The sequence below is a fragment of the Pseudoalteromonas sp. 68 DY56-GL68 genome, from assembly GCF_041414825.1.
GTDB lineage: Bacteria > Pseudomonadota > Gammaproteobacteria > Enterobacterales > Alteromonadaceae > Pseudoalteromonas.
This window is the reverse complement of the sequence record NZ_JAOCZL010000007.1, coordinates 57,672-115,342: the sequence shown is the minus strand read 5'-3', so window position 1 is coordinate 115,342 and position 57,671 is coordinate 57,672. Positions and strand designations below refer to the sequence as shown.

Below are 57,671 nucleotides of genomic sequence, written 5' to 3'. Positions count from 1 at the left end.
GAAAATTAGCTTGATACTGTGATTTCATACAGTATACTGTCTGCATTAGCCGGATTTGGAGAACAGAATGAACGATAACAAACAAAAAGCGTTGGACGCTGCTTTATCACAAATTGAACGTCAATTTGGTAAAGGTTCAATTATGAAATTGGGTGATAATAAAGCCCTTGATATTGAAGCTATCTCGACAGGTTCACTTGGTATTGATATCGCGTTAGGTATAGGTGGTTTACCGACAGGCCGTATCGTTGAAGTATATGGTCCTGAATCATCAGGTAAAACAACGCTTACTTTACAAGTTATCGCTCAAGCTCAAAAGCAAGGTAAAACATGTGCGTTCGTTGATGCTGAGCATGCACTTGATCCTGTATACGCACAAAAACTAGGTGTAAACATTGATGAGTTACTTGTTTCTCAACCAGATACGGGTGAACAAGCATTAGAAATTTGTGACATGTTAGTACGTTCAAGTGCTGTAGATGTAGTGATTGTTGACTCGGTTGCTGCACTGACACCAAAAGCTGAAATTGAAGGCGACATGGGTGATTCACACATGGGCTTACAAGCTCGCTTAATGTCGCAAGCACTTCGTAAGTTAACGGGTAATATTAAACGCTCAAATACACTGTGTATTTTCATCAACCAAATCCGTATGAAAATTGGTGTTATGTTTGGTAACCCAGAAACAACTACGGGTGGTAATGCACTTAAGTTTTACGCTTCAGTACGTTTAGATATTCGTCGCATCGGTTCAGTGAAAGAAGGTGACGAAGTCGTTGGTAATGAAACCCGCGTGAAAATCGTTAAGAATAAAGTTGCGCCGCCATTTAAACAGGCTGAGTTCATCATTATGTACGGTGAAGGTATCTCTAAACATGGCGAGCTAATTGATTTAGGTGTTAAGCATAAACTTGTTGAAAAGTCAGGTGCTTGGTACAGCTATAATGGTAATAAAGTCGGCCAAGGTAAAGCTAACTCAATTAAGTTCTTAAAAGATAACCCTGAGATCGCAGATGAAATCGAAGGCAAACTACGCGAGATGCTATTACTGCAAGCCACTGTACAACCAGAAGATGGTGAAGATGCAGGCTTAATCGCAGAAGATGAGCTATAAATCGCTTTAAAGAGTATCGTTAAGCGTGATTTGACCCGCACTTAACAAAAGAAAGCCGCTACCCTGTGTAGCGGTTTTTTTATGGTTGAAATAGTCTGTGGTCGCGTGTTGTTTATTTGATTGGTCGCGGGGTTACCCTCTGCTACAAGGTGGCGTAGTTGCGATTTTATATCGCGTTTCGGGTTATGTGCTTATTTGAATGCTCGCGGGGTAAACCCGCAGCTACGGGAGCGTAGCTGCGATTTTATAGCGCGTTTAATAGGATTGTTAAAAACGCTAAAGTTAGATTATAGCTGCCAGTTTAATGACATAGCATAACCGCGTGGTGCACCGTAGTAACCTTGCTCCCAGAACAAGCTGTGAAGGTATTTTTCATTGGTTACGTTGTTGATATTAAAGTTAACACTCACATTATCATTAATGTCATAGGTTGCCATCAGGTTTAGTAAGCCATAGGCATCTTGTTTTGTAACCGGTACCACACCTGAAGGTTGTGTCGGTTGCACACGTTGCGTGTCATCCTGCCATTGGTAATTTAAACCAAAGGTTAGGCCATCTATTTGAGGTACTTTCTGGGTTAAAGCAAGTTTAACTTGATTCTCTGGTGTGTAATCTTTTACTAATTCATCACCATCGATATTTAAGTTACTATAGCTAAAGCTAGCACTAAGCGTGTCGTTGAGTCGGCCACTCATTTCTATTTCAAAACCGTCACTATTGATGCCATCTGCACCATAGTAGCGTGTGTCATCTGGTTGAGAACCAGGAACAGCGATAGCTAGGCCTTCTTGCTTAGCATCGAAATACGCAAAGGTGACGAATAAGTTGTCATCAAGTAATTGTGCTTTCAAGCCGATTTCGCTGCTTTTACCTGTGATTGGATCTAGGTAATCTCCGTTAATATCACGCTCTGTTTGTGGTACAAAAGTTTCTGTGTAGCTTGCATATGTAGAGAAACGTTCGTTAATGTCATACACTACACCGTAATAAGGTACAGTTTGATCACTGTCTTTATCTTTCGCTTTTCCATATGACTCGCCCTCAGTTTCCCAGTCTACATGGCTAACACCCGCTAAGAAACTCAGTGAGTCTGTGGCACGAATTCGTGTAGAAATATAAGCAGAACGCTGACGGCTTGTAATATCAGCACCTGTTAAACCATCATCAAATGTCGGTGTGGGTGCTGTGCCATCCCAACCACCTAGTTCAGGCATGCGAGGGAAGCCATTTTCATTATCATAAAGAGACATATCATCGTTATCCATATCCGCTTGATTTACACCAAACGATAGGTCGTGCTCCATGCCAAATAAATTAAACTTACCTGTTGCATAGATATCTAAAATATCGTGCTTATCTTTATGGTCATACTCGCTTGCGTAACCAATTAAGCCTAAACCTGTTTCTCTATCAGGTGTTTTATAGACATAAAAAAGCTCTGAATCTTGCTCATTTTCTAAGTGGGCATAGCTTGCTTTTAAGAACCAAGTATTCGTAATTGCTTGTTCAATTGATAAGAACAACTGCTCTGTTGTGTTGTTCCAGTAAGACCAGTCAGATGCTGTACTGGTTGATTCATCAAAGTTAGTTGCCGAGCCATCGCTATAATAAAGAGGGAGTGCCCCCCATAATGGGCTATCTGCATCTTTTTTCTGGTTAACGTAGTTAGCCGTTACTACCGTGCTATCCGTTAACTGGCCTTCGTAAGCAAGATAGTAAATTGTTTTATCTTGCTCATAGCGGTCAAGATAAGACTCTGCTTTATGTTTGGTAAATACAGCACGCACAGCGTGATTTTCATTTAGTGCAGTTGATGCATCAAGCTCTAAGCGTTTGCTATCCCAAGAGCCGTACGATACAGATGCATTGACTTGTGTTTGATAGGTTGGGCGTTTTAAAACCATATTAACAGTTGCAGACGGGTTACCAGCACCTGTCATTAAACCATTGGCGCCACGGACAATTTCAACGCTATCGAAAATTGAAGTATCTAAAGTTCCCTGGATAGAGCCGTTGTCTTGTGGCATACCCATGCCGTTAACCTGAAAGTTTGTTATCTCAAAACCACGTGCTTTAAAGTAGGTACGATCAGTTTCAATTTGCTCAACAGTGACACCTGGTGTACTTTCAAGAACTGAGTTCAGATCATCAAGTGAAAAGTCATTCATTAATGCACGAGATACAACAGAGATAGACTGGGGAGTTTCTTTTATTGTTAGCCCAAGTTTTGTTGCAGATTGCGCTTCTTCAGTGATGTAGTTTTTATGGTGCTGACCATAAACAGCTATTTTTTCAATAGGTTGTTCTTTTTCTTGTGCAGCGAAAGCGTGACCACTTAATAGTGCTGAAGTCACTAAGCTCAATTGTGAAAGGCGCAAAAATTTAGTTGATGACATGCAAATTCCCAAATAGTTCAATTCAGATTGTAAATTAATGCGTAATCTAATCTAAATGAAAATGGTTTGCAATTAGGTTTGTCGGTGTTGGCTTAAAATAAACAAAAAAAGCGGCCGAGGCCGCTTCAGGAAGTAAAACTGATTAGGGATTAAAAAACGTATTTTGCAGAGAACTGCAAACGATCCATATCGCCATCTGTGCCACTTTCTAGTTCACGCTCAGCATGTTTATATTCAACACCAAACGTAAGCTTTTTAACAGGTGAGTATAAGATATTTGCACTATAGCTTTGACTCGTTTCTGTAGGGTCGCCAGAGATTGCAAATAAGTCACTATTATTGTCAGCAGAGAAGAATGAATAAAGGAATGTTGAACGCCATTGGCTATTCCAATGTTGCTGATAGGCAATAAAGCCTGATGTTGAATCAATGGCATCAAGATCATCACCATCAAGCACGGCACCATGAGCAACATTTAAACCCACGTAGCGACCTAAGCCTGAGCCCTGTGTAAGCATAAATTTAAGGTTGTTTTGACCAAAGTTTACTTTACCAGACGCGCTAATACCAAATGAAGACTCATCGGCATCAATACCATTCTTTTTATAGGTTAATTGGCGTGCAAGACCTGTCACAACTAACTCACCCCAGTCCGCTTTGTGAGTATAACGGGCTGTAAAATCAGGCATTGCGGCATCATCGGTTGCTACGCGAGCACCACCTTGAGTGGTAATGGTACTTTCAGGGTTTTCGATTGAAAAAGACCAACTACCCGTTGTGTATCTTGCCTGAGCTTGGCGAGCAAACACAGTACCTTCTGCTGGGCCAACAAAATCAAGGGTTTCTGGAAGAGCTCCTACGTTTTGGAAGTTCGACCATGCTTGACCGAATAACCAACCGTCATACGTGACATAGGCTTGTCGAATACGTGGTGCATAGGAATTAGTAACGCGCTCATTACCACCTGGTGCAGATGCTAAAAAGTCGATCTCAATTTTTGTATTTATCGTTTTTCCGTTATCTAATTTGGTTGCGGTACCAAAGTTGAAGCGAGATTGGCGAGCATGCATATCAAAGACAGCATCATTGTCTGCATCAGGTCCAACAGGAGTCGTACTTGGCACGTAAAAATCGCGACCAACGCTTGAACCGTCAGGGATACCTGATGAGTAATCACTCCACATTGCATCGAGTTTTACATAACCGCCATAGGTGATATCAGTATTACCTATGGTGGCTGCGTGTGCTGTGCCTGTCAGCGCACAAAGTACTGCTGATGCAGTTAATGTCTTCAGGGCTGTTACTTTTCTTGTTGTCATAATGTGTATTCCTGTCAAAGCTACTTGTATGTTGTTGTATCACTGTTGTTTAAGAAGTGATTTCTCTCAATTATCTATTGGTCTATTAGACTAAGGTGGTACTAATACTAAGTGAGCAACAAAGTTTGTTTAAATTAAGGTAGTTAGTCAGATGTATTAGTACATTGGACTTGATTATAGAAGGTGATTACGAAGTTTTTTGTTTATTGGTGAGATATACAACTAAGGTCTAATATTTTAAGTCGCTTTGCTGAGTGATCCTTGAAGTAAGCCTTTGGCAAGTAATTAACATGGAGACGACAACAATGTCACAAAGTATCTATCCAGTTCCAGCGCATATCAAGAATGCAGCACTCGTTGATAACGATAAATATAACACACTGTATAAGCAATCTATTGATGACCCAGAAGGATTCTGGCGAGAGCACGGTAAACGTCTTGATTGGTCGACCCCTTATAATAAAGTGAAGAACACGTCATTTGATAAAGGTCACATTAATATTCGTTGGTATGAAGACGGACAATTGAACGCCTCTTATAACTGTATCGACCGTCACCTTGCTAAAAATGCAAACAAAACAGCCCTAATTTGGGAAGGTGATAACCCTGAACAAAGCGAAAACATTAGCTATCAAAAGCTGCATGATGAAGTAGCAAAACTCGCCAATGGCCTTAAAAAGTTAGGTGTTTCTAAAGGTGATCGCGTCGCGATTTATATGCCAATGACTCCACAAGCTATTTATGCAATGCAAGCATGTGCGCGTATTGGTGCCATTCACTCTGTTGTATTTGGTGGTTTCTCTCCGTCAGCAATAGCTGATCGAATTAACGACTCAGGCGCTAAGGTTGTAATTACATCTGATGAAGGTCGTCGTGCAGGTAATTGTGTACCACTTAAAGCAAACGTTGATGAAGCTGTATCGCAAGACTCGGTAACCAGTGTTGAGCATGTCATCGTGCATCAATTAACAGGTGGCGACGTTGAGTGGAATAGCCATGATGTTTGGTGGCATGACCTAGTAGCGGATTTACCAGCAGAGTGTGAACCTGAGCCAATGAATGCAGAAGATCCACTTTTCATTCTTTACACTTCAGGTTCAACGGGTCAACCTAAAGGGGTTGTTCATACCACAGGCGGTTACCTTGTGTATGCATCAATGACCCACGAGTACGTATTTGACTTAAAAGAAGATGATATCTTTTGGTGTAGTGCCGATGTGGGCTGGATCACAGGTCATAGCTACATTGCATATGGCCCATTAGTTAACGGTTGCACACAGGTTGTTTTTGAAGGTGTTCCGACTTACCCAACAGCGGGCCGTATGGGTGAAGTAATTGATAAACACAATGTTACTATTCTATACACTGCACCAACGGCTATTCGTGCTCTGATGGCGAAAGGCGACGAGCCAACGGCCACATCAAAACGTACCAGTTTACGTATTATGGGATCTGTTGGTGAGCCAATTAACCCTGAAGCGTGGGCGTGGTACTACGAGCATATTGGTAATGAAAATTGCCCAATCGTAGATACGTGGTGGCAGACCGAAACTGGCGGCATTATGATCACGCCATTACCGGGTGCAACAGATATGAAGCCAGGTTCGGCAACTCGTCCATTCTTTGGGATTGCACCAGCACTATTTGATGCTGAGGGTAATACACTAGAAGGCGCGGTTGACGGTAACCTTGTTATTTTAGATAGCTGGCCTTCACAAGCGCGAACAGTTTATGGCGATCATGAACGTTTTGAGCAAACTTATTTCTCAGCATACCCAGGTGTGTATTTTACAGGTGATGGTTGTCGTCGAGACGAAGATGGTTACTACTGGATCACTGGTCGTGTTGATGACGTGCTTAACGTATCAGGCCACCGTCTAGGTACAGCTGAAATCGAAAGTGCATTAGTTGCTCACGAAGCAGTTGCCGAAGCGGCTGTTGTTGGCTATCCACATGACATCAAAGGTCAGGGCATTTACGTGTATATTACACCAAATGAAGGCGTGACTGTCAGTGATGAGTTAACAGCAGAGGTGCGTAACTGGGTTCGTAAAGAACTAAGCCCAATTGCATCACCAGATATGATTCAATGGTCGCCAGGCCTACCGAAAACACGTTCTGGTAAAATCATGCGTCGAATTCTACGTAAAATCGCGGCAAATGAGCATCAACAGTTAGGTGATACTTCGACACTGGCCGATCCGAGTGTGGTTGATGAGTTAATCGAGAACAGATTAAATCGTTAAAAATGCGTTAAAAACTTGATTAGAAGTTGATTCTAAACGTAGTATATCGGCTGTCACTTAGAAATAGGTGTCAGCCGAATTTATTAGGAGTGAACCATGAGTCAGTTTTTAATAGCGGACGATCATCCGTTATTTCGTGAAGCGCTGAAAGGGGCATTGAGTGCTAAGTTCGCTGATTTAGAAGTGTTTGAATCGGAAAACTTTGATACCACATTGCAAGTGCTTAGCGAACAAGAAGATCTTGATATTCTACTGCTAGACCTTCACATGCCAGGTAATGGCGATTTATACGGCCTTATTCGTATTCGCGAAGACTATCCAAGCTTACCCATAGCTGTGGTATCAGGTAGTGAAGACATTAATATTGTTTCTAAAGTGATGGGATATGGTGCGATGGGGTTTATACCTAAATCATCGTCATCAGATGATATTGCCATAGCTATTAACCATATTCTTGAAGGGGATGTATGGTTACCCACAGAGCTTAAAGATAAAGTCGCCGCGGTTGATGGCGAAGACAAAGAAATAGCCGCTCAGGTGGCATCGTTAACGCCACAACAATATAAAGTGTTGCAGTACTTACACGAAGGCTTATTAAACAAACAAATCGCTTATGAATTACATATTTCTGAGGCCACGGTAAAAGCACATATCACCGCTATTTTCAGAAAACTTGGTGTATATAACCGTACTCAAGCGGTCCTTATAGCCTCAAAACTTCAACTTGATCCTATTGAGTCGAACTCGTAATTAGATAATAAAAATAATAAAGAGGCGGTTAGCCTCTTCATTAAAATAACTTAAGCAAATACCACGGTGCGATTACCGTTAATAAACAGTTTGTGCTCAGAGGCTAACTGTAAGGCTTTGCAAAAAACTGTTTTTTCTACATCTTTCCCCATTTTTGCCATCATTTCTGCGGTATCAGCATGACTAACATGGGTTATATCTTGCAAAATAATTGGCCCTTCATCGAGTTCATTATTAACAAAGTGAGCTGTTGCACCAATGATTTTTACGCCACGCTCAAAAGCCTGATGATAGGGTTTTGCACCGATAAATGCCGGTAAAAATGAGTGGTGGATATTGATTATTTTCCCTTCATAGCGAGCGACAAACTCAGGGCTTAAAATTCGCATATATTTAGCAAGGCCAATAATATCAGGTTGGTAGCTGGCAATTAGGTCACCCACTTGCTGATCGTGCTCTGCACGGCTCAACCCTTCATGAGAAACAACATGAAATGGTACATCAAAACCGGCTGCCAAAGGGGCTAAGTCTGGATAGTTTGCGATAACGGCCAATACTTCAATATTCAAAGCTTTTTCAAATTGTTTGAGTAAAACACCACCCAAACAATGTGCTTCTTTAGTGGCAAGCAGTACAACTTTGGTTTTCTCGCTGCTATGCAGTGCAAGCTCAGCACCATCTGGAAGTAAGGTTGCAAGGCTAGGTAAAAAGTTATCTGATACAGTGCCACTTAACTCAGTACGCATAAAAAAGCGCTTGGCGTCTTTATCAACAAACTCATTATTACGTGTGATGTTTAAATTATGCTCATGACAAAGGCCTGTGATTTTGGCAATTAAGCCAACATCATCATCGCATTGCGTGGTTAAAATCGTGTTCATAGTCCTCATTCTAATCCCGTTTGTGTGGCCTTTATTATTTGCTAATTTTTAAGTGCTGCATAGCGCAATTTTAACTATCTAATAATTAATTTAAGAAAAGCCGAACTCTCTTTGCTGTATTACAAAGTGTAATGATTATTGGTTATTTGTGGAAAAGTGAAGTAGTTATTTTATAAGTGTGATTTTTTGTCCATAATTTTTATTAAATACGTAGCTTTGCACATCTTTCTATACGTTTTTTAACAGTTTGGTAAGCAACTGTAAACCAAGGTAATATTTTGTAAAATATGAAATTTTCCTGATTTTTTCTAGTCCAAAGAGAGCATTAAAATAATAAGGAAAAACTTCATGAAAAGCACTTTGCTTAAAACAATAATGGCCTCTAGTCTCATCTGTGTACTTACTGCATGCTCAAGTGACGATAGTAGTGGCAGTGATAGTGGTTATGTACAACTTTATAATGGCTCATATAACAGCCCTTATACTCGCTTATTTGTAGATGATACCGAGCGATCAGGGACTAATTTTGGAGATGTATCAACCCGTCATAATTATAGCTCTGGTGAATATGAGTTGAGCTTTGAATATATTGATGCGAATGATAGTTACATCACAATCAATGAAGACACGATTAATATTAAAAATGACTATACTCAGTTAGTTGTTATGAATGGTGATTTTGCAGAGCCAACTTTTACTGAACTGAGTATTCCAACATCTGCCGATGAAGACGACTTTAATCTCGGCTTTTTCAATATTGTGGGTGAAGATAATTTATACGATGTTTATATTGCAACGGACGATGGTCTATTCGATACAGCAGAGCTCATTAGTACCTCGCCATATCTTACAGTACCGGAACTTTCGACCCTAGAGGAGGGCTACTACACACTTTATGTTACCTTGAGTGGCAGTACAGATGTCATTTTTGCCTCGCCTTCTGTGTATTTTAATGATGAAGCCAGCTATGTTGCGATGATACGCCCAAGTTATGCGACTGAAGAGGATGGTATAACCCTTGATGTTGTAACAGCAAGTAACTCTGTTACTCAGCTTAATCACCAAGACGCCGAAGGTCAGCTGCGTTTTATAAATACAATTGATGACTACCCACAAACACAATTTAAGATAACGCGCGGAACAACAACCAACAACACAGAGGTTGTTGTAAGTGATCAGTATTCAAACTACATCAATATGTCACCTAATAGCTACAGTGTCGCTATGCTAGATGAGGCCGGAGATAAAATCGTTGATAACTTTTTACTGACTCTGGAACGCGAGCAAAGTGCTGTGGGCGTATTTTATAAAGATAAAGAGTACGGCCCGCGTATGATGACACTTGAAGAGAACTTAACTCCAAGTAGTTACAGCCATGCTGTGACAGTCGTGAATTTGATTGACAGTTACGCAGGGCAGAATATCGATGAGGTTGACGTGTATTTCACGCTCAATGGGGAAACAGTTGAAGACACGAGTAATGTTATTGATGGTATTGATCAATATGATCAAGAAGAACAAGTCGTAGATAATGAGATTTACACCATCTATGTTGTATTTGAAGATAATGGGCAACAAATTGTTTTACTCCAACAAAGTGATATGGATTTTACCAAAGAAGGCAATTACATTTTGATTATAGAGCATGATGGTGCCGCAGATTCAGGCTTTAAAATGACATTAGAGCGAACTGTCACCGAACAATCTTAACAGGTTTGACGCAGTACCTTCGTTGCTTTACTCACGGCAAATGTTTATTGTATAAATAATTAGAGCGTTTGCTTTATGGAAACAAGGATGATGTATGGATGAAGGTATTGCGTTAATAGTGTTACTGGTTGCAGTAATTCTGTTTGGATCAGTGGCGGGTATTGTTGCCCTGTTTCAGCTTTCAAATTTAAGAAAAGAAGTGATAGCGTTAAGGAAGACGATCACGTCAAAGTCGTATCAGCCGCATCTTGCTGATGAAGCTAAAGTATCAGCTCATGTTGAATCGCAATTAAGAGAGCATGCACAGCCTTCACCCACTAACACAGAGCCCGATTCAACCACTCTTGAACAGCCTAAAGTTGATTCTCATAATGTTAAACTCAGCGTTTCAAAACAGCCCAAGGCAGATTATCTTTCGCCAATTATTGCTCAATTTAAAGCCAATTGGTTAACTTGGGTAGGAGCTATAGCGCTGGCGTTTGGTGGGATTTTCCTTGCCCGCTATTCACTCGAAGCAGGTTTATTATCAGAGTCTATGCGGGTTATTTTAGGGGCCGTGTTTGGTGTAAGTTTAATTACAGTCGCCGAGGTGTTGCATCGAAAAGGGATTGTTTTTGAAGGGTTTAGTAACTATATACCTGCGGCACTTGCTAGTGGCGGCTTTATAAGCTGTTTTGCTTTAACTTTACTTGCTTATTCACATTACGGATTATTACAGCCTTTACCTGCTTTTGGTATTTTGACCTTTGTATCTCTGGCTGCCAGTTGGATGGCATTAAGGTTTGGCCCACTGCTCGCGGTTATTGGCATAATTGGCGCCTATAGTGTACCGGTATGGATAAGTACAGGAAGTAACGACTTTATTGCCTTACTGACCTATGTTGGTTTTGTTACTGTATCAGCCTCTTTAGTGGCTCATTATGTGAAACGCCATTGGTTATGGTATTTGCTATGGGCTGGCCACTTAGGTTGGTTTTGGTTAGTGGCTGTCACTGCATCAAGCCAATTTTTATGGTTTATTAATCTGTATGCAGCTTTGAGTATTCTACTATTGATTGCGATACCGCGTTTAGGGTTAAAGCTCAGGCAAGTAGAGCACCGCCCTTATCGCTTTACAAAAATGCTAAGGCAACTGCCAGATACTCCCTTACTGCTGGCAATTATGTCCCCTGTGCTTTTATTAATGAGCACTACCAATGCATTGCTTGTCTGGCAGCTTAGCACTTTGTTATTTGTTGTTTTATTACTATTTTTGATTTTAAAAAATAGTGTATGGGATAACTGGCTACTACTCGCTTTGGCATGTGTTGTAATGCTATTGATTGCACAAAATAACACCGTTGATTTTTCAGAGCAGCTTTTTGTCTTTAGGCAAAACTACGGAGCAGGGCTGTTTTTCAGTGCGTTGTTTTTAAGTTATGGGTGGTACTTTTCAAGCAAGTATCCAAAACGTTTAGGGTTTACATTAATAGCTTCACTATCAACCTTTGTAATTGTAGCAAGTTTATATTTAATTACCCCTGACCATGCTTTAATGAGCGCTTATCCGTTATGGTGTGTTGTGTTGTTAGCGGTCAGTGCGCTGCTATTTAAACTCTCAGTAAATAATAACCATCCTTTACAGGTATTCTGCTACTGGCTTGGTGCTAATGCTAATATTAGTTTAGCGCTAACTATGCTACTTGAAGGAAGTAGTTTAACTCTCGCATTAACGGTGCAAGTGTTATTGATTAGTTTTTATGTGAACAAGCACAGTATCACAATGCCAAGTTGGCCATTAAAAGCGTTAGTTGCAGGTTTACTCGCGCGCTTGAGCGTAGCCCCTTGGTTAGTGGATTATAATGACACAAACCTGTTTGGTGTTCACTGGAGTCTCATTGTTTACCCTGTCAGTGCATGTTTGTTTTACTGGGCCGCAAGGTTTTGGCATCAACAACCTCTTCGAGTGTGGTTAGAAGGCGCCACTTTACATTGTATCGCTTTGTTCATAACGACTGAAACAAGTTATCAATTGGTGGGACGTTATCCTGATTTTGATAATTTATCGGTGTATGAACACATTCTACTTGCCTGTAACTGGGGCGTGTTAGGCTGTGTGTATTTATTACGTTCGAGGTTTACTCAACATTTGGTAAGGCTTTATCAGGCTAGTGCGATTGTACTTTTAACACTGGCTGGTTTATTCGCATTAAAACTACTCACTGCGTTGAATCCTTTCTTTGAGCCTATAGACATAGGTCAGTGGCCAATTATTAACTGGTTATTACTGCTCTGGTTTGTGCCTGCATTAATAATCTTATGGGTAGCAAAGTTAATAAAGCCTATTAATACTAAATTGGTTAAGCCATTAATTTGCCTCGCAGGTGCTTTTCTTGCTCTTTATATTAATGCTGAAATACGTCACAGCTGGCAAGGTGAGCTTATTAATTTAGCGCAGTCGACCTCAGATGCCGAACTATACACATATTCGTTAATATGGTTATTGATAGGTGCATTAGTGGTGATTGCGGGGCACTTGCGCTCTATAGTTGATCTGCAAAAGCTTGGGCTAGGTTTACTGGCTTTAGTGGTGTTGAAGGTATTCTTGATTGACATGGCAAATCTAACGGGGCTGCTAAGAGCGGTGTCATTTATTGGCTTAGGTATTTCATTGGTTGCACTAAGTTGGCTGTTTCAAAAATTTAAGGCAAAGCCACATGCTTTGCCTTAAATAGAGAGTAGGTTATGCACTGTGATTAAGCAGTGCTTTTAACTTCGCTGGTTTTACCGGTTTGCTGAGATAGTGGATGTTCTCAGCTTTTGCTTGTTGTTTAAGTGCTTCATCACGTACAGCGGTAATTAAGATTGCCGGAACAGGGCTTTGCCAAATTTCACGTAATGTTTTAATTAACGTAATGCCGTCACAGTCGTGACCAAGCTGATAATCCATCAGGATTACATCTGGGGCACGATGATCTTTAGCATATGCCATTATCGCGTTTACGTTATCGAATAACTGATAATTAGCTTGCCACTTTTGTAGAAGACTTGCCATCGCATTAAGGTTTTCAGGGTCATCATCTACCGCGACAATATTCATAGCAGAGCGGCTTTCCATGCCTTTTTTCGGCGTTTGTTTTTGTTGTATAAATTGTTTCTCTCCATAAGGGACTTCAATACTAAAGCGGCTTCCTTTGCCTAGGTTTGAGCTTACATCTAAGCGTAAAGACAGTAAGTCTGCCATTCTTTTTACCACGCCTAAGCCAAGACCGACCCCTTTATTGTCACCTGCTTCAATACGATAAAAGTCCTTGAAAATTTTTGCTTGTTCCAACTGTGATATGCCAGGGCCTGTATCCCATACTTCAATACGAAGATGATGTTTTCGTTTACGGCACGCAATTAATACTCTTCCTTTATCGGTGTACTTCACGGCATTGGAAACAAGATTTTGAATAATACGGCGTAGGTAAGTTATGTCGCTATGTACAATGATCCCTGTAGAGCGTACTGTGAGTTTCAAACCCTTTTCGCTCGACATAATTGCGTACTCATTTTTAAGCGGAGCAAGAATATCGTCAATACTAAAATGGCGTGGAGTTGGCGTCATCGCACCTTGTTCTAACTTAGCTATTTCAAGTAATGCAGACATTAGGTGGACGGTTGAATCTAAACTTGCACCGAGTTTTTCAAAATTATTTAAGTTATTACTCGAGAGTGTTTTATCATCAATGGCTGCTAAATAAAGTCTAGCAGCATTAAGCGGTTGTAAAATATCGTGACTGGCCAGTGCCAAAAAGCGAGTTTTACTATCATTAGCTTGCTCAGCTTCTTTTTTAGCCAAAGTGAGTGCTTGCTCAGTTTGCACACGACTGTCAATTTGCGCTTGCAGATCTTTGTTAATCGTTCGAATTTCTTGCGTTCGTGCTTCGATACGGTTTTCAAGATCCATATTGACTTCCTCAAGAGCGTTTTGGGTTTCAATATGCGCTGTTATATCTGAAAAACTGGTCACAAACCCGCCATCAGGCAGTGGGTTACCTATCATCTCAAAGACTTGGCCATTACGACGATGACGAATAAAGTGGTGTGGGCTGCCATTTTTAAGGTGTTGTACACGTTTTTCTACATGCCGTTCTATTTCGCCAGGGCCGCACTCTCCGCGTTCTGCGTTATAACGGATCACCTCTTCAATCGCTTGGCCTACTTCCAAAAAGCCTTCGGGGTAGTGAAACATTTCTGCGTAGCGCTTATTCCAAGCAACCAAGTTGAGTTCTTTATCAACAACTGAAATGCCATGACTGAGATTTTCAAGCGAGGTGAACAACAGGTTTTGATTAAATTGCAGTGCTTGCGTTGTTTCGTCAAAGAAATTGACGACCTCTTCAAACGCCATGCGCTTCCCTGAGGCGACAGTATGAATAAGTGCTTGTGCAGACGATGCGCCTAGTACGCCTGTTAAAGCGCGCTCACAATAGGCAATAAACTCTGGCTCTGGGTGAGCATTATTGTCATCAAGTTTATTGCTTAATGCAAAGTGCGCAAGTACCTGTTGACTGCGCTGAATACCTAAGAAGGTTTGTAATAGTACTTTAAAGTCGTACACCGTGGCTTTAACGTTCTTATTTAAGCGTCTTGCAAATACCGCTTGCTCTTTCGGGTTTACAAATGCAGCGGCTTGAATCTTATCTATTAAGCGCTCATCGGCACCCAGTGAAAAGCTAATGTAGCAGCCGATATTTGCAAATAATGCGATTAGCGTACCTCGGGTTATAAGTGTTTGCTGTAACTCGGCATCTAGGCTGTTACCCGCATCTAAAATAGGCAGCATTAAAAATAGAATCCAGCAAATAACACCTGCAAGTAAACCTGCATAAACACCATAAGCATGGCCTTTACGCCAGTATAGACCGCCGACGATAGCAGGCAGTAATTGTGAAACCAGTGAAAAGGCAACCAACCCCATGCTTGCCAGCGCTTTACCATGGCCAAACCATTGCTGGTAGAAATAAGATAAGATCAAAATGCCAGCAATAGTGAAGCGTCTCACAAGTAAAATCTGTGATTTATAACTACTTGTTATGAGGTTACGTTTAAACTTACGGCGCAACATTAAAGGTAAAACCACATCGTTTGAGATCATGGTACTTAAGGTCAGTGTAGCGACCACTATCATCGCTGTTGCAGCAGATAAACCGCCAATAAACACAAAGGTGGTTAAAAACGCATTTTCATGTATTAAAGGCAGTGCTAACACAAAGCTATCGGGTGAAAAGCCACTACCAATGCCTGGATGAATAGCCGCTGTCGCAATCGGAAAAATCATTGCCGCCGTTAAGAGTAAGTAAAGTGGAAACGCCCAACGAGCGGTATAAAGGTGACGTTTGTCTTGGTTATCAACGACGGTTACATGAAATTGCCTTGGCAAACAGATTATAGCGGCTGCGGCCATTAAAGACTGGCCAATAAAATTGAAGCTCAGAAAATCAAAGTTATGCCAATGCTGCCAAATAGAGCCTGTTAATTGCTCGGCTTGCACCGTACTTAAATTAAATAATGTGTATAAAGCAAGCCCCGCAACGGCAACTAAAGCCAGTAATTTCACCATAGATTCAAATGCAACTGCGAGCATCAGCCCTGAGCGATACTCGGTTACATCCACTTTTCGTGTGCCAAAAAAGATAGCAAACATTGCCATGATTAAGGTCGCCGACAGTGCCAGCATAGAACCCGAAATACGGCTGTCATTTTGTAATAATAAAAAGCTGCTACTAAGTGCTTTGAGTTGTAAAGCGATGTAAGGAATAGTCGCAAGTAAGGCTATGATAGTAACCATAATTGCAGTAGTTTGACGTTTGCCATAGCGGGCTGAAATAAAGTCGGCAATAGTGGTGATATTTTGTTTTTTACTTACTAAGACGAGTTTACGTAAAAAGCCCTGACCGAAGAAAAACAGCAGCGCAGGACCGATTAAAATAGGGAGGTAGTTCCAACTACTGGTAGCAGCTGTGCCCACTGAGCCGTAGTAAGTCCAAGATGTACAGTAAATCCCTAAAGAGAATGAGTATACAAATGGGTGGTGGCTAATACGTTTTGCTAATGGAGTGGTTTTATCCCCCCAGTTAGCTAGCCAGAACAACACGCCAATGTAGGCGAGTGCAACAAAAATAAGCGCAGCTGTCATGTCTAAATTCAGTAATTATTGTAATAACTCTACCTTATCAGAATTATGAATAATTTCGATGTGTTGATTTTTTGTATATACAAAGTTTTATATTTAACTTATTGAAAAATATTGTCTTTAATGTTTTTTTGTATTTTTATTAGACTAATGTCGCAGATCATTCGTTTTTGCTATTTTCAGTATTTCGCAGATTTATAATTACAGGTTAACTCTTTGTTAAATATTGCTTTTTACTGATTATTTACAAATGCGATTTTACAGTTTACGTAAACGTAAACTAGTTGTTACGACTATGGTATCAATTCCATATTGCTGAACCCTTGCTAACTTAGTTTATGACAACTAATACCACTCATTACATTGGTAATGTATAAGGGGATAAAAATGGCTTTTAAAGATGAAGAACAAGCAAAAGCTTATTGGGCGGAAAATATTTCACTGCTATTTAAACTGTTAGCAGTGTGGTTTGTCGTCTCATTTGGTTTTGGCATTTTATTGGTAGATGTGCTGAACGAAGTACGTTTTTTTGGGTTTAAACTCGGCTTCTGGTTCTCCCAGCAAGGCGCAATTTACACCTTTGTTGCTTTGATTTTTGTTTACGTTTTCAAAATGAATACGTTAGATAAAAAATACGGCGTAGACGAATAGGAGCTAAGCAATGGATGTTCAAACACTCACGTTTATTATTGTCGGTTTAAGCTTCGCGCTTTACATCGGCATTGCAATCTGGGCCCGTGCAGGGTCAACAAATGAATTCTATGTTGCTGGTGGCGGTGTCCCACCACTGGCCAATGGTATGGCAACGGCCGCTGACTGGATGAGTGCAGCATCGTTTATCTCAATGGCGGGTATCATCTCGTTTGCGGGTTATGATGGTGGTGTATATCTAATGGGTTGGACAGGCGGTTATGTACTTCTTGCTTTATGTCTTGCGCCTTACCTTCGTAAGTTTGGCAAGTTTACAGTGCCAGATTTCATTGGTGATCGTTATTACTCACAAGCAGCACGTATTGTGGCAATATTATGCGCCATCTTTATTTGCTTCACATACATTGCAGGTCAAATGCGTGGTGTAGGTGTGGTTTTCTCTCGCTTTTTAGAAGTTGATATTGAGACCGGTGTTTACATTGGCATGGTGATTGTTTTTTTCTACGCTGTATTAGGCGGGATGAAAGGCATTACATATACGCAAGTAGCGCAGTATTGTGTACTGGTATTTGCTTACCTTGTTCCAGCAATCTTCATTTCAATGATGATGACGGGTCACTTCTTCCCACAAACAGGGTTTGGTGCAACGCTTAGCGATGGGTCTGGACAGTTTGTACTTGATAAACTTGATGGGCTCAGTACTGAACTCGGCTTTGCGCAATATACCGAAGGCTCGAAGAGCATGATTGATGTATTCGCAATCACAGGTGCGTTAATGGTTGGTACTGCGGGTCTACCTCACGTAATTGTTCGTTTCTTTACTGTTCCTCGTGTTAAAGACACGCGTATCTCAGCGGCATGGACGCTTGTTTTCATTGCTATTGTTTATACAACTGCTCCTGCTGTTGCATCGTTTGCCCGTGTAAACATGATCGATACAATTAATGGTAAAGATGGAAGCGGTACAGAGTATGCTGAAGCGCCAGCATGGGTTAAAAACTGGGAAAGAACAGGCCTTATTACCTTTAATGATAAAAATGGTGATGGCAAAATGTTCTACTCAGCAGGTAAAATTGATGATCCAAACAGCGCTAATGAAGTGAATGTTGACCGCGATATCATGGTACTTGCAAACCCTGAAATTGCAGACTTACCTGCATGGGTGATTGCATTAGTTGCAGCGGGTGGTATCGCAGCAGCGCTATCAACAACTGCAGGCTTACTATTGGTAATCTCGACCTCGGTATCCCATGACTTATTAAAACGTACCTTAAAACCCGATATTAGTGACAAACAAGAGCTCCTTGCAGCGCGATTAGCGGCAATGATAGCGATTGTGATTTCAGCTTACTTTGGTATTAACCCGCCAGGGTTTGTGGCCTCGGTTGTTGCCTTTGCATTCGGCTTAGCAGCGGCGAGTTTCTTCCCAGCTATCATTATGGGTATCTTCTCTAAGAAGATGAACAAAGAAGGTGCAATTGCGGGTATGGTGACAGGGATTACTTTCACTGCGGCTTATATTATCTACTTCAAGTTCGTAAGCCCTGAGTTAAATGCGCCTGCACACTGGTTATTTGGTATCTCTCCTGAGGGGATTGGTCTAGTTGGTATGATTGTTAACTTTGTAGTGGCAGGTATCGTACTTAAACTAACGGCTGAAACGCCAGTTGAAATCCAAGAAATGGTTGAAGGTATTCGTAACCCGAAAGGTTCGAGCGCAGCACACGCGCACTAAAAATGCCATTTACAAGAACACACTCTTGAAGGTTAAAAGCCCGACTTAAGTCGGGCTTTTTATTTATTTAAAACGGGAGTAGTGTAGATATTGCCCCATCAAATAGCGAGAATGACCATGAATACCGAGCAACAGGAAGTCGCCCAATTTGTGATGCAGCAAACCCCCTTTAATCAGCTTGATATGGCTGCCTGCGAGTACTTTGTTAACCATCTCGATATTATTTACCTTACCCGTGAGAATCAAAATCAGTGGTTAAGCTCAGAAAATCCAAAGTTGTTTTTGATTCGCTCTGGTGATTACGATTTGGTTGATGCAAAAGGCGATGTGATTGCTAAGTTGGCAGCTGGCGATTACTTTGGCTTTCCCTCATTGCTAACAGGCGAGGCCATTCAAAATAGTATTTCTGTGCAAAAGGAAGGCATTGTTTACATGTTAGGCCAAGCGGCATTTGACTATTTACGTCGTGAATACAAAGTATTTGAGCAATACTTTGTGCGAGCTCACAAGAATCGCCTGCTTTCATCTCACTATAAGAGTCAAAATGAGAGTTGGTCTGAAAAGAAAATAGCGGAGTTGATGAATCGAAAAGCAGTCATCTCAGCGCCTGATGCGAGCATTCGACAAATCGCTAAGAAAATGAAAAAACAGGGTGTCTCGTCGATTATGCTCACAGAAAATGAGCGTTTAGTGGGGGTCGTTACAGACAGAGATTTGCGCAATCGTGTATTAGCCGATGAGGTTGACCCACAAGAGTCTGTTAGCAGTATTATGACTGCTAAACCAAAGTTTATCTTTGAGAATAATCGGGTGTTTTCAGCGTTACACTTGATGCTCAAATACAATATCCATCATTTACCTGTGCTTGATGAGCACCATAAACCATTGGGTATGCTAACCAGCACTGATTTATTGCGCCAGCAAAAAAGTGACCCTGTGCAATTGATTGGTCGTATTTATAAAGCACATAGTGTGGTTGACTTAAAACGCTACTCGCAAGAAATTCCGAGCTTATTAAAAGGTTTTTCGAATAATATCGATGATATTTCACTGATTGGTAAATTATTAAGTGGTTTAACCGATGCCTTGACCTCGCGCTTAATTCGTTTGTTTCAAGAAGATAATGGTGCTGCGCCAACCAGCTTTAGCTTTATTTGTTTTGGCTCGCAGGCCCGCGAAGAACAAACCCTGCATTCAGATCAAGACAATGGCTTACTGTTGCCTGATGGCTTAACTGAACAGCAGCAAGATTACTTCAGGCGTATGGGCGAATTTGTATGTGAGCAGTTGACTGAGTGCGGTATTAAACGTTGCCCTGGTAATATTATGGCGAGCAACCCACAGTGCAGAATGGGTATAAGTGCATGGACTGAAAAATTCTATAAATGGATTACCTCACCCACGCCAGAGGCCATGCTCAATTGCAAAATATTTTTTGATTTACGGTTTATTGAAGGCTCAACAACCTTATATGCAAGCTTCTGTGAACAATTAAAACGTATTTCTAAAAATGACTTATTCTATGCGGCTATGGCCAGTGATATTAAAAATACACCTGTACCAATCGGATTGTTTAATCAATTTAAGCTAGAAAAAGATGACAAGCAGCATAAATACCTTGATTTAAAAAAACGTGGTGTGGTGATCATCAACGACATAGTGCGTTTATATTCTCTCAAAGCAGGTATTCAGCGGGCTAATACGCAAGAGCGAATCGATGCCTTAATGAAGTTTGCATTACTCAACAAAAATGACTTGTATAACCTAAAAGATTGCTGGCGTTTTTTAACGCAGCTGCGCCTAGGCACGCAAATAAATGAAGAAGGCCTACCGAGTAACTGCATTAACCCGAATGCCTTAAACTCCCTAGAGCGTCACCAATTAAAAGAAGCGTTTTACTTGGTTAAACAAGCACAGCAAGCTGCTGCCTTTAAATTTGCTCGCGGAAGTTTATAGGAGAGCACAATGGTAAAACGCTGGTTAAGTCGGTATTTAGCACGCAAGCAATTATTGGCGTCTAATGCTTATAAAGAACGCTACATTGTGATCGATATGGAATTAACCGGTCTTGACCCTCGCAAGCATGAAATCGTCTCTGTGGCGTGGGTGATGATAGAAGATCAATGTATTAAACTCAGCGGCGCTCAGCACTTAATAAATAAAGACGTGCAAAGTTTAGAGCAAAGCCCGATTTATCACGGTATTGCTAAGCAAGATATAGATACAGGTGAAAGCCTAGAAGTGATTGTGACTAACTTACATCAGTACTTTGATGACTGTATTTTAGTATTTCATAATGCGGCGCTGGATTGGGGGTTCTTAAAGCAAGCGTGTCGTAAGTTTGGTTTAAAGGCAAAAGCGCGTTTGATTCTTGATACCTTTGCGATTGAAAAAAAGCGCCTCCATAAACAAGGCCATGAAATTGGCCATGATGATTTAACACTTAGCGAATGTCGCAAACGTTACAATTTACCGCATTACAGCTCGCACCATGCCCTTACTGATGCCATGGCGACTGCCGAGTTATTCTTAGCGCAGTGCCATCAAATCAGTCGTGGCAAAGCACTGAAAGTAGGGGAGTTGGTTTGATTAGAAGGCGTTACTTGAAAAGGGTTAATCTTGAGGGAATTTTTGTTTTTTATGTAGAACACGCATGACACGTATTATGCCATCCTCGACCCAATAGGAAATAATCATCGAGATTTCAAGGATAATGAGCAGTCGCCCTTTGATGCCTGTACGCTCTACGCCCATCAAAGGCTGAGCTAATAAATTTTCTACCTTAGCTTCGATGAGCTCATCGGTTTTGTCTGCAGCACTTGGGTTAAAGTGATAAAGATAGTCGAAGATTTTTTCACGATCATTTAAAGATTCATCTTCCCATAGGATCATAGATTGCCTCTATTGCGTATTTTTGCTTTACGCTCAGCCATGCGGGATTTAGCAGTTTTGTTGTCGATAAAAGTACTTTCACCAGCCTCATATTTATCGAAAGCTTGATTTACTTGCTCTGTTAACCAAGCGTCGTGAGACAGCGCTTTTCTTTGCTGTTCAGCTAATTGCTCTGTGAGCTCTCTACAAGCATCACTAAGTGTTTTACCTTGGCTTTGTGCCATTTGCTGAGCAAGTCGTTTAGTTTCTTCATCAACTCGAAATTGAATTCTGGTATCCATGCTAGACTCCTGACTTTTGTGTGTACAAATGTTAGCGCTAGAGTGAGGGTTGGGCAACTAACTTACTTTTTAATTAGAGTTAAGGTGAGTGGTAATTTACTAACGAAGAAATTCTTTTTACTTGGCCCTCTTATAAACTCTTCAGGTCGATTACCAAAATTGAGCCATCTAGGGTTGTTAAAGTAGTTTTATTAGTCTTGCCCTCTTATAAAAATGTCTAAGGTCGATTACCAAAACTGCGCCATCTAAAACATGCTAAGCAATTTTTATTTTTGCTGACCTCTTATAAAAATGTCTAAGGTCGATTACCAAAACTGCGCCATCTAAAACATGCTAAGCAATTTTTATTTTTGCTGACCTCTTATAAAAACTTCAAAGGTCGATTACAATACCGCCATCTAAAAGGCAGCTGCCTTTATCTGCAAGCAACTAGAGTGGATTTTCTTCTTCATGGCAATCAAACTTGCAATTAACGGTTTTGGTCGGATTGGGCGCAACATCGTCCGTGCTTTGTACGAATCAGGGCTTGAAGATCAGATTAAAATTGTCGCTATAAATGAACTAGCCGACCCAAAGGGCATTGCCCATCTCCTTAAATACGATACATCTCATGGTCGTTTTTCATTTCCTGTTAATCTAGGTGAAGATACGCTAACAGTAGCTAATGATTCTATAGCACTGTTTGCTGAAGAAAACCCCGCTGAGTTGCCTTGGCAAACCCTTGATATTGATGTAGTGCTTGAATGCACAGGAGTATATCACTCACGAGAGCATGCTGAGCTACACATAAATGCCGGTGCAAAAAAAGTATTATTTTCGCAGCCAGCTGATGCCGATGTTGATGCCACCATAGTATATGGCATTAATGACGATGAATTAAAAGCAGAGCATACTATCGTTTCTAATGGCTCATGCACGACTAACTGTATTGTGCCAGTTATCAAAGTATTAGATGATGCATTTTCAATTGAATCTGGGGCAATTACGACCATTCATGCGTCGATGCATGACCAACAAGTGATTGATGCATATCATCATGATTTACGTCGTACACGCGCAGCTAGCCAGTCTATTATTCCGGTAGATACAAAACTTGCTCGCGGTATTGAGCGAATACTACCTAAGTTTCATAGTCGCTTTGAAGCCATTGCAGTGCGTGTGCCTACAATCAATGTGACGGCTATGGATTTGAGTGTTACCGTTAATTCTGATGTTGATTTAGCGGCTGTTAATCAAGCACTTAAACTGGCAGCTAAAGACCGTCTTGAAGGTATTTTAAGTTACACTGAAGAGCCTTTGGTGTCGGTAGATTTTAATCATGACCCACATTCTTGTATCATAGATGGCACACAGACACGTGTTAGTCATAAACGACTGATAAAGTTGTTGGTGTGGTGCGATAATGAGTGGGGTTTTGCAAATCGTATGCTCGATACTGCGCGTGCGATGGTGGCTATAAGTCAATAATTTATAAATATAATATTAGTATCGTTAACTAAGGAGAAGTCCATGTCGGTCATTAAAATGGCAGATTTAGATTTAAACGGCAAACGCGTGTTAATTCGTGAAGATTTAAATGTGCCTGTTAAAGAAGGTAAAGTGACCTCTGATGCACGTATTCGTGCAGCATTACCTACTATCAAATTAGCGTTAGAAAAAGGCGCTAAAGTAATGGTGATGTCACACCTTGGCCGCCCTACGGAAGGGGAATATGATGAAGCATTTTCACTTGCCCCAGTGGTCGATTATTTAAATGATGCCCTTGAGCAAACTGTACGTCTTGAAAAAGACTACTTAGAAGGCGTAGACGTTGCTGATAATGAAGTGGTTGTTTTCGAAAACGTGCGTTTTAACGTGGGCGAAAAGAAAAATGACGAAGTACTGTCTAAAAAGCTCGCTGCATTATGTGATGTATACGTAATGGATGCATTTGGTACGGCTCACCGTGCGCAAGCATCTACTCACGGTGTGGGTTTATTTGCTGATGTTGCATGTGCAGGTCCACTACTTGCGGCAGAGCTAGACGCACTAGGTAAAGCGCTTGATAACCCAGCACGTCCTTTAGTGGCGATTGTAGGTGGTTCTAAAGTATCGACTAAGTTAACTGTACTTGATTCATTATCTACAGTTGTTGACCAGCTTGTAACGGGTGGCGGTATCGCTAATACCTTCATCGCAGCAGCAGGACATCCTGTAGGTAAATCTTTATTTGAAGCTGATTTAATTGATGAAGCAAACAAACTAAGTGCAGCGGCAAAAGCAAATAACGGTGAAATTCCGGTACCAACTGATGTTGTTGTTGGTAATGAGTTTTCAGAGTCAGCGGTTGCAACATTAAAAGATGTTAATGAAGTAACAGACGAAGATATGATTTTTGATATTGGTCCTGATACAGCAAAGCAGCTTGCAGATATTATTGCTAAAGCTGGCACTGTTGTGTGGAATGGCCCTGTTGGTGTATTTGAATTTGACCAATTTGGTAACGGCACTCGTGCTATTGCTGATGCGATTGCGAATTCAAATGCGTTCTCAATTGCGGGTGGCGGTGATACGCTTGCGGCAATTGATAAATACGGCATTGCCGATAAAGTATCTTATATTTCAACTGGTGGTGGTGCATTCCTTGAGTTTTTAGAAGGGAAAAAGCTGCCAGCGGTTGCTATGCTTGAAGAACGTGCTAAGTAATTAGTGCGAAGCCAGCATAATCAGTCGTCTGGTTATGCTGGTTAGCTGTTAATAAAATACCTCTCACCTTCATTTTATTTTCAGCTATAACGGTCAGCGATAGTAAATGCTGTGGCTTTTCGTGATGCAGTGATGCATCAAAAACTAACATATCCGTTCAAACTAGATAGTAGGAAACTACTGTCGATACAATTTGGAGAATACCAAATGGCTTTAATCAGTATGCGACAACTTCTTGATCATGCAGCTGAAAATGGTTACGGCGTTCCTGCGTTTAACGTTAACAACCAAGAGCAAATGCGTGCAATTATGGAAGCGGCTGATAAAACAAACAGCCCAGTAATTGTACAAGGTTCTGCTGGCGCACGTGCTTATGCCGGTGCCCCTTTTATTCGTCATATGATTTTAGCAGCCGTTGAAGAATGGCCTCATATTCCAGTTGTAATGCACCAAGATCACGGTACTTCACCAGGTGTTTGTCAGCGCTCAATCCAGTTAGGTTTTTCATCAGTGATGATGGATGGCTCATTAATGTCTGATGGTAAAACACCTTCAAGCTACGAATACAACGTTGATGTAACACGTCAAACAGTCGAAATGGCACATGCTTGCGGTGTGTCTGTGGAAGGCGAGCTAGGTGTTTTAGGCTCGCTTGAAACAGGTGAAGCAGGTGAAGAAGATGGCGTAGGTGCAGAAGGTAAACTTTCTACAGAGCAAATGCTAACTGATCCTGAAGAAGCGGCTGACTTCGTTCGTAAAACACATGTAGATGCACTTGCTATTGCATGTGGTACATCACATGGTGCGTATAAATTTACTCGTCCGCCTACAGACGATATTTTAGCGATTGATCGCATTAAAGAAATTCACGCGCGTATCCCAAATACTCACTTAGTAATGCATGGATCGTCTTCAGTGCCACAAGAGTGGTTAGAAGTTATTAACCAATACGGTGGCGAAATTCCTGAAACCTATGGCGTACCAGTAGAGCAGATCATCGAAGGGATTAAATACGGTGTTCGTAAAGTTAATATTGATACTGACCTTCGTTTAGCATCAACAGGTGCGATTCGTCGTCACTTAGCTTTAAATCCTGCTAACTTTGATCCACGTAAATACTTAGCTGAAGCAACCAAAGCTATGACAGAGATCTGTGTAGCGCGTTATGAGTCATTCGGTACTGCTGGACAAGCAAGTAAGATCAAAGCTATTTCTTTAGATGATATGCATCTTAAGTATTTATCAGGTGAGCTTGATCCAAAAATTAAGTAATTGATACTAATTGAATAAAGCCGGCTTCTATGCCGGCTTTTTATTGTCTTGATCAAGTTGGATCAGCGATTTACTTACTCAAGCTTGTTAGGATCAGCGTTTTACTAACCTTAAACTACACAGATCATTATTTTACTAGTTCAATACTGATCTCAGCCTGTTCTCTGCTCAGCTTTTAAACGAAATACTAAGAGCCTTAACATTAAATCAATAAGTTAGCCTGATATGTAAGTATAAAATTGATCTGAAACTGATAAACTTAGTAAAAACCTGATCCTGATCTGTTTCAGTTAGTAGATCAGTGATCTGAAATATTTATATTAAATACTTGCTTATATCTTGACCAATAACAGTTTATGTTCGATTTTTAAGTTACTGCTTAAATTAAGGATCGTCCTATGAACAAACCAGTCATTATGTTGTCGAGCTTTGCTATATGCTTATTTTCTTTTGATAGTGCAGCCGAGGCGATTGATATTTATGGCCGAGCCCATTTAGGTATTGCAAATAGTGACACAGGGGAGGGGAGTGACACTTCCGTTGAGAGTTACAGCTCTCGCATAGGAATTAAAGGAAGCGGTGATATTAGTGATGGTTTTAAAGCTATCTATAAGTTTGAGTTTGCTGTAAATGCCGCTGATCAAGATAGTGATGGCAAAACAGAAGAAAATATTACAGCACGTAATCAGTATGTCGGCTTGCAAGGGCGTTATGGACAAATAGTCGCAGGGCGTCACGATACCGCGCTAAAAGTATCACAGGGAAAAATCGATTTAATGAATGATTTTAATGGTGATGTAAAAGCCCTTTTTAATGGTGAAAACCGCCTTGGAGATGTACTTCATTACAACTCGCCTGTTGTTGGAAATATGCAATTTGTGGTCACCTATATTGCCGAAGATAACTCAAAGCAAAAAGATGAAACAGGCGTATCTGCAGCACTCATGTACGGCGACAGTAAATTTAAAAAGACACCTTTTTTCGTTAGTGTAGCCCACGACAGCAAAGTGGCAGGTTATGACACCACACGGATTACTGCACAAGGTAAGTTAGGTGATTTCACGTTAGGTGGAATGTACCAACAAAGTGAAAAAATATCAGACTCTGATAGTGAAGATGGCTTTCTATTTAGCGCTTCCTATAAGCTAAATAAATATAAGTTACTAGCGCAATATCAAGATGCGGAAGGTGAATTTGGTAAGTTAAAAGATTCAGGCACCGGTACGTCTATTGGTATTGAACGAAGTTTGTCAAAACAGGCAAGGATGTACATGTGGTATACGCAATTCTCACTAGATAATAACGCCGATCAAGACCATCTAGCTGTCACATTGAGGTATGACTTTTAGTTATTAAAGCTCATTTAAAGTTAAAAAATACAGATTTATACTTTGATTTTTTGGTACTTTTTGAATTACTCGTTAGACTTTCATAAAAATGTCATACTTAGTCATAATAATGAAACCAGTTCGCTAACGAAAGAGATAAATTGGAATGTCACGTAAAGTACTAGTCGTCGATGACGAAGCACCTATCAGAGAGATGCTGGTTTTTGTTTTAGAGCAAAATGGTTTTCAAGCAATTGAAGCAGAAGATTACGACTCTGCCATTGAAGCGATGGTAGAGCCATACCCCGATATGGTTTTATTAGATTGGATGTTACCAGGTGGGAGTGGTATTCAAATTGCTAAAAAATTCAAGCAAAACGAATACACGCGTCAAATCCCTATTATTATGCTGACAGCACGCGGAGAAGAAGAAGATAAAGTGCGTGGTCTTGAAGTGGGTGCTGACGATTATGTAACTAAACCATTTTCTCCTAAAGAGCTCATGGCGCGTATCAAAGCGGTTATTCGCCGAGTGTCTCCTACTTCTTTAGAAGAAGCCATTGAAGTGCATGGTTTACGTCTTGACCCTATTTCACACCGCGTTACATCACAAGGGAGTGAATTAGATATGGGCCCGACTGAGTTTAGACTACTTCACTTTTTTATGACTCATCCAGAACGTGTTTACAGCCGTGAGCAATTACTTGATCATGTATGGGGAACAAATGTATATGTAGAAGACCGTACTGTTGATGTGCACATTCGTCGTTTACGCAAAGCGATTGCACCACTTGGACATGACCGTTTGGTGCAAACCGTTCGCGGTGCAGGCTATCGTTTTTCTAGTAAATTATAGTGCCTTAGCCGACAATAGTTAGCTAATTTACATACTTAAGGTTAAGTGAGTGTATGTATCGAGTAGTCAATAAACAGGCGTTAGCAAAACGCCTGTTTATGTATTTCTTACCCTTGTTATTAGTTGGCGTACTAGTTGGTGCGCCTTTTTTGCTTTTATTTTTAGGCTCTTTTGCACTACTAATTTGGCACTATCATCAATTATATCGCCTCAGCGATTGGCTCCTTAATCAGCGTAGCTTTAACCCACCTGAAGGGGAGGGAGCGTGGGAGCAGGTCTTTGAAGGGATCTATCATTTACAACATCGTAATCGTAAAAAACGTAATGAGCTGGCTGATTTAATTCGTCGTTTTCGTGACGGGGCAGAAGCCGTTCCAGATGCGGTGGTGGTGTTACAAAAAGACCTTAGCATTATCTGGTGTAATCAATTGGCACTTAAGGTATTAGGTTTGCAGTGGCCAACCGATCACGGACAACGTTTAGATAATCTTATTCGCGATCCTAAATTTGCAAAGTACATGCATAAAGCGTGTTTTGATGAACCGCTCGAACTGGATGGTGGCCATAGCTATGATCAAACGCTAGAGTTTCGTGTTATGCCCTATGCAAGTTCACAGCTGATGATGGTGGTACGTGATGTCACCCGCTTAAAGCAACTTGAGCAGATGCGTAAAGATTTTGTGGCTAATGTGTCTCACGAATTGCGTACACCACTCACTGTTGTGACTGGTTATTTGGAAATGCTTGATGCTGACACATTACCGCCACCGGCTATGTGGGAAAAAGCACAAACAACCATGCTTGAACAATGTAAGCGTATGGATAGTTTGGTCAATCAATTACTTTCACTGTCGCGTATTGAAGGGGCGCGTCGTCAAGATAACGACAAGCCTGTGAATGTGCCGCAGTTACTTACCTATATTCAAACCGAAGCGAAGTCACTTAATCAAGACAAAGGCCATGAGCTCATATTTAATGTGGATGAAACTCTGGATATTAAAGGTGCTGAGGATGAGCTACGCAGCGCATTCTCAAACTTAGTTTTTAATGCTATTCACTATACCAAGCCTAGTGGGAAAATAGTGGTTAATTGGCAGCTTAAAAATAATCTGGCTGCGTTTAGTGTGACGGATAATGGTGATGGTATTGCCAGTGAACACATTAATCGTTTAACCGAACGGTTTTATCGTGTTGATAAGGCGCGTAGTCGTACGACTGGTGGCTCAGGCTTAGGTTTAGCCATTACAAAACACGTGCTTACACGTCACGATAGTCACCTAGATATTAAAAGTAAACTCGGTGAAGGTTCCACGTTTTCGTTTGCATTTGGCAGCGATAAAGTTGTTCGTTTGCTAGGCTCTTCAGAAAATAATTCAAAGTCATAAAAGTGTCATTTTAGGGTAATCTAACTGTCATCTTGTATAATTAAAGTAGGTGGCAGTTAGGAAATGGGACGAACAAATCGGAGTAACCCCTATGAAATTCAAAAACCTCGTTGCCGCAATGGGTGTGGCTGTAACAACATTTGTATCAGCTCAAGCAGCTGCAGTTGATAAAGATATGCCTGAATACACTAAGACAAGTGGTATTTCGGGTAACTTCTCATCTGTAGGCTCTGACACACTTGCAAACATGATGACGTTCTGGGCTGAAGAGTACAAGCGCTTCTATCCAAATGTAAACATTCAAATTCAGGCTGCGGGTTCTTCAACTGCGCCTCCAGCACTGACTGAAGGTACAGCAAACTTTGGCCCAATGAGCCGTCGTATGAAGTCAAAAGAAATTGAAGCATTCGAAAAGCGTTACGGTTATAAGCCTACTGAAGTACGCGTAGCAATCGATGCCCTTGCTGTTTTTGTACACAAAGATAACCCTATTGAAGGTTTACGAATTGACCAAGTTGATGCGATTTTCTCTTCTACTCGTAAATGTGGTGCTGACGCACAAGCAAACCGTTGGAGTGATGTAGGTTTAACGGGTGACTGGGCTGCTAAAGACATCCAACTTTATGGTCGTAACTCAGTATCAGGTACTTACGGTTACTTTAAAAAGAAAGCACTGTGTAAAGGTGATTTCCGTAACAATGTAAATGAGCAACCAGGTTCTGCCTCTGTAGTACAATCAATTTCATCGTCACTAAACGCGATTGGTTACTCAGGTATCGGTTATAAAACATCGGGTGTACGTACAGTACCCCTGGCGAAAAAAGGGTCTAACTTTGTTGACGCAACCCTAGAAAACGTTGCTACTGGTAAATACCCATTATCTCGTTTCTTGTATGTTTATGTGAACAAGCACCCTAACAAGCCACTTGCACCCATTGACGCAGAGTTCTTAAAAATGGTTCTTTCTGTAGATGGTCAAAAAATTGTTGAGAAAGATGGTTATGTGCCACTTTCAGGCAAAATGGCAATGGCTGAACTTAAAAAGCTAGGCCTTCTGTAACAACCAACAGACATAGTAAAAAACCGCTCAGTGAGCGGTTTTTTTTCGTCTTCAGTTTAGAGCTTAGCGAGTAGCTTTGCTTTGAGCCGCTGTTGTGCGCGGCGAACTTGCTTACGCTTTTTACCTGAAGGTGCCTTAAAGCTTTGAATAGGCATGACCGTTGGTGACTCGTCAGGTAAAGCTGGCACATCAAAACTTGCCTGTGAGTCCTTAGGTAAGGCAATCTCTTGCTGATGAACACGCAGTGCTGCGAGAGTATCATCATCAATTACCTCGCTAGGGCAAAGGAAAATCCCCATTTTGCGCATTTTAACACCAAGACCAATACTGCTTGAATATCGAACAATTGGTGCAGCTAAAATTAGACCGACTAAAATAGGCGATAACCACCAAAAGAAAGTCGGTGTGTAGTAATACGCAACACCGCCCCAAATAAACGCAGTAATCGTAGAGAATAATGTATAGCCGATTGCTTCTTTCCACGGAACCATACGTCCCTCACGTGGTTGTGCATCCCAGCTTACTTTTTTGCCAAGAAATACACACACTACAAAGTAGCTATGAAACACCATCATAAGTGGCGCGATGATAATGGCAAATACAGTTTCAATGAGTGCGCCAGCAATGAGTTTCATTGTGCCACCAAATGCTTTATTGCGGTGTACGAGTGTGACAATGATACCTAGTAGCTTCGGCAGTAACAGCAAACCAATTGTGATGAATAATAACGAGTCAATTAATTCAGTTTTTGCTATTTGCCATGTTGGGAAAAGCTGGTACGCATGGTTGAAATACACATCACTGTTTACAGCACGTGTTACCGCATCTAAGGTGCTTAATGCCAACATTGATAGCCAAATTAATGATGAAATATAGGCCGTAGCACCAAATAAAAAGTGCATTTTACTCATCAGCTTCAAGCCCGACTTAGGGAGCAGGCCTAAGTGTTGAATATTACCTTGTACCCAGCGTCTATCACGAATTGCGTAGTCTAAGATATTACTGGGTACTTCTTCGTAACTACCTTCAACGTCGCTTAGTAATAGCACATCCCAGCCACTGCGGTGTAACAGTGATGCCTCCACAAAGTCATGGCTTAAAATCTCACCGCCAAAAGGCGCATTACCTTTTAACACTGGAAGGCCACAGCATTGTGTAAAGGCTTCTACGCGAATAATCGCATTGTGTCCCCAGTAATTAGCTTGATTTGTTTGCCAAAAAGCAGACCCCGTCGCGAGCATTGGGCTATATAAGATTGATGCAAACTGTAAAAAGCGACCGAAAAAAGTATCTTGGCGAACCGGAATCGGAATCGTTTGAATAAGACCTGTGTTAGGGTTATTGATCATGCTTGATGTTAGCTCAAGCATACATTGACCCGTCATTATGCTGTCAGCATCAAGTACTATCATATGTTCGTATTGGCTACCCCAACGCTCACAAAAGTCAGTTAAGTTACCTACTTTACGATGCTTGTTATCTTCACGGCGACGATAAAATGTGTGTTTCGCTAAATCACCCAAGCGCGTTGTAAATGCATTCCATGCTTTTAGCTCATTGCGGGCAATGTCTGGATCTTGCGTATCGCTGAGTAAATAAAAATCGAAATGTGGCATTTGACCTGTTTTTTCAAGCGAGCGAAGACTCACTTCAAAGCCTGCAATAACACGCTCTGTATCTTCATTATAAACAGGCATAACGATGGCTGTTTTCGTTTGGGCAATAGCATCAGCATTTACGTCGATTGGTTTTTGACGTTTCAATGTTAATGGGTCAATGCGTAGAAGCTGTAAAATAAAGCCCATACAACCGCTACAAAAGGCAGTAACAATCCATGCAAAGGTTACAGAGAATAATGCTAATAATGCGTACTCAAGTAATGTCATGCCGTTTGAATTTAAAATATCGAACATGATCCACACGCCATACGCTGTTATGGCCAGTGCTAGGCACGTAAAAAGCCAAGCACGTGTCTTTTTAAACGGCATTGCAGTTAGTTTTTTACTATTGGACGTCATTTGGATACCAGACATAGCTCCATACCTCGCTAATTTCTTTGTCACGTAGTTTTAGCGATAAGCGCATATCAACGGGCTTATCTCCCTCAGGCGCCACCTTAAATGCTACGCGCCATCCTTGATTATTTGGTAATTGCTGCACTGTTTTATCGCTGATTTGGCCAGCTGAAATATTTAAATCAGCCATCAGTGCGAAGTTTGCAGACAATTGGTTAATATTTTCGCCACTAAAGTCGACGGTGAATTGGCGATGACTTTTAGGCGGTGGATTCTTCTCACCTGGTAATGCCGCGCTACCTATGCGGGTTCTTAGCACACTCGCTTTATCTTGCGTTGCAAGGGTTGCATTGAAGGTTGATAGCTTATAGCTGAAGCTTAAATTATCGCCAGCCTTCATAGCTTGCTCTGGTACCCAGTAGCTAACAATGTTGTCGTTAGTTTCGGTGTCTGTCGGAATTTCAACAAGCTCTACACGCCCTTTGCCCCAATCATTGATAGGTTCAATCCACATGCTAGGGCGATTGTGGTAGTGCGCCTCTGTGTCTAAGTAATTGTTAAAATCACGGTCACGCTGCGCAAGTCCAAAGCCTTTCGGGCTATCATAACTAAAAGAGGTTACGCTCAGTTTTTTCGGATTATTAAGTGCACGCCATACCCATTGACCTTCTGCAGATTGCATTAATAAGCCATCTGAGTCATGAACTTCTGGACGGTAGTCATCAAAGAACTTGGTACTGTTTTCACCGTGATAAAACATACTTGTAAGCGGTGCAATACCTAACTTTTTAATATCTTTACGAGCAAAAATTTGCATCTCGGTTTTTACTTCAGTATTGGTTGAAGGAGTAAGCTCAAAGCGATATGCTCCTGCAACCGAAGGGCTATCCAAAAGCGCATAAAGCACGATAGTCGTGTCCTCTGGCGCGGGTTTAACTAGCCAGAACTCTTTAAAAACAGGAAACTCTTCGCCTGAACTTAAGGCCGTATCAATCGCTAAGCCTCGCGCTGAAATACCGTATACCTGATGTGGGCCAACTAGACGAAAGTAAGATGCGCCTTGAAAAACAGCGACTTCATCTTTGTACTCATTGTTATTTAAAGGAAAGTGTAGGCGAAAACCGGCATGACCTAACTGCGCATTTTCTGTGGCTTTACTGATTTCTTGCTCTAAAGGGGCTGCCGTTGCGTCGTAGCGGTAATAATCCGTTTTAAATGGCAAGCTTTTAACTTCGGCATTTTTTTCTAGGGTATTGATCGCAACAGGTGATTTATATAAAAAACCTGGGTGAAATAATTGGATTTCATAAAGGCTTTCATCTTTCCAAATAGCTTGTTCAGTACGAAAACGAATTGCGCGATAATCTTGATAACCAATACTTGTTAAAGCTTCAAGTTCTAAATCTTTAGGTGCAACATAAGGCTCTGAAGCTAATTTTTTCGCACGTGCAGTGATAACTTCAAATAGCTTTTCTTGTGGGATAGTAATCATCGCAGGCTTTTGCTCAACAACCGCTTCCTCTGCTTGTGGTTGAGTTTGTTCTTCAGTAGCGTATGCATTGCCTGCACAGATGGCTAATAATACGCCCAAGTAGGTCTTCTTTTTAAATGCACTGAAGAGCTTAATCTGGGTTTCTGGTTTCATTCTGTTTTCCTTTAGCCTTAAAATAATCACGTCGAGCTGTTGTAATTGCGTTAATGTTCTCAGCAAAAAGCGGACCTAAAATAAACACTTGTTTATCAATGATTTTTTTGTTGGTACTGCTAATGTAAGAAGTAATTTTGGGATTAGTGAGAAATAATTACACTGTTAGCTAACCAGTTCGTCACTAATATGGATAAGTTTAATGAACGAAAGCTTGCTCTAATATGAATAGCTTAAAGGATGAGCAAAAATATGAACAAAATTAGCAGACGCTTAATTTGGGTTAAAAAATTGTAACCGAGGAGATTTTTGAGAGTAAGACACTGATTATAAAGGTAATCAGTGTCTAAAAAGGTGAGCTATTGTACATCACCAAGCTTTTCTGCATTCGCTTTACACTGATTGTAAGCTTCAATACATTTATTACTACATACTTTATGGACTAGTCCATCTGCGGTACTTTGTTGTTCACAACTGCTTTCACATTGATAGTTCTGTTGTGCGCATTGTTGCATTTCTGGGTTTTCGATTTTATTTGAGCAAGCTGATAATAGCGTCAAAGCGAACAATGATGCTGTAATTGCAGGTAGTTTTTTCATGCTGATCCCTAGTATATTGTGTTCTTTTAAATCCATCTTACCCAGATTAAGCGTATTTAATCCAGCTCAACTTGCAAATTATCAATTAAACGCACCGTACCTAAATAGGCTGCTGCTAAAATAACGAGTTGTTTATCCTCGCTTGTTGCAGCTTTTAGCGTTGAGCGCTCGGCAATTGCATAGTAGTCAGGTTTTAACCCTGCTGCTTCAAGCTGTGCTTTTGCTTCTACCTCAAGTGTTGCGATGTCTACACTGCCTTGTTTGAGTGCCGTTGCTGTATTATTTAACGTGGCAAACAGCACTTTTGCAGTGTCTTTTTGCTCATCAGATAAATAACCATTACGAGAGCTCATGGCAAGGCCTGAAATTTCACGGCATGTAGGAACGCCAATAATTTCAACGGGTATAGATAAATCACGCGTCATGGTTTTTATGACTTGCAGTTGTTGAAAGTCTTTTTCACCAAAGCAGGCAAAATCAGGTTGAACAAGGTTAAATAATTTAGTGACAACCGTTGCAACACCTTTAAAGTGTCCAGGGCGAGAGCCTCCACAATAGCCCATAGATACGCCTGGCACATCGACAAAGCTTTGTTCACCTAAGCCATTAGGATAAATGGTTTCCACAGATGGGGTGAAAACGATATCAGTATTTAAATCGGCTAACCCCTGCTTATCCGCACTTAGTGTTCTTGGGTAGTTATCAAGATCTTCGTTAGCGCCAAACTGCATTGGGTTAACAAAAATACTGACCACAACCTTATCAGCTAATGTTTTTGCTTTTTCAACTAGCGAAAAGTGGCCTTGGTGCAAGTTGCCCATAGTTGGCACAAGCGCAATGCTCAGGCCCGCTTGACGCCAAGCTTTGATCTGACTACGTAACGATTTAATTTCGGTGATTGACTGCATTTATTTAAACTCATGTTCGGTACTTGGGAAAGCACCACTTTTTACATCTTCACAATACTTTTGAACAGCTGCAGGCATATTGCCTGTCTCTAATAAGAAGTTTTTTGAAAACTTAGGAATGTAACCGGCTGAAATGCCTACTAAGTCGTGCATTACTAAGATTTGCCCGTCAGTTTTATTGCCTGCACCTATGCCGATGGTTGGAATGTTTAGTTCATCAGTAATACGCTTAGCCAGTTCACTCGGAATACACTCTAAAACGAGCAATTGCGCCCCCGCAGCTTCAAGCGCTTTTGCATCACTAACCATTTTATCTGCTTGAGATTGCTCACGACCTTGAATTTTAAAGCCGCCAAACACATGCACTGATTGCGGTGTTAAGCCTAAGTGACCACATACAGGAATGCCTTGCTGAGTCATGGCGCGAATGCTGTCATGCAACCATTCACCACCTTCAAGCTTAATCATATTTGCACCCGCACGCATTAGCTCAGCTGCGTTGTTACAAGCGTCTGTCGGGTTGGCATATGTCATAAACGGTAAATCAGCAATAACGAATAATTCGCGGCTGCCTGCGCGCACACAACGGGTATGGTAGGCAATATCAGTATTGGTGACGGCAAGGGTGTCGTCGTTACCTTGTAATACCATACCCAGTGAATCGCCCACTAAAATCACCTCGACGCCATTATCATGAAACAATTTGGCAAAACTGGCGTCGTAGGCTGTCAATGCCGTGATTTTTTGTTGTTCTTGTTTCATTTTATTAAGTGTAGAAACGGTAATTTTAGACATAATTTCCTCTGAGGCTTTGCCTTGGTTAATTACTGCTGAGGGAGTTGTTGTAAATCGTTTAAGGGCAACGTGTTTTTTATATCAGCAAGTGGTTGGCTATTTGGTAATAGCAATGTTGGCGCTATTTCTAATAGTGGATACACAACAAATTCTCGCTCTGTTAAGCCATAATGCGGCACAGTCAAACGAGGTGTATCAATTACTTGGTCGCCAAATAAAAGAATATCAATATCAAGAGTTCGCGGGCCCCAACGTTGCTCTTTTCGAACACGACCGTGCTTAAGTTCTATACTTTGTGTTAAATCGAGTAGTTGTTCTGGGGCTAGCTTTGTTTTTATGCATACTACAGCATTAACATAATCAGGCTGGTCTTGTGGACCCATAGGTTTACTCGCGTAATCATGAGAGGCACTTATAAACTCGATATCTGAGTGTGCTTTTAACTCAGTGATAGCGCGGTGTATTTGTTCTCGTGGTGCATTTAAGTTAGCACCTAAACCTAAGTAAACTTGATTCATCATTGCTCTGTTTTTTTCTTACGTGGACGGCGGCGACGTTTTGGACCACCTTGATGACCAAGCGCTTTGACCATTTCTTTTTGGCCATTAATGTCTTGTCCTAAATAGTTTGTCCACCAGTTAGCAAGCTCTTGAAGTTCAGTTTCACCTGCTTGAACACGTAATAGTAAAAAGTCATATGCAGCTTTAAAACGTGGTTGTTGAGTCAGTCGGTAAGCACGTTGTCCACCCCGTTTATCAAGGCGTTGTTGAATATGCCAAATATCGCGAGCACCGAGCGTGAAGCGTTTTGGTACAGCTACATGCTGGGCGTTTTCACTCAGTACTTTGTTCATCGCTTGTGCAAATGCATCGTACTCTGACAGTTGATCGCGCTGTTGTAATTTTTTAGCAATGCTCAGTAATGGGAACCACAGCAAGGCAGCAAAAATAAAGGCCGGCGTGACTTTTTTATCTGCATTAATACGCTTATCGGTGTTTTTAAACATTTGCAGGATAAACGCATGTTCAAGGCTATTAGGATTGGCATCTAAGATTTTATCAAGTGCTGGAAACAGTGCTTTAAATAAACCATATTGGCGTAGCATAATGAAGTTTTCTTCAGCTTTGCCATTTAAGAATAGCTTGAGTGACTCTTCAAATAAACGCGCTGGTGGAATATGGTCTAATAAATTAGCCAGTCCTGCAATAGGTTTTTCGGTTGCAGGCGCAATACTCATCCCTAATTTAGTGGCGAAGCGAACAGCGCGCAGCATACGTACAGGGTCTTCTCTGTAGCGTGTTTCTGGGTCGCCAATTAACTCAATTTGCTTCGCTTTAATTGCGCTAATGCCATTGGCGTAATCATAAATACAAAAATCATTAATTGAGTAGTAGAGGGCATTGATAGAAAAGTCGCGGCGCTCGGCGTCTTCTTCAATGCTCCCGTACACATTATCACGCAGCAGTTGGCCATGTTCGCTTGATTGACTAATTTGATTTTTAACTTCGTCGGCTTCGTGGTGTCCACGCATGGTCGCGACTTCGATAATCTCACGACCAAATACTATATGCGCCAAACGGAAGCGTCGGCCAATCAGTCTGCAATTTCGAAACAGTTTTTTGATTTGCTCAGGTGTTGCGTTGGTTACTACGTCAAAATCTTTTGGTTGTTGACCTAACAATATATCTCGAATACAACCACCTACAAGGTAAGCATCAAAGCCACCTTCTTTTAAGCGGTACAATACTTTGATTGCATTTGGGCTAAATTGTTTACGTGAAATCCCATGTTCACTACGTTCGATCACCAAAGGCAATTCGCTGGCTTGTACGGCATTGTGTGTGTCAGTGGCATTTGGGCCAATAATTTGCCGACAAAATTGAAAAAGCTTGGAAATAATAATCTGTCTCCTACGACATGGTCTTTGCAACTCATCAAGTATAGCGTTTGTTTTTTCACTTCGTCGGTGTGAGATTGACGTGTAATCAGTGTGTTTAAAATGGCGCTAAATTAAGGTGCTGATGAATCGCACACTTTGGGTCGCTATCATATACCAGCGTGGCATAAAAATTAAGTTACTCGACCTTTTAAATTGGCAATTTATTTTGTGATGGATTGAAATTTACTAAAAGATGAATGTGGATCCTCACTTACTTGAATCTCTTTTACTTTGGGAACACATCCAAGATGGTAGGCCGCAACAGCCCATTTTAGCATTTCTTCGACCGTTGCAGACAAAAGAGCAGCTTCGGGGTTTAAGCCTAAAAAGCGAAAGGCATCAAAAAGCGCAGGCTTAGGTGCTGTTTTTGAAATGGCAGGGGCATAATTTTGTTTTGATAATTTAAAGCCCGGCTTTGCCACTGCTAAGGGTAGGTGAGCGTATTGTGGTGCTGTTTGGTTAAGTTGTTTAAATAAACTAAGTTGTCGTGCCGTGGGTTCTAATAAGTCGGCACCACGCACAACATGACTAATATTTTGAGCAATATCATCGACCACAACAACTAGTTGATAAGCAAATAAACCGTCACTACGCTTGATAAGGTAATCTTCTTTGGCTAAAGCTTGGTCAACTTCTACCTTTCCCTGAATGAGATCGCTGTAGTGGCTAGTGGCAAATTGCTGGGATAATCGAAGTGCCGAATTTACGAAGGAATGACCTTTTAACTTACACTGGCCTTGGTATATACCACCCATTGCTTTAACTTGTTTGCGGGTACAATGGCAAGCATAAACTAAACCTTGAGCAATAAGTTGCTCCAAGACGGATTGATATTCTTGTAGGCGGTTAGTTTGGTAGATGACACGTTCATCCCAATGCAGACCATAAGCTTCTAATGTACGTAAAATATCATCACTAGCGCCAGGGACAACACGTGTTGTGTCAATATCTTCAATACGAACTAACCATTTACCCTGATTAACTTTCGCATCAAGAAAACTTCCCACAGCCGCTATTAATGAGCCAAAGTGTAAGGGCCCAGACGGGGATGGCGCAAAACGGCCACGATATATACGCGATTGCGTATTAACGGCTGTGGTAGACATAGGTTAATTTAAAAATAATTAACCGCGGCCTGATTGTTTTTCTTTTATTTCTGCAAGTGTTTTGCAGTCAACACATAGATCAGCAGTTGGACGTGCTTCTAAACGACGAATGCCAATCTCGATACCACATGATTCACAGAAACCAAAGTCATCTTCTTTGATTAATTGAATTGTTTTTTCAATTTTCTTGATCAGTTTACGCTCACGGTCACGAGTACGAAGCTCTAATGAAAATTCTTCTTCTTGTGCAGCGCGATCAACTGGATCTGGAAAGTTAGCAGCTTCATCTTGCATGTGCGATTTAGTACGGTCTACTTCGTTACGTAAATCGTTACGCCAAGCTTCTAAAATTTTTTTGAAATGAGCACGTTGTGCATCATTCATATACTCTTCACCTGGCTGTTCCTGATACGGCTCTAACCCGGCCTGAGCCAATAACCCTAGTCTTTTTTGGTCTGGCATAACTTTCTCCTAAATCCTTAATATATTGCCCAGCGTTAGCCGGCGGCTATAAATAGCAGAAACGACAGGTTGAGGCAAATTTATTTTTAATTAATCCTGTGTGCCTAAACCAAGAAGTGAATGAAAAAGTAATTACTTGGTTTGATTAACGCTTGCTGCTAGTCAATTTTTTATAAACTTGCCTAGTAATATGGGCAAAAAAAAATAATACAACTTAAAAACTATGTTCGTTTAAAAACTTCTTTGGTGTTGTTTGATACCAGCGCTTAAATGCTCTTTGTAGCGCGCTTTGTTCTGAAAACCCTAACTTATTGCTGACTTCAAGCACTGAAAAACCTTGTAATAGCATTTGTTTTGCGTGCTGCTTCCTTTGTATGTCAATTATCTTTGAAAAGCTTAACTGTTGGTGAGTTAAGTAACGTTGTAAGGTGCGCTTTTTAAAGCCAAGTTGATGTGCTGCTTGTTCAACTGTTGGAATATAGGGAAATTGGCTGGCGATAAATGCATTTAATTCGTTAATGTAATCAGTATGCGGGGTAACGTCACCTGCTTGAGAGAGTAAAATCTGCTCAAGCTCTGGGTTAGGAGACAGTAAAGGGCTGCTAAGAAGTTTCTCATCAAAAATCAGGCAATTTATGGCAGCATTAAACTCGATAGGGCAATTAAAAGTATGTTGATAAGTTTGCATACACAAAGGTGAAGGAGGCTTTCTTGTAAGCTGTACCTTCTCGAGTGCAAGCTCTGCGTTTTGCTGGCAGCAATGCTTAGCAAAGGATAACCAGCTACTGAATAACTCATCAACCATGTAGTGATTTATTGTCTCTTTTGCATGCCAGCTAAGTCGACATTGTTGGTTTTCATGTACTAATTCAATATGACCTATATTTCTCACTAAAGAATTTAGCTTTTGCGCGTGCTGTAGTGCTTTTTCAAGGTTTTGACTGACAAGTGCAACATGACCAAGTAATCCCCAATTTTGTGCCTTCAGAGATTGGCCAAATAACAGGCCAATATGCTCTTTACTAAGCTGAGTATCTGCAAAGCACATTAACGATTCATAGTCAGAAACAGGGAACCGATAGCAAGTATCATCTAAATAATGAGCTCGCTCTGCCAGTAATGAGTTTAGCTTTTCTGATTCAAGTCCTTGACGCTGAAGAAAATAGAACAACGAGCGAATTATTTGACTACTGACATAAAACATAGGATTTCATTTTTTATTATTAGAAATATTAAGCTGCATGAGTTGGCGCGCAAAGTCAATATATTGCGTAGAGAGTCAAGATTTAGTGAATTAATTAAGGCAAGCTGGTCAATGGATACAATAACCATAATAAGGATGCACAATGAAACTCCACCCTTTAGTATTCAGTATTGCCGCAGCATTACTCACTGTAGGTTGCAATTCTGATAGCAATAATGATGTTACAGAACCACCTGTCACGACAACCCCAGAACCTGAAGAGGTCGTAAAGGTAGCTATTCCGAACTTTGCCGAAGATAGTGTACTTGAGGCCAATATTCGTTGGACAAGTTACGGTGTGCCGCATATTACAGCAACAAACCTTGAGAGCTTGGCATTTGGTAGTGGCTATGCATATGCCAAAGATCATGCTTGTTTATTGATGGATCAAATCATTAAAACTCGCGGCGAACGTGCCAAATATTATGGCCCTGACCAAGTCGCAGGTAGCGGCGACTCTAAACACTTAATTTCTGATTTTGGTTACAAAGCATTAGGGGTTAATGAATACGCATTACAGCATTATGGTGAGCTGGATGAAACCAGCCGTGCTCACTTTGAGGGATTTGTGCAAGGCTTTAATAAATATGTCAATGACACAGGGGCTGCGAATCTAGCGCCTGAATGTGCGTCAGCACCTTGGGTGATAAGCTTAACCGCACAAGATATGCTGGCATATTCAATGGCAACTGTGCAGTTGGCAAGTTCAGCAAACTTTTTAGAGCTCGCATTTTTTGCAAATCCTGGTGACGGTGATGAGTATTTACCTGTGCCAAGTAGCAATGCGCCAAATGCTGTTTCCAGTTTGGTTAAAAATGTCAATCAACAAGCAAAGCAATTTAAATTAGACAAAAAATTTAAGCATTTAGGTTCTAATGGTTGGGGTTTGGGTAAAGAGATGATGGCCAATGGCAAAGGTGGATTATTAGCAAACCCTCACTTTCCCCATGAAGGAAATCTACGTTTTTGGCAGTCACATTTAACCGTACCCGGTGCAATGAATGTGATGGGAGGGAGTTTGCAGGGTATGCCGGGGGTGATTAATATCGGTTTTAATGAACATGTTGCATGGACACATACCTTCTCAACAGCACGTCACTTTTTAATTTATCAACTGGCATTAAATGAAGATGATCGTATGAGTTACCGTGTTGAAGATGAGCAGCATACGATAACCAGTAAAACAATTTCAGTTGAGGTTGCCATTGGCCCCAACACGACCATTGAGCTTCAAAAACCATTTTATTATAGCCACCATGGTTTGATGTTGGAAACACCCGCCGCTAATGGTTTAGGCTGGAATGATAGCCAAGCATTTACGATTAAAGATGCGAATGAATTTAACATGGATGTGGTTGCCCAGTGGTCTGCGCTTAATCAGGCGGTGAGTCTTGATGATATGAAAGAGTCGTTCGCTAAGTTTGATGGGGTGTCATTCAACAACACCATGGCGGCAGATAAAGCAGGGAATGTATTTTATGTGGATGACAGTACCGTTCTGAAATTAGATGACACAGCCAATTTAGCCATCCGCCTGCAACCTGAACTTGTGGCCTTAAGAGAATCAACTGGATTTGATTTAGTGCCTGGAAATATGAAGCTATTTGAAAGTCAGGGTAAGGTGCCATTTACCGAAGCTCCTCAGCTTACCCGCACCGACTATGTGCAAAATTCAAATGATAGTTATTGGGTTACAAACCTAAACGAGCCACTTGTTGGCTTTGCGGCTCAGTATGGTGACGTTCATAAACCACTCTCATTACGTACGCGGATGGGTCTAAAACTATTGCAAGATGGAGGTGGCGAAGATGCTAAGTTCACTCTTGATGAATTAGAGCAAGCACTGATAGGCAACCGTATTTATTTAGGCGAACTTGTATTTGCAGATCTTGCTATACAGTGTCAGGCACAAGGTGATGTACCTGTACAGATTACAAGCGATGTTGCGGTTGATGTAAGCCCTGCTTGCGATATTTTATCGAACTGGAATGGGGCTATGAATTTAGAGACTCAGGGGGCAGCATTAATTCGTGAATTTGCTCACTTGTTTAATCCGTCTGCTCATTTATACACTAATTTTGATGTTACAGACCCTGCAAATACTCCCCATACTTTACGCCAAGACAAAGTTGCATTAAAAGTATTGGCGCACGCGATGCTTAATTTACAGTCAAATGGTATCTCATTAACAGATACTTTAGCGGATTTGCAGTTCGTCGAAAAATCATTGGCTGGTGGTCATGCTTCGGGTGAACAATTGCCATGGGCTGGGCCGATGCATGTTGAAGGAGGGTTCAATGTCTTTCGGTTTGATAGAAGTAATCTAACTCGTTCTACATTAATTCCTTATGCAGACTATCAAACATTACCTGATGCAATAACGGGTAAGCCTTTGGCTTCTAATTTATCATCACAAGGTTACCCAGTGAACTATGGTTCAAGTTGGATGTTTGTGATGAACTTTACTGAAGATGGGCCGGTTGCAAAAGGATTACTGACTATGTCGCAAAGTTCTGACTCACGTTCAGAGCATTTTGATGATCAAAGTCGTTATTATTCACAAACGGCCAAGTTGAGGCCTTTATTTTACAAAGAGGCTGATATTGCACTTAACTTAATTGATGAAATAGATATTTCAATGACTAAGCAATAAATGGAACTTGCTCGGTCAGTGTAATAGCACTGGCCGAGATATCAGCTTTATAAGCATACACCTCAACACCGCAATCAATGGCTTGTGTTAATAACGAACAATACGTTTCATCAATATGCTTGGCACCACTGACTTGGCTAATTCCTTCGTGTAATACAGCAAAAAGTAATACGGCGCGATGCCCTTGTTGCACCATTTCGATAAGTTCTCTGATATGTTTTTGGCCACGAACTGTTTGCGCATCGGGAAAATAGCCTTGTCCTGATTGAGGGTTATCTTCACTTAGTAATGTCACCGATTTTACTTCAACGTAGCAATTTGCTTTGTCATTAGCGGTGAGTAAAAAATCGATACGACTGTTCTCTTGCCCATATTTTACTTCAGCTTGAATTGTGCTGTAGTCGCAAAGCTCTTTTATTACATTATGTGTTAATGCTTCATGCACCACTTGATTGGCTATTGCGGTATTAACGCAAATTAACTGTCCGAAATGATTTTTAGTAAGCTGTAAAGAGTGTGGGTATTTTCGTTTTTTGTTATCACTGGTTGAGTAATAAGCGCTAAACCCAGGCTCAGCACAACCAGTCATCTTTCCTGTATTGGCACAGTGAGCGGTAAATTGCTCGCCAGTTTCTAGCTCAAGATCCGCTAAAAAACGTTTATAGCGTTTGAGCAATTTAGCAGATTGTAAAGGTGGTAAAAAATGCATAATTTTGTTTTGATTAAACGCGTTCGTTCATTGTAAATGAATAGCGACATAGAATGCACCCTTAGTCTGTTTAGTAAAGGTTATTTATCGCAAGCGGTTGGGATGTCGCGTTCGCTGTAGTAAACTCGATAAACAATTTTCAGCGCAAAGAGTATTCTAACATGTCGGAAAAATTTTTAGTTCAACTTAGCGAGCAGGGTGCTGCCGCGCATTGGGGTGAAAAAGCCTCTCTTTCTTTTACTGAACAAGGCGCAACCGTTCATTTAACTGAGCAAGATACACTTAAAAACGTACAAAAAGCAGCGCGTACGTTAGCGAATCAAGGCTTAAAGAATGTTGCTCTAACGGGTGATGTTTGGTGCACTGAAACACAATGGGCTTTTTATCAAGGCTTTGTATCGCCAAAAAATTTAGATGCAGTTGAGTTTGCCGAAAACGCAAAAACAGATAGCAATGAACTGGCTGCATTAACAAAATCAGCGACATGGGCTCGCCAAATGATCAACGGTACTGCCGATGATATTTTTCCTGAAAGCTTGGCAGGTAAAGCGGCTGAGTTTATTCAGTCATTAGCGCCTGAGCACGTTAGTTACCAAATCATTAAAGGTGATGCACTTTTAGAACATCAATGGATAGGTATTCACGCTGTAGGTCGTGGTAGTGAGCGTCCACCTGTATTATTAGAGCTAGATTACAACCCAACGGGCGACGACAATGCCCCTGTTGATGCTGCTCTTGTGGGTAAAGGGATCACATTCGATTCGGGTGGTTATTCAATTAAAGCAAGCGAAGGCATGCTTGGTATGAAGTGCGATATGGGCGGTGCGGCGACGGTTACTGCTGGTTTAGCGCTGGCTATTAGTCGTGGTGTGAATAAACGCATTAAGCTGTTTTTATGTTGTGCTGAAAACTTAATTTCAGGTCATGCTTATAAATTAGGTGATATTCTTACTTATAAAAATGGCACAACAGTTGAAATTGTTAATACAGATGCTGAGGGGCGTTTAGTACTCGCTGATGGCTTAATGGCTGCGGGTGAAACTGGCGCACCATTAATCATTGATGCGGCAACGTTAACAGGGGCTGCACTTGTGGCTGTTGGTCAAGAGTACAATGCGTTATTTGGCCTTGATAAAGACTTTGTGCGTGAAGTACAAGATTTTGCAGAGCAAGAAATGGAAGCTGCATGGCCACTTCCTCTTGAAAAGTGGCACCAACAAAACTGCCCATCGCCTTATGCTGATACAGCAAATAGTCGCCCACAAAAAGGCGGCGGTTACGGCGGTGCGTCAAATGCGGCTGGCTTCTTATCGCGCTTTGTTCCTAACGATGGTAAAGGGTGGGTGCACATTGACCTTGCTGCAGCATTTAATATGGGCAGCACGAGTGAGTGGGCCGCGGGTGCTACAACGCAAGGTATGCGTACGGTTGCTAGAACGTTGCTTGAAAAAGCTTAATTGAGTACTACGCATAGTACATTATCAAAAGCGCCTTTATTAGGCGCTTTTTTGTTTTTTAATGTGATTTACAAACTGATACAAGATTTTTGGCATCATTTAGTATAAAATCTCGCCCCACATTTTCTCATCAGGTGGTTAGTTTAAATTTCATTAACTACACTTGAATGATCAATTCACACTGGGGTCTCTATTTATGTCAGATAAGTGCTATATCACTGCGCAGCAGTTACTTGAAGATTCGTTTCGCGTTGCTGCTAAAGTTTATGAAGATGGTTTTCGTCCTGATTTCATCATTGGTATTTGGCGTGGTGGTGCTCCTATCGGTATCGCAGTACAAGAGTACTATGATTACAAAGGCATAGAGACAGATCATATTGCTGTGCGTACATCGTCTTATTACGGTATTAATCAGCAGTCAAAAGAAATTAAAGTACACGGTTTGCATTACATCATCGAAAATGCCAATGCAGATGATTCGTTGTTGATTGTTGATGATGTATTTGACTCTGGACGTAGTATTTTCGCTTTAAAAGAAAAACTTTCTGAATTAATGCGCTTGAATCTGCCACGCGATATTCGTGTTGCTTGCCCATATTACAAGCCTAAAAACTCAAAAGTAGACATGGTGCCTGAGTATTATATTCATGAGTCTGATGAGTGGTTAGTTTTCCCTCATGAGCTATCAGGTTTAACGCCAGATGAAATTATTGAAGGCAAGTCAGACTTAGCAAATATCCAAGACTTATTATTAAATAAGTAAATTGCTACTTAAATAAAGTGAGTATGTAGGCACATACTCACAATTGTGAAAAGCTATCAACATAGTTGCTTAGCTTTTCTATATCAACAACCTTAAGTCCTTGGTTGCTTCTTACTATCAATCCTTTTTCTACCAGCTCTGTCACTACGCGGCGATAAGCGCGTTCAGTGGTTGCGAAACGTTCAGCCTCTGCATTAACCGTAGGGTAGGCACGTAGCAGTGTTGGATTATTATTCTCAGCCCTTAATAAACAGTCTTTTGCTATGTTGTAACTCAGTGGCAATAGGAGTTTATCGAGATTAATTTTCTGATTCTCTTGAAACTTAGCGGCGATAGTTTGTGCTGTGTACAAGCTGAGTTCTGGCTTTTCTAGTAACAGTGAGCGCCAATGTTTTAGCTCGATTAAGTTATAACTTACATCGCTAAAGCAGGTCACGGTGTAAATACAAGGTAAGTTATTTAGTGCCTCGATCTCGCCAATTAAGGTGTTATTACAATCAAGCTGGCCGAGTAATAGTCTACGCCCATTACCCACGTCATAACTGAGCGACACCGTTCCGCTTCTGACTAACACGAGTTTAGACAGTGGTTGATCTTGATGGATCAGCACTTCTTTTTTTGCTTGTTGGTATCGACTTCCTGCAAAAGTAAGTAATTGCTCAACTAGATAACTTGAAAAATGATATTGAAACATTAACGCCGCTCTTCGGACAATTGTCCTATTTATTACACCTTAATGACGCTAGCATTAAGATTCTAAGAATTCACGCTAACTTGCTAGCGAGGCCATGCCTTGCTTGTACCTTCATTTCCCGTGTTAATGATTTTAAGCAAAGTATTTACTGTGCTTTAATAAGGTTTTTAGTAAGTTAGCTTTTTTATTTTCATTGTTAAAGTAGCAATGAGTAAGTCAAAAAAAATGACAAGCTCTAATGCTAACCTAAAGCCTAGGAGAGAACAATTGAGTTGGGAATATTTAGGCTATTTAGCGTCTGCCTTGTTGGTCGCTTCTTTAACAATGAGTGATGTGGTTAAGCTACGTTGGTTTAATTTGGCTGGATGTATTGCATTTACTTGTTACGGTATAGCGATTGATGCCATTCCTGTTGCATTCACAAATGGACTACTGACGTTTGTAAATATCTACCATATTATTAAATTAAAGCGTCAGTCATCGACTGACGCTAAATAGTGACCATTTAGTTTTCTTGTTGATATTTTAGTTCGCCACCAATCCATGTTTGCTTAACCTTGATGTCATGAATCTGTGATACCGGAACAGTAAAGTAGTCTTTGTTTATTAAAATAAAGTCAGCCCATTTACCTTGCTCTAAACTGCCTAATTTAAACTCTTGATGAGCAGCATAAGCGCCGCCTAAAGTGAACGCTCGTAAAGCTTCATCTCTCGATAATAGTTCTTTTGGTCGCCAACCACCTTTTGGTAACTGGTTGTGATCCATGCGAGTAATGGCTGAATATAAACCATCGAATGGGTCAGCTAGTTCTACAGGAAAGTCAGAACCCGCAGCCACAATTGAGCCTTGATCTAAAAATGTTTTCCAAGCATACGCACCGGTAAGCTGTTTATCGGTCAAGCGTTGTTCAGCCATATGCATATCAGACGTGGCATGCACAGGTTGCATTGAGGGAATGATTTTTAGTGATTTGAAGCGAACAATATCGTCGGGCGTAACAATCTGCGCATGCTCAATACGGTTACGTAATAAAATTCCCCCAGATTTTTTAAACACTTTTTCGTAGGCATCTAATACGATATGGTTCGCTTTATCACCAATAGCATGGGTGTTCGCACTAAAACCATTTTCAAAACTTAAGGTGAAAAGTTGTTCGAGTTTTTGTTGTGTTTCAAGCATCAAGCCATGATAATTTTTACGATCAGCATATTCATCAATTAGTGCAGCACCACGGCTCCCTAGCGCACCATCGGCGTATACTTTTACGCTTCTAATTGACATGTAGTCATGCATATCTTTATAGCGACCCGCTTTTAACATGGTGTCTAGTTTCGGGTCGCTTGCGCTTAACATAGCAACAATTCTCAGCGGTAGAGTGCCTTGCTCTGCACGTTCTTTGTAAACTTGCCACGTATCATAATCAATACCCGCATCGTGGGTTGATGTAATGCCTAAGCTAAGCAAATGTTTACCTGCATTATCTAAAGCAGTATTAATGCTAGCGTGGCTTGCTTTTGGTACATGCTGAGTTATTAGTGTTTCGGCTTTATCAATGAAGACACCTGAAGCTAACCCTGAGTCCAGTTTTAAAATTTCACCACCGGCAGGAGAGCGAGTGTCTTTTTCGATACCAGCAAGTGCCATGGCTTTCGAATTAACCCACACTGCATGGCCATCAACTCGAGACAGTACCACAGGCTTATCTTTTACATAGCGGTCTAAGTCTGCTGCCGTAGGAAATTGTGCGCCTGGCCATTGCTCTTGGTTCCAGCCACGACCAATGATCCAGCCTTGTTTATCTTTCGCAAATTCTGCGAGCTTCTTTCCGACCTCATCAACTGATCGGGTATTTCTAACATCCAGTTGCGATAGGTTGTTACCAAGGCCAATAACATGGCCATGGGCATCAATAAGGCCGGGTAGCAAAGTCGCCTGCTCACCATCAAAGGCTGTTGCATCAGGATAACTGGCTTTTAAGGAGTCATTACCTGTTTTAACCACCTTGCCATCTTTGATGACCAATGTTGAAAACTGTTTGGTATCCCCTTTATAGGTCGGTGTGTAGCCATTGACGTTATAGATAACCGTTGTGTTTGCAAAACAGGATAGTGATGCTGATGCGAGTAAGCCGATGATGAATTTCATAATTGTCTTGTTTTTATTGATTTATAAAAACAGTATCAGAGTTGTAATAAACTGCAACTACTTGAACAAAAATGACAGGGGAAGGGTGCTTGGCACACCCTTAATTTATTTGCTAGCGTAAACTTCAAACTCTGCGAGTGATAACTTGTTATCTTTGTCTTTATCGTAACTTTGAAAACGAGACCAAAGTGCTGGGTCTCGTGCTGATTCAGAGCGACTTAAGTAGCCGTCATCATTGCGATCAAGTTGTTTAAACTTCTCACCAATACTGCCAGAGGCTAAGCTCATAGTACTAAAAAGAAAACATGAAACTAAGCTGGTGATGGTTAATCTTGTCATTGTTTGTTAGCTCTTACTTGTTAAATAATTTTTAAACTCAAGGAGTGATATGCGCTTGTCATTATCTGTATCCCACTGACTTATACGCTTTTTAAGATGAGGCTGAGGCGTAAGTTCGTCAGGGCTTAAATAGCCATCTTTATTCTTGTCGAGATGATTAAAACGTTGTTTTACATCTAATGCAAAGCTATTAAAGCTAAAAGTCATAAGGATTAGTGAAATAACTGAGACTATTTTCATACTGCGCTCCTTGTTAGTGAAAGTGCTTGCCATAATTTAATTCCCAAAATTAAATCCGTTTACACACTCCCTCAGGGATTATGGCAAACACTTTAAGTCGTTAAAGTTTGAATTTCTCAAACTCTTGCTCTGATAAAACCTGATCGTCATTTTTATCTAGATCAGCAAATTGCTTCAGTAAGTCATCATGTTGTGTGGCTTCTGTAAGCGAAATTTCACCATCGGCATTCGTATCAAATTTAGCGAAACGTACGTCCATTTGTGATGCTAAAACGGTTGCGCTGATCACTAAAAACATCAGCGAGAAAGCGGCAATAAGTTGTTTCATTACAATCTCCTATTGAACAAACAATTGAAATTCTGAAAAAGAAATTTGGCCATCTTGATTCGTATCAATTTGTGAAAAGTTGTCGTGTAACAACGCGTCTTCCGATGCCTCTGATTCACTTAAAGTGCCGTTACTGTCTTTGTCCAGTTCTTTAAAAGAATCATTTAAGTTAAGGGCATACGTGGTTGTTGAAATACAACACACAACCGTCAGCATAGTAAGGGCCAATTTCTTCATTTTAATTCCTAAGAAAATTAATTATTTACTCTAATACAAAAACAATGCCAAAGTTAAAAGCTGTTAATTATCATGTTGTTATGTGTTTTTTGGCGTGTGTCGGTAGAAATTCTTACATGGTTTTGTGTCTTTTTTGCAACGGGAAAATAAATTTTTAAATTTAACCTTTTAAAATCAGTTGTTTAGTTTGTCTCCAAATTGCAACGATATTGATTTTTTAGTGAAAATAGTGCTGAATTTCAGATAAAATTCAGCCAGTGTATAACTTAACTCATAGATAATTTATACCTGTCACACCTTGAAGGAAACCTATGCAAAGGCAAGCTAGCAGTAAGTTTAAACATCTACTCGATTGGCGTCCCAATTTAATCGGGCAATTTGTGTTTAGTACTCTTTTATCATTATTGCCTTTATCTTTGGTTGTGATCCTATTTTTAAATGCGCTCAACAAGCAGCTTGCTGTCACACAAAAAATAGTGAGCGATAACTACTTAGTAACCAAAACATTTAATAGTCTTAAGCAGGACCTAAATAGCCTTGAGAGAGCAACAAGGCAAAACTGGGTGTTGAAAAGTGAATCACTTGACACCTTAATTGCAAATAAATGGCAGTCATCTTTACAAAGCATTGATGAGCTAATTTTTTTGAGTCCTTCACCTGATTACGTTAACCAATGGCAGCAGCTAGCCGATGTGTTGAGCTTTGCTCAGCAACACTTGGTACATGAACAAAAACAAGATGGTGAGCTGTTTGCACCAGCCAGTAAACTGATTGCAGAGCAAACGCTGTGGCTACGTGATCAGAATGAATTACGCATCACGAAAAACCAACAACACTTAAAAACCTTACAAGCGTCATTTATAAATTGGCTATTGGCATTGATCCCTATTACTTTGCTGGTGAGTGGCGGGTTTTTATGGCGGATCAGTGGGCGTTTACGCGAATTGACATCTGTTATCGATAAACTGGGACAAGGTCATTGGCAACAAAATATTTCTGTTAAAGGTTCTTCTGAGCTTATTGAGTTAGGCAATAAGTTACAATGGGTACAAGCACAACTTCATATGCTTGAGCAGCAAAAAGATACATTCTTACGTCATGTTACACATGAATTAAAAACCCCATTGGCTTCTATGGTTGAAGGAACAGATCTCCTCGCTGATGAAATTGTGGGGCCTATCAATGCAGAGCAGCAAGCTGTATTAGAGCTTATTACACAAAGCATGGCGCGGTTACGCATTATGATTGAAAGCCTTTTAAATTATAATGCAATTCGCACCAGTAAGGAGAGCATCACCGAATTAGACTTTTCGGTGATGATGGGCAAAATAGAGCGACATTTTGAACATCGCCTCATAGCGCGAGATCAATCGTTGCTTTGGTTAAATGAATTACCTAGCCGATCTCTTTATATTTCAACGGAATTATTAGAAATGATTTTAGTGCAGCTTATTTCCAACGCATTAAAATTTTCACCAGAAAAAGAAGCAGTTACCATTAAGGTGACATTTAAACACAGTAAGCTTATGGTGTCGGTGAGCGATCTTGGCATTGGTGTTGATGAATCCGAAAAAATGTCTATTTTTGGTGCATTTTATCAAGGTAAAAATGCCAAAAGCCAAGCTGAGATGGGCAGTGGCTTAGGACTTACTATTGTGAAAGAAACAGTTGAACAACTAAACGGTGAGCTAAAGCTCGAAGACAATGACCCCCATGGCTGCTGTTTTACCGTAATATTACCAATTCAATTAACCCAGGGAGTTAACTGATATGGGCTTAGCTAATAAAGCCAGTTTTATGATGATTGCTGCACTAATGCTCTCGGGCTGTTCGTTGCTAGAAACTAAGCCCGTAACAGAGCAAGCGCAGCAAGTAGTTAATAAAAAACATGTAACACCCGAAGAGGGAGAGCCTAATCCCAAGCCGCGTCCGAAAAGTGAGCCGATGTATCCACCTGCAAATATTGTTATTGCTTGGCATGCCCAGCAATGTGGAGGCTATAAGAGCACACATAAAAAAGTAAGTTATGTAGGTGAAAAAGAAATCAAAGCGTTGTTTAAATCACTGTGTCTAGAGAGCGAAGCAAGTCCAGAAAAAACGTTGGCTTTACTAGACAAAACAGATCAAGCTTACTATTGGCCAGATGATATAAAGCAGTACCTTTGGCTTCAAAAGCAAAGTGTTAAGCAGCATTTAAAAGCGAAACAAGCAAAGCAAGCATTAACCGAAAAAATGGAAAAAACATTGTCGTCACTGGCTACGATTGAGCAGCAACTTCTTCTTCGCGAAGAGACTAAGGAGCAGTAAGTATGAATGAAGTAAGTAAACCTCGCGTGTTACTAGTGGATGATGACGCGAGTTTATTAAAGCTGTTAGCAATAAGAATCGAGTCTAAAGGCTATCAAGTGAGTACTGCTGAAAGTGGCATTGTGGCTCTTCAAGAGCTTAAAAATAAAACCTACGACGCGGTAATTACCGATTTAAGAATGGACGAAATGGACGGAATGGCGCTGCATCGTCAGTTGCAAAGCCGCTACCCATCTATGCCTGTCATCATGATGACAGCGCATGGTTCGATTCCAGATGCAGTCGAGGCGACAAAGCAGGGAATTTTTGCATTTATCACAAAGCCTGTTGATAAAGATGAGTTATTTGACAGCTTAGCAAAAGCAATAGAGATCCATGGAGTGCATGGGGAGGAAGCGCCAACTCAAACCAATATTGTGACGCGAAGCGGGGCGATGCTGCATTTACTTGAACAGGTTAAGCTACTGGGGCCGACACAGGTTAACGTACTTATATCTGGTGCCAGTGGCACAGGTAAAGAACTACTTGCGCAAGCAATCCATCAGCATAGTCACGTTAGTGACGGTCCATTCGTGGCGATTAACTGCGGTGCAGTACCCGGTGAGCTACTAGAGTCGGAATTATTCGGGCATAAAAAAGGCGCGTTTACAGGGGCTGTGAAAGATCATCAAGGTTTATTTCAGCAAGCACAAGGCGGCACACTGTTTTTAGATGAAATTGGTGATATGCCACTGAACTTACAAGTGAAGTTATTACGCGTATTACAAGAGAAAACGATTCGCCCTGTTGGCTTCCAAGAAGAAATTCCAATTGATGTCAGAGTTGTATCTGCCACCCATAAAAACCTTCCCGAAGCGATAAATAACCAACAATTTAGGGAAGATCTTTATTATCGATTGAACGTTGTTAATTTAAAGCTACCACCTCTGTGTGAACGCCGTGAAGATATAAGCTTGTTGGCACAGCATTTTGCAGGGCAGATAGCAAAGCGCATGAATCAAGACGAAAAACGCTTTGCAAGCGATGCGATGCATGCGCTAGTGAGGTATGATTGGCCAGGTAATATTCGCCAACTACAAAACGTGATTGAACAAGTTGTAGCCTTGACGCCAGGCGGAGTTATTTCTGCTCAACTGGTGGAGTCTGCACTCAATAGTAATGTAAGTATTGCGGAACCACTTTCGCTGAATGATGCGAAAAAAGAGTTTGAACGAGATTATCTAATCAATACCTTAAAGATGGCAGCCGGCAATGTCGCAGAGGCCGCTAAGCTTGCAAAACGGAACCGTTCAGATTTTTATAAGTTAATAAAAAAACACAACATTAATGTCGAAAACTTAATGTAGAGCTAGCATAAGGAAAATTCATGTCGCTTTTTTTAGTCTACCTTGGTGGACGTATTCAAGGTTGCCACATAGAAATGCATGATGTGCGATTTGTTGTGGGAAGTACGATTGAACAAACATACTCAAAATTAAAAGCACAGTGGGTCGGTGATAAAAACAATGTGCACATGGATAGTTACATGCAAATCCAGCACATTGATGGATACAAGGTTGAGGTTGTTGAAGAAGCGCATTCACAACCTGAAAAATTATACTTTGTGAATCTAGGTGCCTATCGTGCTGATAGGTTGGCAGAGCAGCATGATTTTTCACTCTATGTTGCACGCAGCAGTGAAGAAGCTAAACAACGTGCAAAAGAGTCTTTACTTGCAGGGTTAAGCCATCTCCATAAGGATGATTTACACGATGTCGATGATTGTTTCGCGATTGACTTGCTCGATAGTAACTTATCAATCAAATTAACCCCAAGCGGAGAATCACAAGCAATGAAACCGGATTGGTTTGGTTATCACGTTTTATAAACTAATCCTGATTATCGCTTTTACTAGCAATTTTAAAGGCGATAATCACTAGGCCAAATAAAGCAAAAGGCAATGCCGCAAGTAAATACTCTACAGTATGATTGTCTTGATAATTTGGCTGAAGTAAGAAGTGTCCTACGACACAAAGCAGAATAGCGACGAATAAAACAGGTAGTAAGATCAGTTCTTTTTTTGGAGAGTGTTTTTTCATAACAAAGCGTCACATTGCAAAGGTGCGCTATTGTAATGAGCTAAGATTGATTAGGTCAAATAACTTGGTGACTTATATTGCGCTGCATCAATTTTTTTATTGGCCGCTTTTTTTACTGGCTTTTTAGGTTTTACTGGTTTGTCGGCTGTATCATTACAATTATACAGTCCCATAATAAACTCTATTTCCTCGCGTTGTAATCCAGACTGCATGATACCCCCCTCAATGTCGAATTTGCCATTTATACGACAAATACTAAGCAGTTGAAGCTGAATTATCGGTGAATAATGCGTCATTAAACTGTAATCATATGTAACACAAATTTGCTTATTTAATAGGCAGCTCCACAGTAAACACAACACCCGTGCCATCATCTAAATTTTCAGCGGCTACTTTACCGTGATGGTAATCGCAAATAAGCCTTACAATATAAAGACCTAAGCCTAAGTGAGGCTGCTGTTGATGTTGCTGACTTCTCACCGAGACCATTGAGTCGAAAATGTGTTCAACTAAACCGTCAGGTAGCAGAGGTCCTTGGTTGCTAATTTTTAATAATGCATGTTGCTCTTGCTTGATTAAGCTAACGGAAATTGTGCTTTGTGGAGTTTTAAACTCAAGTGCATTGTTGATGAGCTTATCAAGCAATTGGGCAATAAACTCTGGTGCGCCACTGACATTTAACGGCTCTTTACAAAGCGACAAGGTAAATAGACTTTCACCGTAGGTTATTTGATAGCCTTGCATGCAGCCGGTGATCACCTTGGTCAGATCAAATTCTTCAGCTTCGGCGCTTTGAATACTTTGTTCAAGACGCGTTGCTTCGCTCATGGTGGTAATAATTTTACCCAACCGCTCAACCCCTTCACTGGCACGGTCGAGATATTTTTGACTTAGTTCAGATTGTGGCTGCATTTGTAAGTTTTCAAGTGATGAGCGAACAACAGCCACAGGCGTGCGTAGTTCATGGGAAAGTCGTGATGACATATTTTCTAAGTAATCAGTATAACCACTTAAACGACTAACAATGTTGGCAAAGCTACGAGAAAGGTCACCAATTTCATCATTCGAATCGGCATAGGTTATTTTGCCGGTGATCCGCCCTTGGGCATCAATGGCTTGTTCGGCATTATCACGCAGGCGGCGAATACGGCTGGAAATTCGTGACGCAAAAAAGAACAGTGTCACAGTGCCAACAAGCATTACCGCTAAAATGACATTAAATAGCTTCTCTAGTGACTTATTACGCAGAGTGCGCACGCCATTGGTGGTTTCTTCTGCGATTACTGCACCAATCACTTTATCTTGGATCCAAATAGGGTAGGCGGCAGATAAAATAACGGCTTTGTTATCTGGGGTTAAACGCCATGATGATGCGGGTTTACCATTTAAAGCACTGGCTATGTGAGTGCCTTGCATCGCGGCGACATCATGTAAGGTATCAATAAATTCATTTTCTGGGCGAGTTAATATTTTATAGTAAAGAGGATGCAAATAATCTTGCTCAAAGCGTTGCCACCACGTTGTTGCAGGCGCATCTTTAAGGCCATCTGCCCAAACGCCATCAGCATGATGAATTGAGCCTGATTGCGCAAGTACACGATGATGGTTATCTACGACCCATATTCGACTACCACTGTGACCCATGCCTTTCAAAATACGGTTAATTTCTGGTGACGGCACTAAAACTGAGCCGATATCATTGGGGTTTTGTAGGTTTGAGGTCGACATAAGCTGGGGCTCAGCTTTGCCTTCATCCCAATCTTCAATCGCAAAACCGAGCTTGTTACCTAACATCGAAAGCGGAAAACGCAGCTCTATGTTGTAACCCGTGTCGGAGCTTTTAAAATAGCCTTGAATTTTCGTGACCGGCAGTTGTGTTATAGCATCAAAGGCATTGACCCAACCATCTTGACGAGCAGCTACCACATAACGTTTAAATTCACCTTCAGGTGTTTTTAACATGATCTGTAAGTGATCATTGCGGGTAAAGCTAAGCACATTTTTAGCACGATATACAAGGGAGCTGTCTGCGACTTTAAACACCGCATAAAGGTAGTTTTCGTATTTGCCTACCATGTGATCAAAACTTAGATCACTATCTTGATGATCATTATTTAACCCCTGTAAGTAGCGCTTGTCGTAATGCCAAAATAAGCTTTGATAAGGCTGCCACTCCGACAGTTTGCCATCAAGTTGAATCGGATTATTTAGGTTGTAAGCATATAAATCTCGGCCTTTTACTACTTGATCTAAAAAGTTGGTTTGCGAGTCAAACAAAGCGGGGCGC

51 protein-coding genes (2 of these 51 cut by a window edge) are annotated in these 57,671 nt (G+C 40.9%); 25 read left to right on the top strand and 26 right to left on the bottom strand.

What is annotated here, in order from left to right; translation table 11 throughout:
• Positions 1 to 9 carry the final stretch of a CinA family protein gene (locus NYF15_RS05240; protein WP_062568803.1) on the top strand. 489 nt of this gene lie to the left of the window's left edge, so 9 of the gene's 498 nt are visible here — the last part of the coding sequence; the start codon falls outside the window, past its left edge; the stop codon is at positions 7 to 9.
• A 58-nt stretch (positions 10 to 67) separates the two neighbouring features.
• Positions 68 to 1,114 carry a recombinase RecA gene (gene recA / locus NYF15_RS05235; RefSeq protein WP_130149545.1) on the top strand — a complete coding sequence of 349 codons (1,047 nt, stop codon included), beginning with the start codon at positions 68 to 70 and terminating at the stop codon, positions 1,112 to 1,114.
• Positions 1,115 to 1,401: 287 nt separating this feature from the next.
• Here recA and NYF15_RS05230 read toward each other — a convergent pair whose 3' ends face one another.
• Both NYF15_RS05230 and NYF15_RS05225 read right to left on the bottom strand, forming a co-directional pair.
• Entirely contained in the window at positions 1,402 to 3,510 is a 2,109-nt protein-coding gene (locus NYF15_RS05230; RefSeq protein WP_371353014.1) for a TonB-dependent siderophore receptor, read from the bottom strand.
• A 149-nt stretch (positions 3,511 to 3,659) separates the two neighbouring features.
• Positions 3,660 to 4,829, bottom strand: coding sequence for a DcaP family trimeric outer membrane transporter (locus NYF15_RS05225; RefSeq protein ID WP_062568806.1), 1,170 nt, complete (start codon positions 4,827 to 4,829; stop codon positions 3,660 to 3,662).
• Between the two features lie 305 nt (positions 4,830 to 5,134).
• Here NYF15_RS05225 and acs point away from each other — a divergent pair, with 305 nt between their 5' ends.
• Positions 5,135 to 7,075: an acetate--CoA ligase gene (gene acs / locus NYF15_RS05220; protein ID WP_371353013.1), complete on the top strand. Its 1,941-nt coding sequence runs from the start codon at positions 5,135 to 5,137 to the stop codon at positions 7,073 to 7,075.
• 96 nt (positions 7,076 to 7,171) lie between these two features.
• Positions 7,172 to 7,825 (top strand): response regulator transcription factor, encoded by a 654-nt coding sequence (locus NYF15_RS05215; RefSeq protein ID WP_130149549.1) that lies wholly within the window; start codon positions 7,172 to 7,174, stop codon positions 7,823 to 7,825.
• 50 nt (positions 7,826 to 7,875) lie between these two features.
• On the opposite strand, the gene purU is transcribed toward NYF15_RS05215, so the two are convergent.
• Positions 7,876 to 8,706 carry a formyltetrahydrofolate deformylase gene (gene purU, locus NYF15_RS05210; protein ID WP_371353012.1) on the bottom strand — a complete coding sequence of 277 codons (831 nt, stop codon included), beginning with the start codon at positions 8,704 to 8,706 and terminating at the stop codon, positions 7,876 to 7,878.
• A 348-nt stretch (positions 8,707 to 9,054) separates the two neighbouring features.
• Between purU and NYF15_RS05205 the strand changes: the two genes are divergently transcribed.
• Positions 9,055 to 10,416 carry a hypothetical protein gene (locus NYF15_RS05205; protein ID WP_371353011.1) on the top strand — a complete coding sequence of 454 codons (1,362 nt, stop codon included), beginning with the start codon at positions 9,055 to 9,057 and terminating at the stop codon, positions 10,414 to 10,416.
• A 94-nt stretch (positions 10,417 to 10,510) separates the two neighbouring features.
• Positions 10,511 to 13,126 carry a DUF2339 domain-containing protein gene (locus tag NYF15_RS05200; protein ID WP_371353010.1) on the top strand — a complete coding sequence of 872 codons (2,616 nt, stop codon included), beginning with the start codon at positions 10,511 to 10,513 and terminating at the stop codon, positions 13,124 to 13,126.
• A gap of 12 nt (positions 13,127 to 13,138) precedes the next feature.
• Here the strand turns inward: NYF15_RS05200 and NYF15_RS05195 are convergent, their stop codons facing one another.
• The gene (locus NYF15_RS05195; RefSeq protein WP_371353009.1) at positions 13,139 to 16,579 is read right to left on the bottom strand and encodes a PAS-domain containing protein; all 3,441 of its coding nucleotides are present in this window, start codon (positions 16,577 to 16,579) and stop codon (positions 13,139 to 13,141) included.
• Between the two features lie 384 nt (positions 16,580 to 16,963).
• Between NYF15_RS05195 and NYF15_RS05190 the strand changes: the two genes are divergently transcribed.
• The 4 genes from NYF15_RS05190 to NYF15_RS05175 all read left to right on the top strand — a co-directional run bounded on the left by NYF15_RS05190 (position 16,964) and on the right by NYF15_RS05175 (position 21,551).
• Positions 16,964 to 17,227: a DUF4212 domain-containing protein gene (locus tag NYF15_RS05190; protein WP_004586074.1), complete on the top strand. Its 264-nt coding sequence runs from the start codon at positions 16,964 to 16,966 to the stop codon at positions 17,225 to 17,227.
• 10 nt (positions 17,228 to 17,237) lie between these two features.
• A complete protein-coding gene (locus NYF15_RS05185; protein ID WP_130149553.1) occupies positions 17,238 to 18,962 on the top strand; it encodes a sodium:solute symporter family protein in 1,725 nt (574 codons plus the stop codon).
• A 117-nt stretch (positions 18,963 to 19,079) separates the two neighbouring features.
• Positions 19,080 to 20,918 (top strand): DUF294 nucleotidyltransferase-like domain-containing protein, encoded by a 1,839-nt coding sequence (locus NYF15_RS05180; protein WP_237118002.1) that lies wholly within the window; start codon positions 19,080 to 19,082, stop codon positions 20,916 to 20,918.
• A gap of 9 nt (positions 20,919 to 20,927) precedes the next feature.
• Positions 20,928 to 21,551 carry a 3'-5' exonuclease gene (locus NYF15_RS05175; protein ID WP_371353008.1) on the top strand — a complete coding sequence of 208 codons (624 nt, stop codon included), beginning with the start codon at positions 20,928 to 20,930 and terminating at the stop codon, positions 21,549 to 21,551.
• 24 nt (positions 21,552 to 21,575) lie between these two features.
• Here NYF15_RS05175 and NYF15_RS05170 read toward each other — a convergent pair whose 3' ends face one another.
• Both NYF15_RS05170 and NYF15_RS05165 read right to left on the bottom strand, forming a co-directional pair.
• The gene (locus NYF15_RS05170) at positions 21,576 to 21,854 is read right to left on the bottom strand and encodes a type II toxin-antitoxin system RelE/ParE family toxin (protein ID WP_130149556.1); all 279 of its coding nucleotides are present in this window, start codon (positions 21,852 to 21,854) and stop codon (positions 21,576 to 21,578) included.
• The gene (locus NYF15_RS05165; RefSeq protein WP_371353007.1) at positions 21,851 to 22,135 is read right to left on the bottom strand and encodes a damage-inducible protein J; all 285 of its coding nucleotides are present in this window, start codon (positions 22,133 to 22,135) and stop codon (positions 21,851 to 21,853) included. The genes NYF15_RS05170 and NYF15_RS05165 overlap by 4 nt, the downstream gene beginning before the upstream one ends.
• 450 nt (positions 22,136 to 22,585) lie before the next feature.
• Here NYF15_RS05165 and epd point away from each other — a divergent pair, with 450 nt between their 5' ends.
• From epd to NYF15_RS05130, 7 genes are all read left to right on the top strand, one after another.
• The gene (gene epd, locus NYF15_RS05160) at positions 22,586 to 23,602 is read left to right on the top strand and encodes an erythrose-4-phosphate dehydrogenase (RefSeq protein ID WP_130149557.1); all 1,017 of its coding nucleotides are present in this window, start codon (positions 22,586 to 22,588) and stop codon (positions 23,600 to 23,602) included.
• Between the two features lie 42 nt (positions 23,603 to 23,644).
• Complete coding sequence (locus NYF15_RS05155) at positions 23,645 to 24,820, top strand: phosphoglycerate kinase (protein ID WP_341803192.1); 1,176 nt, start codon at positions 23,645 to 23,647, stop codon at positions 24,818 to 24,820.
• A gap of 207 nt (positions 24,821 to 25,027) precedes the next feature.
• Entirely contained in the window at positions 25,028 to 26,092 is a 1,065-nt protein-coding gene (fba, locus tag NYF15_RS05150; RefSeq protein WP_062569512.1) for a class II fructose-bisphosphate aldolase, read from the top strand.
• A 398-nt stretch (positions 26,093 to 26,490) separates the two neighbouring features.
• Positions 26,491 to 27,441, top strand: a complete 951-nt coding sequence (locus NYF15_RS05145; RefSeq protein WP_371353006.1) for a porin — start codon at positions 26,491 to 26,493, stop codon at positions 27,439 to 27,441.
• A gap of 145 nt (positions 27,442 to 27,586) precedes the next feature.
• Entirely contained in the window at positions 27,587 to 28,276 is a 690-nt protein-coding gene (phoB, locus tag NYF15_RS05140; RefSeq protein ID WP_130149560.1) for a phosphate regulon transcriptional regulator PhoB, read from the top strand.
• 53 nt (positions 28,277 to 28,329) lie between these two features.
• Positions 28,330 to 29,661 carry a phosphate regulon sensor histidine kinase PhoR gene (phoR, locus tag NYF15_RS05135; protein ID WP_193987743.1) on the top strand — a complete coding sequence of 444 codons (1,332 nt, stop codon included), beginning with the start codon at positions 28,330 to 28,332 and terminating at the stop codon, positions 29,659 to 29,661.
• A 91-nt stretch (positions 29,662 to 29,752) separates the two neighbouring features.
• Entirely contained in the window at positions 29,753 to 30,721 is a 969-nt protein-coding gene (locus NYF15_RS05130; RefSeq protein WP_130149561.1) for a PstS family phosphate ABC transporter substrate-binding protein, read from the top strand.
• Between the two features lie 56 nt (positions 30,722 to 30,777).
• Here NYF15_RS05130 and mdoH read toward each other — a convergent pair whose 3' ends face one another.
• The 10 genes from mdoH to NYF15_RS05080 all read right to left on the bottom strand — a co-directional run bounded on the left by mdoH (position 30,778) and on the right by NYF15_RS05080 (position 41,394).
• The gene (mdoH, locus tag NYF15_RS05125; RefSeq protein WP_371353005.1) at positions 30,778 to 32,754 is read right to left on the bottom strand and encodes a glucans biosynthesis glucosyltransferase MdoH; all 1,977 of its coding nucleotides are present in this window, start codon (positions 32,752 to 32,754) and stop codon (positions 30,778 to 30,780) included.
• Positions 32,726 to 34,381, bottom strand: a complete 1,656-nt coding sequence (locus tag NYF15_RS05120) for a glucan biosynthesis protein (RefSeq protein ID WP_371353004.1) — start codon at positions 34,379 to 34,381, stop codon at positions 32,726 to 32,728. Before NYF15_RS05120 ends, mdoH begins: the two co-directional genes overlap by 29 nt.
• A 359-nt stretch (positions 34,382 to 34,740) precedes the next feature.
• The gene (locus NYF15_RS05115; protein WP_130149564.1) at positions 34,741 to 34,980 is read right to left on the bottom strand and encodes a hypothetical protein; all 240 of its coding nucleotides are present in this window, start codon (positions 34,978 to 34,980) and stop codon (positions 34,741 to 34,743) included.
• Between the two features lie 56 nt (positions 34,981 to 35,036).
• Positions 35,037 to 35,888 carry a pantoate--beta-alanine ligase gene (panC, locus tag NYF15_RS05110; protein WP_130149565.1) on the bottom strand — a complete coding sequence of 284 codons (852 nt, stop codon included), beginning with the start codon at positions 35,886 to 35,888 and terminating at the stop codon, positions 35,037 to 35,039.
• A complete protein-coding gene (gene panB / locus NYF15_RS05105) occupies positions 35,889 to 36,683 on the bottom strand; it encodes a 3-methyl-2-oxobutanoate hydroxymethyltransferase (protein WP_130149566.1) in 795 nt (264 codons plus the stop codon).
• Between the two features lie 29 nt (positions 36,684 to 36,712).
• Positions 36,713 to 37,201, bottom strand: coding sequence for a 2-amino-4-hydroxy-6-hydroxymethyldihydropteridine diphosphokinase (gene folK, locus NYF15_RS05100; RefSeq protein WP_130149644.1), 489 nt, complete (start codon positions 37,199 to 37,201; stop codon positions 36,713 to 36,715).
• Entirely contained in the window at positions 37,201 to 38,490 is a 1,290-nt protein-coding gene (pcnB, locus tag NYF15_RS05095) for a polynucleotide adenylyltransferase PcnB (protein WP_371353003.1), read from the bottom strand. The genes folK and pcnB overlap by 1 nt, the downstream gene beginning before the upstream one ends.
• 293 nt (positions 38,491 to 38,783) lie before the next feature.
• A complete protein-coding gene (gene gluQRS / locus NYF15_RS05090) occupies positions 38,784 to 39,728 on the bottom strand; it encodes a tRNA glutamyl-Q(34) synthetase GluQRS (protein ID WP_371353002.1) in 945 nt (314 codons plus the stop codon).
• A gap of 18 nt (positions 39,729 to 39,746) precedes the next feature.
• Positions 39,747 to 40,190, bottom strand: coding sequence for an RNA polymerase-binding protein DksA (gene dksA, locus NYF15_RS05085; RefSeq protein WP_062569522.1), 444 nt, complete (start codon positions 40,188 to 40,190; stop codon positions 39,747 to 39,749).
• Positions 40,191 to 40,404: 214 nt separating this feature from the next.
• Positions 40,405 to 41,394 (bottom strand): AraC family transcriptional regulator, encoded by a 990-nt coding sequence (locus NYF15_RS05080; RefSeq protein ID WP_130149569.1) that lies wholly within the window; start codon positions 41,392 to 41,394, stop codon positions 40,405 to 40,407.
• A 142-nt stretch (positions 41,395 to 41,536) separates the two neighbouring features.
• Here NYF15_RS05080 and NYF15_RS05075 point away from each other — a divergent pair, with 142 nt between their 5' ends.
• On the top strand, positions 41,537 to 44,086 hold the full coding sequence (locus NYF15_RS05075; protein WP_371353001.1) for a penicillin acylase family protein: 2,550 nt from the start codon (positions 41,537 to 41,539) through the stop codon (positions 44,084 to 44,086).
• Here the strand turns inward: NYF15_RS05075 and sfsA are convergent.
• On the bottom strand, positions 44,076 to 44,795 hold the full coding sequence (sfsA, locus tag NYF15_RS05070) for a DNA/RNA nuclease SfsA (protein WP_130149571.1): 720 nt from the start codon (positions 44,793 to 44,795) through the stop codon (positions 44,076 to 44,078). The two genes, NYF15_RS05075 and sfsA, sit on opposite strands and share 11 nt — an antisense overlap.
• A gap of 161 nt (positions 44,796 to 44,956) precedes the next feature.
• Here sfsA and pepB point away from each other — a divergent pair, with 161 nt between their 5' ends.
• Together pepB and NYF15_RS05060 are read left to right on the top strand one after the other, a co-directional pair.
• Entirely contained in the window at positions 44,957 to 46,252 is a 1,296-nt protein-coding gene (pepB, locus tag NYF15_RS05065) for an aminopeptidase PepB (protein WP_193987735.1), read from the top strand.
• 196 nt (positions 46,253 to 46,448) lie between these two features.
• Positions 46,449 to 47,015 (top strand): phosphoribosyltransferase, encoded by a 567-nt coding sequence (locus NYF15_RS05060; protein ID WP_130149573.1) that lies wholly within the window; start codon positions 46,449 to 46,451, stop codon positions 47,013 to 47,015.
• Positions 47,016 to 47,052: 37 nt separating this feature from the next.
• On the opposite strand, the gene NYF15_RS05055 is transcribed toward NYF15_RS05060, so the two are convergent.
• Positions 47,053 to 47,709, bottom strand: a complete 657-nt coding sequence (locus NYF15_RS05055; RefSeq protein ID WP_062569528.1) for a Crp/Fnr family transcriptional regulator — start codon at positions 47,707 to 47,709, stop codon at positions 47,053 to 47,055.
• A gap of 267 nt (positions 47,710 to 47,976) precedes the next feature.
• Between NYF15_RS05055 and NYF15_RS05050 the strand changes: the two genes are divergently transcribed.
• Positions 47,977 to 48,207, top strand: coding sequence for a YgjV family protein (locus tag NYF15_RS05050; RefSeq protein ID WP_062570023.1), 231 nt, complete (start codon positions 47,977 to 47,979; stop codon positions 48,205 to 48,207).
• 7 nt (positions 48,208 to 48,214) lie between these two features.
• Here NYF15_RS05050 and NYF15_RS05045 read toward each other — a convergent pair whose 3' ends face one another.
• The 5 genes from NYF15_RS05045 to NYF15_RS05025 all read right to left on the bottom strand — a co-directional run bounded on the left by NYF15_RS05045 (position 48,215) and on the right by NYF15_RS05025 (position 50,999).
• The gene (locus NYF15_RS05045) at positions 48,215 to 49,855 is read right to left on the bottom strand and encodes an amidohydrolase (protein ID WP_371353000.1); all 1,641 of its coding nucleotides are present in this window, start codon (positions 49,853 to 49,855) and stop codon (positions 48,215 to 48,217) included.
• A 105-nt stretch (positions 49,856 to 49,960) separates the two neighbouring features.
• Positions 49,961 to 50,194, bottom strand: coding sequence for an EF-hand domain-containing protein (locus NYF15_RS05040; protein WP_062569530.1), 234 nt, complete (start codon positions 50,192 to 50,194; stop codon positions 49,961 to 49,963).
• 6 nt (positions 50,195 to 50,200) lie between these two features.
• Positions 50,201 to 50,434, bottom strand: a complete 234-nt coding sequence (locus tag NYF15_RS05035) for an EF-hand domain-containing protein (protein ID WP_130149575.1) — start codon at positions 50,432 to 50,434, stop codon at positions 50,201 to 50,203.
• A 100-nt stretch (positions 50,435 to 50,534) separates the two neighbouring features.
• Positions 50,535 to 50,762 (bottom strand): hypothetical protein, encoded by a 228-nt coding sequence (locus NYF15_RS05030; protein WP_130149576.1) that lies wholly within the window; start codon positions 50,760 to 50,762, stop codon positions 50,535 to 50,537.
• 9 nt (positions 50,763 to 50,771) lie between these two features.
• Positions 50,772 to 50,999, bottom strand: coding sequence for an EF-hand domain-containing protein (locus NYF15_RS05025; RefSeq protein WP_237118013.1), 228 nt, complete (start codon positions 50,997 to 50,999; stop codon positions 50,772 to 50,774).
• A gap of 311 nt (positions 51,000 to 51,310) precedes the next feature.
• On the opposite strand from NYF15_RS05025, the gene NYF15_RS05020 reads away from it, so the two are divergent.
• Genes NYF15_RS05020 through NYF15_RS05005 form a run of 4 tightly spaced genes read left to right on the top strand, consistent with a single transcriptional unit; the run spans position 51,311 to position 55,173 of the window.
• Complete coding sequence (locus NYF15_RS05020; RefSeq protein WP_371352999.1) at positions 51,311 to 52,768, top strand: sensor histidine kinase; 1,458 nt, start codon at positions 51,311 to 51,313, stop codon at positions 52,766 to 52,768.
• A 1-nt stretch (position 52,769) separates the two neighbouring features.
• Positions 52,770 to 53,306, top strand: a complete 537-nt coding sequence (locus NYF15_RS05015; protein ID WP_130149579.1) for a hypothetical protein — start codon at positions 52,770 to 52,772, stop codon at positions 53,304 to 53,306.
• Between the two features lie 2 nt (positions 53,307 to 53,308).
• A complete protein-coding gene (locus NYF15_RS05010; RefSeq protein ID WP_193987730.1) occupies positions 53,309 to 54,652 on the top strand; it encodes a sigma 54-interacting transcriptional regulator in 1,344 nt (447 codons plus the stop codon).
• A gap of 20 nt (positions 54,653 to 54,672) precedes the next feature.
• Positions 54,673 to 55,173 carry a DUF1543 domain-containing protein gene (locus tag NYF15_RS05005; protein WP_371352998.1) on the top strand — a complete coding sequence of 167 codons (501 nt, stop codon included), beginning with the start codon at positions 54,673 to 54,675 and terminating at the stop codon, positions 55,171 to 55,173.
• 1 nt (position 55,174) lies between these two features.
• Here NYF15_RS05005 and NYF15_RS05000 read toward each other — a convergent pair whose 3' ends face one another.
• The 3 genes from NYF15_RS05000 to pdsS all read right to left on the bottom strand — a co-directional run.
• Complete coding sequence (locus NYF15_RS05000) at positions 55,175 to 55,384, bottom strand: hypothetical protein (protein ID WP_062569538.1); 210 nt, start codon at positions 55,382 to 55,384, stop codon at positions 55,175 to 55,177.
• 50 nt (positions 55,385 to 55,434) lie between these two features.
• A complete protein-coding gene (locus NYF15_RS04995) occupies positions 55,435 to 55,596 on the bottom strand; it encodes a hypothetical protein (RefSeq protein ID WP_157066206.1) in 162 nt (53 codons plus the stop codon).
• A 115-nt stretch (positions 55,597 to 55,711) separates the two neighbouring features.
• Positions 55,712 to 57,671, bottom strand: partial view of a proteobacterial dedicated sortase system histidine kinase gene (gene pdsS, locus NYF15_RS04990; RefSeq protein ID WP_371352997.1) — the 3' portion only. Its footprint extends 167 nt past the window's final position; only the last 1,960 of its 2,127 coding nucleotides appear in the window; its start codon lies off the right edge, out of view; the stop codon is at positions 55,712 to 55,714.

Excerpts from the sequence above, each read along its gene's own strand:
- recA (WP_130149545.1), top strand. The coding sequence starts at position 68 with ATGAACGATAACAAACAAAAAGCGTTGGACGCTGCTTTATCACAAATT.
- NYF15_RS05230 (WP_371353014.1), bottom strand. The coding sequence starts at position 3,510 with ATGTCATCAACTAAATTTTTGCGCCTTTCACAATTGAGCTTAGTGACT.
- NYF15_RS05225 (WP_062568806.1), bottom strand. The coding sequence starts at position 4,829 with ATGACAACAAGAAAAGTAACAGCCCTGAAGACATTAACTGCATCAGCA.
- acs (WP_371353013.1), top strand. The coding sequence starts at position 5,135 with ATGTCACAAAGTATCTATCCAGTTCCAGCGCATATCAAGAATGCAGCA.
- NYF15_RS05215 (WP_130149549.1), top strand. The coding sequence starts at position 7,172 with ATGAGTCAGTTTTTAATAGCGGACGATCATCCGTTATTTCGTGAAGCG.
- purU (WP_371353012.1), bottom strand. The coding sequence starts at position 8,706 with ATGAACACGATTTTAACCACGCAATGCGATGATGATGTTGGCTTAATT.
- NYF15_RS05205 (WP_371353011.1), top strand. The coding sequence starts at position 9,055 with ATGAAAAGCACTTTGCTTAAAACAATAATGGCCTCTAGTCTCATCTGT.
- NYF15_RS05200 (WP_371353010.1), top strand. The coding sequence starts at position 10,511 with ATGGATGAAGGTATTGCGTTAATAGTGTTACTGGTTGCAGTAATTCTG.
- NYF15_RS05195 (WP_371353009.1), bottom strand. The coding sequence starts at position 16,579 with ATGACAGCTGCGCTTATTTTTGTTGCACTCGCCTACATTGGCGTGTTG.
- NYF15_RS05190 (WP_004586074.1), top strand. The coding sequence starts at position 16,964 with ATGGCTTTTAAAGATGAAGAACAAGCAAAAGCTTATTGGGCGGAAAAT.
- NYF15_RS05185 (WP_130149553.1), top strand. The coding sequence starts at position 17,238 with ATGGATGTTCAAACACTCACGTTTATTATTGTCGGTTTAAGCTTCGCG.
- NYF15_RS05180 (WP_237118002.1), top strand. The coding sequence starts at position 19,080 with ATGAATACCGAGCAACAGGAAGTCGCCCAATTTGTGATGCAGCAAACC.
- NYF15_RS05175 (WP_371353008.1), top strand. The coding sequence starts at position 20,928 with ATGGTAAAACGCTGGTTAAGTCGGTATTTAGCACGCAAGCAATTATTG.
- NYF15_RS05170 (WP_130149556.1), bottom strand. The coding sequence starts at position 21,854 with ATGATCCTATGGGAAGATGAATCTTTAAATGATCGTGAAAAAATCTTC.
- NYF15_RS05165 (WP_371353007.1), bottom strand. The coding sequence starts at position 22,135 with ATGGATACCAGAATTCAATTTCGAGTTGATGAAGAAACTAAACGACTT.
- epd (WP_130149557.1), top strand. The coding sequence starts at position 22,586 with ATGGCAATCAAACTTGCAATTAACGGTTTTGGTCGGATTGGGCGCAAC.
- NYF15_RS05155 (WP_341803192.1), top strand. The coding sequence starts at position 23,645 with ATGTCGGTCATTAAAATGGCAGATTTAGATTTAAACGGCAAACGCGTG.
- fba (WP_062569512.1), top strand. The coding sequence starts at position 25,028 with ATGGCTTTAATCAGTATGCGACAACTTCTTGATCATGCAGCTGAAAAT.
- NYF15_RS05145 (WP_371353006.1), top strand. The coding sequence starts at position 26,491 with ATGAACAAACCAGTCATTATGTTGTCGAGCTTTGCTATATGCTTATTT.
- phoB (WP_130149560.1), top strand. The coding sequence starts at position 27,587 with ATGTCACGTAAAGTACTAGTCGTCGATGACGAAGCACCTATCAGAGAG.
- phoR (WP_193987743.1), top strand. The coding sequence starts at position 28,330 with ATGTATCGAGTAGTCAATAAACAGGCGTTAGCAAAACGCCTGTTTATG.
- NYF15_RS05130 (WP_130149561.1), top strand. The coding sequence starts at position 29,753 with ATGAAATTCAAAAACCTCGTTGCCGCAATGGGTGTGGCTGTAACAACA.
- mdoH (WP_371353005.1), bottom strand. The coding sequence starts at position 32,754 with ATGTCTGGTATCCAAATGACGTCCAATAGTAAAAAACTAACTGCAATG.
- NYF15_RS05120 (WP_371353004.1), bottom strand. The coding sequence starts at position 34,381 with ATGAAACCAGAAACCCAGATTAAGCTCTTCAGTGCATTTAAAAAGAAG.
- NYF15_RS05115 (WP_130149564.1), bottom strand. The coding sequence starts at position 34,980 with ATGAAAAAACTACCTGCAATTACAGCATCATTGTTCGCTTTGACGCTA.
- panC (WP_130149565.1), bottom strand. The coding sequence starts at position 35,888 with ATGCAGTCAATCACCGAAATTAAATCGTTACGTAGTCAGATCAAAGCT.
- panB (WP_130149566.1), bottom strand. The coding sequence starts at position 36,683 with ATGTCTAAAATTACCGTTTCTACACTTAATAAAATGAAACAAGAACAA.
- folK (WP_130149644.1), bottom strand. The coding sequence starts at position 37,201 with ATGAATCAAGTTTACTTAGGTTTAGGTGCTAACTTAAATGCACCACGA.
- gluQRS (WP_371353002.1), bottom strand. The coding sequence starts at position 39,728 with ATGTCTACCACAGCCGTTAATACGCAATCGCGTATATATCGTGGCCGT.
- dksA (WP_062569522.1), bottom strand. The coding sequence starts at position 40,190 with ATGCCAGACCAAAAAAGACTAGGGTTATTGGCTCAGGCCGGGTTAGAG.
- NYF15_RS05080 (WP_130149569.1), bottom strand. The coding sequence starts at position 41,394 with ATGTTTTATGTCAGTAGTCAAATAATTCGCTCGTTGTTCTATTTTCTT.
- NYF15_RS05075 (WP_371353001.1), top strand. The coding sequence starts at position 41,537 with ATGAAACTCCACCCTTTAGTATTCAGTATTGCCGCAGCATTACTCACT.
- sfsA (WP_130149571.1), bottom strand. The coding sequence starts at position 44,795 with ATGCATTTTTTACCACCTTTACAATCTGCTAAATTGCTCAAACGCTAT.
- pepB (WP_193987735.1), top strand. The coding sequence starts at position 44,957 with ATGTCGGAAAAATTTTTAGTTCAACTTAGCGAGCAGGGTGCTGCCGCG.
- NYF15_RS05060 (WP_130149573.1), top strand. The coding sequence starts at position 46,449 with ATGTCAGATAAGTGCTATATCACTGCGCAGCAGTTACTTGAAGATTCG.
- NYF15_RS05055 (WP_062569528.1), bottom strand. The coding sequence starts at position 47,709 with ATGTTTCAATATCATTTTTCAAGTTATCTAGTTGAGCAATTACTTACT.
- NYF15_RS05045 (WP_371353000.1), bottom strand. The coding sequence starts at position 49,855 with ATGAAATTCATCATCGGCTTACTCGCATCAGCATCACTATCCTGTTTT.
- NYF15_RS05040 (WP_062569530.1), bottom strand. The coding sequence starts at position 50,194 with ATGACAAGATTAACCATCACCAGCTTAGTTTCATGTTTTCTTTTTAGT.
- NYF15_RS05035 (WP_130149575.1), bottom strand. The coding sequence starts at position 50,434 with ATGAAAATAGTCTCAGTTATTTCACTAATCCTTATGACTTTTAGCTTT.
- NYF15_RS05030 (WP_130149576.1), bottom strand. The coding sequence starts at position 50,762 with ATGAAACAACTTATTGCCGCTTTCTCGCTGATGTTTTTAGTGATCAGC.
- NYF15_RS05025 (WP_237118013.1), bottom strand. The coding sequence starts at position 50,999 with ATGAAGAAATTGGCCCTTACTATGCTGACGGTTGTGTGTTGTATTTCA.
- NYF15_RS05020 (WP_371352999.1), top strand. The coding sequence starts at position 51,311 with ATGCAAAGGCAAGCTAGCAGTAAGTTTAAACATCTACTCGATTGGCGT.
- NYF15_RS05015 (WP_130149579.1), top strand. The coding sequence starts at position 52,770 with ATGGGCTTAGCTAATAAAGCCAGTTTTATGATGATTGCTGCACTAATG.
- NYF15_RS05010 (WP_193987730.1), top strand. The coding sequence starts at position 53,309 with ATGAATGAAGTAAGTAAACCTCGCGTGTTACTAGTGGATGATGACGCG.
- NYF15_RS05005 (WP_371352998.1), top strand. The coding sequence starts at position 54,673 with ATGTCGCTTTTTTTAGTCTACCTTGGTGGACGTATTCAAGGTTGCCAC.
- NYF15_RS05000 (WP_062569538.1), bottom strand. The coding sequence starts at position 55,384 with ATGAAAAAACACTCTCCAAAAAAAGAACTGATCTTACTACCTGTTTTA.
- NYF15_RS04995 (WP_157066206.1), bottom strand. The coding sequence starts at position 55,596 with ATGCAGTCTGGATTACAACGCGAGGAAATAGAGTTTATTATGGGACTG.